Here is a 53,233-nt window from a genome sequence, read left to right as displayed (position 1 = left end):
GGGCGTCAGGAGAGGACACGGTGATCCCCGAGGCGCGCAGTGAGCGGGCCTCGGAGCGGGACCTCGCCGCGTAAGGGCCTCAGGTCCCTTACAGCGCCTGGGGATACGTGAAGAAGCGGTCGGGGTCGTACTGCTTCTTCAGCTTCGCAAGGCGCGTTGCCGCATCCCCGTAGTACGCCTTGCGCCAGTCGGTCAGGGTCGGGTCCGTGTAGTTCTGGTACGCCGCCCCCGAGGCGTACGGGCGCATCGACTTGTGGGCGGAGGCCAGCCAGTCGCGGGCCGTCGCACCGCTCGTGCCGGCCCGCCACGCGGCGATGTACTGGGCCAGCATGCGGGAGCGGCGGTGGACGAACGCCGTGGACGTGGGGGAGACGCGGTTGACCGCTCCGCCGAGGGCGGTCAGCGCGATGCTGCCCGTGCCGCCGCGCACCGACCCGATCTGCGAGAGCAGCGTGCGGATGCCGGCCGTGGACAGGGAGCGGTCGAAGAAGTCCGACGCCGCCGCGTACGTCTCGCGGCCCAGCGCGCCCTTCGGGGAACGCCCCGGGGTCGAGCCGGGCAGATGACACTGCGCGTCCGTCGGGAACGAGGAGCAGCCCGCGTACACCTCCATCGACTCCTCGTACGAGCGGCGCTTGAGGGAGACGCTGCGGGCCGGGGCGCCGACGCGGTCGGCCAGGCGGTCGACGGCGTTCTTCAGCTCGCCGTGGGTGCCGAGGGAGAACGCCGCGACCGAGACGGTCGGCGTGCCGCCCGCGGCGTTCGCCAGGTGCAGGGACGACCAGATCTCGTCGGGTTGTGAGGGGCCCCACTCCTGCCAGGCCTTCACCACCGCGGCCGCCTTGGACCAGGGCCAGGACAGATACGCCGAGACGCCCTGCGGGGCCGGGTGGGTCTTGAAGTGCAGCTCCGTGACCACGCCGAAGTTGCCGTTGCCGGCGCCGCGCAGGGCCCAGAAGAGGTCCTTGTTCTCACGGGCGTCGGCGGTGAGCTGCTTGCCGTCGGCGGTGATCAGGGTGGCCCGGGTGAGGCTGTCGCAGGTCAGGCCGTAGGCGCGGGAGACCACGCCGTGGCCGCCGCCGAGAGTGAGGCCCGAGACACCGACGGTCGGGCACGAGCCGGCGGGGATCGTGACGCCCTTGGCGGCCAGGGCCCGGTAGACGTCGATGAGTTTGGCGCCGGCGCCGACCACCGCGCTCGTGCCGGAGGCCCGGACGCGGCTGAGTTTCGAGACGTCGATGATCAGACGGCCGTCGCCGGAGGACCAGCCGGCGTAGGAGTGGCCGCCGTTACGGATCGCCACCCGCAGGGCGTGGGTGCGGGCGTAGGCCAGGGTCGTGCGGACGTCCTCCGCGTGGGACACGTACGCGACCGCGGCGGGCTTCAGGCTGTCGAAGCGGGTGTTGTAGAGCTGCCGGGCCGCGGCCCAGTCGGCGTCGCCCGCGCGGACCAGGGGGCCGTCGAGGTCGCGGGCCAGGGCGGACCAGTCGGCGGCGGTGGCTCTCGACGTGGTCGTGGTGCGCGAGGCGGGGGAGGCCGTGGCCCCGGAGCGGTCGCCCGACGGGGTGCATGCGGTGGTGAAGGGGGTCCCGGCCGCGGCGATCACCGCCGTGCCGGCTGTGAGGATCGTGCGCCGTTCCATGGGGCCTCCCGGTGGTTCCGTCCTGGGAGACGGGGTGCTGGGGGTGAGGGTTCCATGGTCCGGCCCCGGCCGGGGCATCGTCCGCCACGGGTCTCAACGCATCGCGTGCTGCTCCGCGTCCGTGCGGGCCTGGCTCCTGGCTCTTCGTGCCGGGCCGCGCCAGCCGCAGATGCAGTGGGCCATGCAGAACCGGCCCTTCTCCATGGTCGTCGTGCGGTGTTCGGGGACGTTGGGGGGAGACTCCGGCCCGTCCTGCTGCGCCACGCCGCCAACGTTACCCACCCCCGGGTGAAGAGTTCGTACGGCGGTCCGCACGGGCTCGCGTGACGGGGGAACATACCCGTCGTTAACCGGAACAACAGGGGGCCCGTGACGGACGTACCGGCTGGGGGTAGGCAGGCGATGACTGGGCGGCAGCGCGAACGGCGGCGCGGGCGGGTGGGCGCGGCGGTCGTCGCGGCCGCGGTCCTGGCCGGGGCGGGGCTCGGGACCGCGGGGTGCTCCGGGGGCGACGCGGCCGCCGGGGACTCCCGTGGCGAGGACGCGGTCGTGGTGCTGCGGCAGGCCGCCGGCCGGCTGGTGGACGCGGGGAGTTCCAAGGCCCGTACGTCGATGGAGATGGCCGCCGGCGGGACCCGGGTGACCATCCGGGGTGCCGGGGTGTACGACTACCGGAAGCGGATGGGGCAGCTGAAGGTGCTGCTGCCGCAGGATCCCGCTGGAGTCGCGAAGCGCCGGCCGATCACCGAACTGCTCGCCCCGGGTGCGCTGTTCATGAAGAACCGGGGGGCCGGTGTGCCCCCGGACAAGTGGGTGCGGGTGGACACGCGGACCCTGTCCGACGGAAACCTCGTCACCGGCGGCGCCACCGACCCGTTCACGGCGGCCGAGGTGCTGCTCGGGACGCGGACGGCGGCGTACGTGGGCAGGACGGAGGTCGCGGGCACCGGAGTGCGGCACTACCGGGGGACGGCGGATCTCGGTGACGCGGCCCGGCGCGCCTCGGACGGGAACAAGGACTCCCTGAAGGCGGCGGCCGGCGGGTTCGCCACCGCCGCGGTGCCGTTCGACGCCTACCTCGACGACGAGGGACGCATCCGCAAGATCAGGCACCGCTTCAGCTTCCTGAACGGGCAGCAGAAGAGCCCGGTGGCCGTCGCCTCGACCACGCTGCTCTACGATTTCGGGGCTCCGGCGCGCGTACGGTTGCCCGCGGCCGACGACATCTACGCGGGCAAGATCGCCGAGGAGTGACCGGCGTGAACTAGCCCGTCCGTGCCATGCGCGGTGTGTAGACCGCTCCCTACTCTAGGAAGCCGGTGACGGCAGAGACGAGGTGATGCACGTGGCTCCGGTCGGCGGTACGGCAGTTCAGGACCACGTGGCCCTCGCCGAGATCGAGCTGTGCGGAGAGCTGATCATCGCGGCCTCGGCCGCCCAGGAGCGGCTCAGCCTGGAAAGCATCGACGAGGTGCTGAAGGTCGCCGAGGAGCGGGACTCCTCCGGGCGCTGATGCACAGGCCGCCGGCCCGCTTCACGTCCGCAGCATGCGGGCGATCGCCTGGGTCGCCTCCTTCACCTTCGCGTCGATCTCGTCACCGCCCTTGAGGGCCGCGTCGGCGACGCAGTGCCGCAGGTGCTCCTCCAGGAGCTGGAGGGCGAAGGACTGCAGGGCCTTGGTGGAAGCGGAGACCTGCGTGAGTATGTCGATGCAGTAGACGTCCTCGTCGACCATGCGCTGCAGGCCGCGGATCTGGCCCTCGATGCGGCGCAGGCGCTTGAGGTGTTCGTCCTTCTGCTTGTGGTACCCGTGCACGCCGTGGTCGTGATCGGCCGCCACGCCCGCCCCGGCGGTGTCGGCGGTGCCGGGGGTGACATGTGCGACATCTGTCGTGTCGGTCACGTCCGTCATCGCTTCCTCCTGGTGGGCAGTGGGTGAACTGATACCCCTGGTGGGTATATGGTACCGAACTTTGCCGGGTATACGGCCCTGGGAACCGCCCCCGTGCTCATCACCGTGCCCGATGGGCGACACTGGTGGGCGGCCCGATAGCCGTGGCCGGATGATGCGCCTAGCATCAGCCTGACCGAAACCGAAGCACCCCGAGGACCCCACGTGCGCTTTCGTCTGACCCCCAGGGAGACGAGCTTCTACGACATGTTCGCCGCCTCCGCGGACAACATCGTCACGGGCTCGAAGCTCCTGATGGAACTGCTCGGGGCGGACGCATCCGCCCGGGCCGAGATCGCAGAGCGTATGCGGGCAGCGGAACACGCAGGTGACGACGCAACGCACGCGATCTTCCACCAGCTGAACTCCTCCTTCATCACGCCGTTCGACCGCGAGGACATCTACTCCCTCGCCTCGTCCCTCGACGACATCATGGACTTCATGGAGGAGGCCGTCGACCTGGTCGTCCTCTACAACGTCGAGGAACTGCCCAAGGGCGTCGACCAGCAGATCGAGGTGCTGGCGCGCGCGGCCGAGCTGACGGCCGAGGCGATGCCGCACCTGCGGACGATGGAGAACCTCACCGAGTACTGGATCGAGGTCAACCGGCTGGAGAACCAGGCCGACCAGATCCACCGCAAGCTGCTCGCGCACCTCTTCAACGGCAAGTACGACGCCATGGACGTCCTCAAGCTGAAGCAGATCGTGGACGTGCTGGAGGAAGCGGCGGACGCGTTCGAGCACGTGGCGAACACGGTGGAGACCATCGCCGTCAAGGAGTCCTGAGCCCTTCATGGACACCTTTGCTCTGGTCGTGACCATCGCGGTCGCGCTCTTCTTCACGTACACCAACGGTTTTCACGACTCGGCGAACGCGATCGCCACGTCCGTCTCGACGCGGGCGCTGACCCCGAAGGCCGCGCTGGCCATGGCGGCGGTGATGAACCTCGCCGGTGCCTTCATGGGCTCCGGGGTGGCCAAGACCGTCAGTGAGGGCCTGATCCAGACGCCGACCGGGTCGAAGGGGATGGGGATCCTCTTCGCCGCGCTGGTGGGCGCGATCGTCTGGAACCTCATCACCTGGTACTTCGGGCTGCCGTCCTCCTCCTCGCACGCGCTGTTCGGCGGCATGGTCGGGGCGGCGCTGGCCGGTGGGACGACGGTCTACTGGCACGGGGTGCTGGAGAAGGTCGTCATCCCGATGTTCGTGTCCCCGGTGGTCGGCATGCTGGCCGGCTATCTCGTGATGACCGCGATCCTGTGGATGTTCAGGAAGGCCAACCCGCACAAGGCCAAGAGGGGTTTCCGGATAGCGCAGACCGTCTCGGCGGCCGGCATGGCGCTGGGGCACGGTCTGCAGGACGCGCAGAAGACCATGGGCATCGTCGTGATGGCGCTCGTCATCGCCGATGTCGAGGACTACGGCGATCCGATCCCGGTGTGGGTCAAGGTCGCCTGTGCGGTGATGCTGTCGCTCGGGACGTACGCCGGTGGGTGGCGGATCATGCGGACGCTGGGGCGGAAGATCATCGAGCTGGATCCGCCGCAGGGCTTCGCGGCGGAGACGACGGGTGCGTCGATCATGTTCACCACGGCGTTCCTGTTCAAGGCGCCGATCTCCACGACCCATGTGATCACCTCGGCGATCATGGGTGTGGGTGCGACGAAGCGCGTGAACGCCGTGCGGTGGGGTGTCGCCAAGAACATCATCCTGGGGTGGTTCATCACGATGCCGGCTGCGGCGCTGGTGGCTGCGGCGTCGTTCGGGATCGTGAACCTGGCGTTTCTGTAGCTCAGCGGGGTCTGTGCTGAGGCCGGGTTGGTCCGCAGCCCGGCCGAGCGGGGCGCCGTTGCGCCCGCCCTCCCCCCCCCCAGCTCTCGGCTCCGCTCAAGCAGGGGGACCCATCGCCCCCAGCGGCACGCATGCCCGCAGCCGGGGCTGCGAAAAGGCCCGCCCCTGGGAGAGGGGCGGGCCCTTTTTCGGCCTCGCGGTGGCACCGCCATGCAGCACCGCGAGGAGTCGGCGGGGTCCGGCTCAGCCGAATCGGCCGGAGATGTAGTCCTCCGTGGCCTGGACCGACGGGTTCGAGAAGATCCGCTCCGTGTCGTCGATCTCTATGAGCTTGCCGGGCTGGCCGACCGCCGCGAGGTTGAAGAACGCCGTGCGGTCGGAGACGCGGGCCGCCTGCTGCATGTTGTGCGTCACGATGACGATCGTGAAGCGCTCCTTGAGCTCGCCGATCAGGTCCTCGATCGCGAGTGTGGAGATCGGGTCGAGCGCCGAGCAGGGCTCGTCCATGAGCAGGACGTTCGGCTCGACCGCGATCGCCCGCGCGATGCACAGACGCTGCTGCTGGCCACCGGAGAGGCCCGAGCCGGGCTTGTTCAGACGGTCCTTGACCTCGTTCCAGAGGTTCGCGCCCTTGAGGGAGCGCTCGACGACGTCCGCCAGCTCACTCTTCTTGTAGTTGCCGTTCAGCCGCAGGCCCGCCGCCACGTTGTCGAAGATCGACATGGTCGGGAACGGGTTCGGCCGCTGGAACACCATGCCGACCTCGCGGCGGACCGACACCGGATCGATGCCCGTGCCGTAGAGGTCCTCGTCGTCGAGGAGCACCTTGCCCTCGACCCGGCCGCCCGAGGTCACCTCGTGCATCCGGTTCAGCGTGCGCAGGAACGTGGACTTGCCGCAGCCGGACGGGCCGATGAACGCCGTCACCGAGCGCGGCTCGACGGTCATCGAGATGTCCTCGATCGCCTTGTGTGAGCCGTAGTAGGCGGTCAGTCCGCTTACGTCGATTCGCTTGGCCATTACTACTTCACTTCCAAAGTCTGAGGGTCGCTGTGGCCCCGCGCGGCGGTAGCCGCAGATTGTCGCTCAGCGACCGGTCTTCGGGGCCTTCCAGCGGGCGATCCCGCGGGCCACCAGGTTGAGGATCATCACGAAGGCGATGAGCGTGAGGGACGCCGCCCATGCCCGGTCGTACGCTGTGACCTCGCCCGATCCGTACTGCTGGTAGATGTACAGCGGGAGCGACGCCTGCGCACCGTCGAAGGGGTTGGCGTTGATGAACTTGCTGCCGAACACCAGCAGCAGCACGGGCGCGGTCTCACCGGCGATACGGGCGATCGACAGCATGATGCCGGTGGTGATGCCGCCCAGCGAGGTCGGCAGGACCACCTTCAGGATGGTGCGCCACTTGGGCACGCCGAGCGCCAGGGAGGCTTCGCGCAGCTCGTTCGGGACGAGCTTGAGCATCTCCTCAGTGGAGCGGACGACGACGGGCATCATCAGGATCGCGAGGGCGAGCGAGCCGGCGAAGCCGAAGGGCTCCATCTCGAGCATCAGCATGATGCTGAGGATGAACAGGCCGGCGACGATCGACGGGATGCCGGTCATGACGTCGACGAAGAAGGTGACGGCCCGGGCGAGGTTGCCGCGCCCGTACTCCACCAGGTAGATCGCGGTGAGCACGCCGACCGGCGCGGAGATCAGCGTGGCGAGGCCGACCTGCTCCAGCGTGCCGAGAATGGCGTGGTAGATGCCGCCGCCCGCCTCCGAGTCGGCGACCACGCCCATCGAGTGGGTCAGGAAGTAGACGTCGAGGACCTTCGTGCCGCGTTGGACGGTCGACCAGACCAGCGAGGCCAGCGGTACCACGGCGAGCAGGAACGCGACCCACACCAGCGAGGTGACCACGCGGTCCTTGGCCTGGCGGCGGTTCTCGACCCGGGCCGCGATCACGTACGTACCGAGGACGTACAGGATCGCGGCGATCAGGGCCCACTGGATGCTGCTGTGCAGGCCGGCGGCGGCGCTGATGCCGACTCCGAGGGCGAGGGATCCGGCGGCGATGGCCCACGGAGCCCACTTGGGCAGCCGGCCGCCGCGCAGGGTGCTGGGGCCCTTCGGGGAGATGGTTGCGGTGCTCATGCGTTGGCCCCCGAGTACTCCTTGCGGCGGGCGATGATCGCGCGGGCCGCGCCGTTGACCAGCAGGGTGATGACGAACAGGACCAGGCCGGAGGCGATCAGCGCGTCACGGCCGAACTCGGTGGCCTCGCTGAACTTGCTGGCGATGTTCTGGGCGAAGGTGCCGCCGCCCGGGTTGAGCAGGCTGGTGTGGATCAGGAAGTCGGGGGAGAGCACGGTGGCGACGGCCATCGTCTCGCCGAGGGCGCGGCCGAGGCCGAGCATCGAGGCGGAGATGACGCCGGAGCGGCCGAAGGGGATGACCGCCATGCGGATCACTTCCCAGCGGGTGGCTCCGAGCGCCAGGGCGGCCTCCTCGTGCATCTGCGGGACCTGGCGGAAGACCTCGCGGCTCACGTTGGTGATGATCGGCAGGATCATGATCGCGAGCAGGATGCCCACGGTGAGCATGGAGCGTGCGGCGCCGCCGTTCCAGGAGAAGATGCCCGTCCAGCCGAGGTAGTCGTTCAGCCAGCCGAAGAGGCCGCTCATGTGCGGTACGAGGATCAGGGCGCCCCAGAGGCCGTAGACGATGGACGGCACGGCGGCGAGCAGGTCGATCACATAGGCGATCGGGCCGCGCAGCCGGCGCGGGGCGTAGTGCGTCAGGAACAGCGCGATGGCGACCGAGACCGGGACCGCGATGACCATGGCGATGATCGAGGAGACGATCGTGCCGTAGGCCAGGACCGCGATGCCGAAGACCGGCGGGTTGACACCGGTGTTCCATTCGAAGGTGGTCAGGAAGTTGCCCTCGTTTTTGCTGATGGCGAGGACGGCGCGGTAGGTGAGGAAGCCCGCGATCGCGGCCATGATCACCAGCAGCAGAATGCCCGAGCCACGGGACAGACCGAGGAAGATCCGGTCTCCGGGTCGGGTGGCGCCACGGGTGGCGCGCTTCTGCTGGGCTGTGGGTGGCTGCGTGGGCGGAGGTGCGTCAGCTATCTGTGTGGTGTCCATCGGGTTCTCCGGTCTGCGGAACCGCACGTGCTGTGCGGCCCTTGGCGGCGGTGCACCGGACGGTGCGGTCCGGTCCCCCTGGGGGGACCGGACCGCACTCAGGTCAGCTCAGGCTCTCGACGGTCGTGCGCACCTTGGCGATGATGTCGTCGGGCATGGGCGCGTAGTCGTTCTCGGCGAGGATCTTCTGGCCGTCCTCCGAGGCCGCGTAGCGCAGGAACGCCTTGACCGCGGGCAGCGTCTCGGCCTTGTTGCCCTTGTCGCAGACGATCTCGTAGGTCACGAGGACCATCGGGTAGGCGCCGTCGGCCTTGGTCGCGTAGTTCAGCTCCAGGGCGAGGTCCTTGCCGGTGCCGACGACCTTGGCGTCCGCGATGGCCTTGGTGGCGTTCTCGACGTTCGCCTCGACCGGCTCGGCCGCGCCGGTGTCGATGGCGACGGTCTTGATCCCGTCCTTGGCGTACGACAGCTCGAAGTAGCCGATCGCGCCGGCGGTCTGCTTGACCTGCGCGGCCACGCCGGAGGACTGCGGAGCGGACTGGCCGCCCTTGGCCTGCCAGGCCTTGCCGCCCTCGTAGGGGAAGTCCTTCTTGGCGGTGGCGATCAGGTACTTGGTGAAGTTGTCCGTGGTGCCGGACTCGTCCGAGCGGTGGAACGCCTGGATCTTGAGGTTGGGCAGCTTCGCGTCGGGGTTCAGCTTCGCGATCGCCGGGTCGTTCCAGTTGGTGATCTTGCTGTCGAAGATCTTGGCGATCGTCGCGGAGTCCAGGACGAGCTTGTCGACGCCCGGGACGTTGTAGCCGACGGCGATCGGGCCGCCGACCATGGGCAGGTCGATGCCCTGGCCGCCGGAGCAGATCTTCTTGGAGGCCGCGACCTCGTCGGGCTTCAGAGCCGAGTCCGAACCGGCCCAGGGGACCTGGCCCTGCGTGAACGCGGTGACACCGGCACCGGAGCCGCCGGCCTTGTAGTTGATCTCCACCTTGCAGGCCGCGGAGAACTGCTTGACCCACGCGTCGACGGCGTTCTTCTGCGCGGAGGAGCCGTCGGCGAGAACCTGGCCCGAGGCGTCGTCACACTTGATGTTGCTCGACGCGGCGGCGTTGGAGGAGCCTCCGCCCGGGGTGCCGGTTTCGTCGGAGCCGCACGCCGTGAGGGCCAGGGCGCCGGAGACGGCGAGAGCACCGAGAGCGAGGGCCCGCCGGTTCATGCGCTGAAGCTTCACTTGAGTTCCTTCCAGGAGCCGCCGTCCTGATCGGCGGCGTGCGAAGTCTGAGCGATGCGGACGCGGTCGCACTCAGCAGGCGCGGCTCGCGTCGGTAAGGCCGAAATTAGGCAGATCAGGTGAAGCCGCCGATGGCCGCACATGAACGAGGGGTGAACCCCTGCCTAAGGCCTGGTTAGGTCACGGAATGCTCACGGGGAGAGCACGTCGGCATTCCGCTTTTTCTGACGAACGGGGATCTTCCGGTCAGCCTGCCGTCCGGGGCAGGTGCAGAACGGCGAGCAGCTCGTCCACCAGGGGCCGGTCGTGGGACTGGGTGAGGTGGTCCCGGGCGGCGGTGGGAGTCAGCCACAGGACCCGGTCCACCTCGTCCGTCGGGGAGAACGCGCAGGACACGGCCTCGGCCGCCCAGTAGCGGACCTTCTTGGGGCGGCCATTGGCCAGATAGCGCTGGGTGGACAGCTCGGGGCCGGGCACGGCCCGGCAGCCCGTCTCCTCCGCCACCTCGCGCAGCGCGCCCGCGAGTGCCTCCTCGCCGCGCTTCAGTTTCCCCTTCGGCCACGACCAGTCGTCGTATTTCGGCCGATGAACGAGGCAGAGCTCCGGCTCGTCGTCGGCGGGAGAGCGCCGCCACAGGACGCAGCCCGCCGCCTGAACCGTGGTGTCCTTGGGGGTGCTCACCGGTTTCACCGCCTCCTGGTGCCGGGCCCGGTCATGACGCGCCGACGGTCTCCTTCTGCCAGGCCTGCTGGAACGCGAAACGCGCCGCCTCCACCTCGTGCCGCTGGTCGGCGTGGAGCACGCCGAGGGCGTAGGCCGTGGCCGGGGCGATGCGCGGGGTGCGGGCCGCCTGGGCCGCCGCCGCCGAGGCCTCCGAGGCGTCGCGGTGCCGGTTCAGGGCCTGGCCGGCGGCGAGCAGCCGCAGGTCGACCACGGCGTTGCCCTTGGGGCCGCTGACGGCCTCGCGGGCGTAGCGGTGCAGGCGCAGCAGCAGGCGGACCTGGTGCCACGGGGCGTCCTGCGGGTGCGGGACGGTGTCCGGGGACAGGCCGTGGACGAGGGCCGCGGCGTTGTACGGGTGCCCCGCGACGACGAGGGGCAGCGCGGTCACGGCGTCGGCGAGACGGTCCTGGGCCGCGGTGGAGAGGGGGCGCAGGTCGGTGGTGCCGGCGGTCCTGGCGAGCGGGACCTCGCTCGCCAGTACCGCGACCTTGTCCGCGACGGCGTGGAAGCGGCTGCTGCCCAGGGCCTGCAGAGCCGTGGAGTGGGCCCGGGTGCGGGCGAGCGTCAGCTGCCGGTCGAGCAGGGCACCCGCCTTGGCCGCCCCCACCGTCAGGTTGCCGCGTTCCTGGGCGGGCGCACCGGCCTTGGGCAGTGATGCCGCCGCTGCCCGCGCACCCGTCTGGGCCGGGAAAGCCGCCGAGCCCGACAGGCGGTGCAGGGCCGCCAGCAGACGTTCCAGGCGTGCCGTGTACGCGTGCTCCATCGCCAGTGTCCCCGAGACCCACGCCAGTTCGGGGCGCATCGCCTCGCACCACTCCGAGTCGAGGAGGGACTGGAAGGTGTGCAGGCTGGCGCTGATGCGGCGGGCCGAGCGGCGCAGGGCACGGGCCGCCTCGGCGGACGCCTCCGAGCCGTTCGCCCCCGACCCCGTCTCCCGGTGCAGGCGCAGTGCCCGGAGGAACTCCGTGGCCTGGGCCCGCAGATAACCCGCGAGGGCGTCACCGGTGGGGACGGGCCCGGCGTGCCTGGACCGGGGATCCGTCGGGTCAAGGTGTTGCTGTGCCACGCCGGCGCCTCCGGGCGTCTATGAGCATCTCCTGGACGTTGCGCAGGGGCTGTCCGTCCGCGTCGGTCGCATGCCGGGTCCAGTCGCCGTCCGGGCCGAGGTGCCAGGAGGCGGTGGAGTCGGACATGCCGGTCTCCAGCAGCCGGTTCAGGGCCGCCCGGTGGGCCGGGTCGGTGACCCGGACGAGGGCCTCTATCCGGCGGTCGAGGTTGCGGTGCATCATGTCGGCGCTGCCGAACCACACCTCGGGCTCGCCGCCGTTGCCGAAGGCGAACACCCGGGAGTGCTCCAGGAAACGGCCGAGGATCGATCGGACCCGGATGTTCTCCGACAGGCCCGCGACGCCCGGGCGCACCGCGCAGATGCCGCGCACCCAGATGTCCACCGGCACGCCCGCCTGGGCCGCGCGGTAGCAGGCGTCGATGATGGCCTCGTCGACCAGCGAGTTGACCTTGATGCGGACGTACGCGGGCCGGCCCGCGCGGTGGTGCTGGACTTCCTTGGTGATCCGCGAGACCAGGCCGTCGCGCAGCGACTTGGGCGCCACGAGCAGCCGGCGGTAGGTCTCCCGGCGCGAGTAGCCGGACAGGCGGTTGAAGAGGTCCGAGAGGTCCGCGCCGACCTGCGGGTCCGCCGTGAGCAGGCCGAGGTCCTCGTAGAGGCGGGCCGTCTTCGGGTGGTAGTTGCCGGTGCCGACGTGGCTGTAGCGGCGGAGCGTCTCGCCCTCCTGGCGGACCACCAGCGACAGCTTGCAGTGGGTCTTCAGGCCGACCAGGCCGTAGACCACGTGGCAGCCGGCCTCCTCCAGCTTGCGGGCCCACTTGATGTTGGCGTGCTCGTCGAAGCGGGCCTTGATCTCGACCAGGACCAGCACCTGCTTGCCGGTCTCGGCGGCCTCGATGAGCGCGTCGACTATCGGGGAGTCGCCCGACGTCCGGTACAGGGTCTGCTTGATGGCGAGGACGTCCGGGTCGCCGGCCGCCTGTTCCAGGAAGGCCTGGACGGAGGTGGAGAACGAGTCGTACGGGTGGTGCAGCAGCACGTCCCGCTCGCGCAGGGCGGCGAAGACGTCCGGCGCGGACGCCGACTCGACCTCGGCGAGGTCGCGGTGGGTGCCGGCGACGAACTTGCGGTACTTCAGCTCCGGCCGGTCCAGGGAGGCGATCCGGAACAGGCCCGTCAGGTCCAGCGGCCCGGGCAGCGGGTAGACCTCAGCCTCGCTGATCTTCAGCTCGCGCACCAGCAGGTCCAGGACCTCGCGGTCGATGGACTCCTCGACCTCCAGGCGCACCGGCGGGCCGAAGCGGCGCCGCATGAGTTCCTTCTCCAGGGCCTGGAGGAGGTTCTCGGCGTCGTCCTCCTCGACCTCCAGGTCCTCGTTGCGGGTGAGGCGGAAGGCGTGGTGCTCCAGGACCTCCATGCCCGGGAACAGCTCCTCCAGGTGGGCGGCGATGACGTCCTCGATGGGGACGTAGCGGCCCGGGGAGCTCTCCAGGAAGCGGGACAGCAGCGGCGGCACCTTCACGCGGGCGAAGTGCTTGTGGCCCGTGACCGGGTTGCGCACGACGACGGCCAGGTTCAGCGACAGGCCGGAGATGTACGGGAAGGGGTGCGCCGGGTCGACCGCCAGCGGGGTCAGCACGGGGAAGATCTGGTGCCGGAACAGGGTGAACAGGCGGGCCTGTTCCTTCTCCTGCAGCTCGTTCCAGCGGACCAGGTGGATGCCCTCCTCCGCGAGTGCGGGGGCGACGTCCTCGTGGTAGCAGGCGGCGTGCCGGGCCATCAGCTCACGGGAGCGGGCCCAGATCATCTCCAGCACCTCGCGGGGCTGGAGGCCGGAGGCGGAGCGGGTGGCCACGCCGGTGGCGATGCGGCGCTTCAGACCGGCCACCCGGACCATGAAGAACTCGTCCAGGTTGCTGGCGAAGATCGCGAGGAAGTTGGCCCGCTCCAGCAGGGGCGTGTTCGGGTCCTCGGCGAGTTCGAGCACGCGCTCGTTGAACGCGAGCCAACTGCGCTCCCGGTCGAGGAAACGCCCCTGCGGCAGCTCGGGCCCGTCGTACGGCGATTCCTCGTAGGCGTCGAGGTCGGCGTCGATGTCCGGTTCCAGATCGGAGACGACGGCCGCCACCGTGTGCGGGCGGTGCGCCGCGATGGAGCCCACGGAGGGCTGCGCGTGCTGGACCTGTGCCTGGGTGTTCGGCTGGCTCATGGACCCATTCTTCCGCGCCGCGAGCATCACGGGCGCGTCGGACAGCGCGGGCGGGAGCGGGGGTGTCACATGAGTGCTCCCGTTTCCCTCGTGCCCCTCGCGGGGCGGGGAAGGCTCTGGCACAGCGGGATTCATTGGCCGAGCTTCGCAAGCTCGTCTGAATCAATGGTTACGGAGACATGACGTGCGGGATAGCGGGGGGCGGCCCGCGAGGGGTTCGCGAGGGCGGTCCGCGCGTCCATCCCCCCGTGGAAGGACGCGCGGACCGGGTTCAGGGGAGGCGGCGGGCCAGCAGGACGAAGGCGGCGGCCGTCGCGGTGGCCGCCACGGCCAGGAGCAGGCCGGTCTCGACGTACTGCAGGGGCCAGAAGTGGGACTCGGGGTGGAAGGTCGCGCGGGTGATCGGGACGCCGTTCACGGGGGAGTCGGCCCAGGCGACCTGGAGGGCCGAGCGGGGCAGTTCGAAGCTGCCGGCCTCGGTGCGGGTGACGGGCGGCCAGAGGTCCTCGCGGTGCCGTTCCAGGAGGTTGTGCAGGAGGAGGGAGGCCGCGAGGGCCACTCCCGCGGCGGGCAGGGCCCGGCGCCACACCAGTCCGGCCAGGGCCCCGAGGGCGAGACCGGCCAGGGCGTAGGCCACGGCCACCGGGCCGGTCGACACGAACACGTCCGGGTAGTACCAGTCGCCGGCCAGGTCGGGATCGCGGTCCCCGCGCGCCCAGATGTTCACCGGGACGAGCAGGCCCGTGCCGGCGGTGAGCAGCGCGGCGGGGACGGCGAGCTTGGCGGCGAGCCAGCGGGCCGGGGTGACCGACTGGGTCCAGGCCAGCTGCGCGGTGCCGCTCTCCAGCTCGCGCCCGGTCAGGGCGCCGCCCGCCCAGGCCGCCACCGGGAACATCACCCAGGACAGCACCGTGGCGATCATCGCGAGGCCGCTCGCGTACGTCTCGTCGACGGTGATCGCCTCGACGGCCGCGCAGGACGGCAGCCCGTCGGTCGGGGGCGTGGCGCAGGCGCTGTTGCCCGCCCGGGCCTCGTCCCCGAGGGAGTGCAGCCAGATCAGCGCGGCCGTCGCGGTGGCCAGGACCAGGAGGGCCAGGGCGAGGGCCGTGCGGTGCGTCCGGGCGACCGTACGGACCAGGCCGCCGGGACGGCCCGCGGGTGCCGGCGCCGTGCTCAGGGCGGTCATACGGCCGCTCCCGTGCGGCGGCGCAGCAGGGTGAACGAGGCGGCGGTCGCCAGGGCGGCGACGGCCAGGAGGATGCCGGTCTCCACGAGCTGGAGGGGCCAGAAGTGGGAGGCCGGGTGCTCGTGCATCAGGGCCGGTGTCCCGGGGGGCACCGGCCACAGGTGCGGGCGCACCTCGTCGAGCACGTAGATCAGCGCCATGACGGCCAGGGCCGCGGCGGCGAGGGCGGGCAGCGCCCGGCGCACCACCAGGCCGGCCAGGACGCCGAGGGCGAGGGCGGCCAGGGGGTGGGCGGTGGCGAGGGTGCCGTTCGCCTCGAAGACGCTGTCGTCGTGCCATTCGCGCCAGCCCAGGGAGCGGGTCAGGTGGCTGTCGGACGCCCACAGCGCCCGGTGCAGCAGGGTGATCGCGAGCGTGCCCGTCACGAGCAGCAGGGCGGGGACGGCGAGCTTGGCGGCGAGCCAGCGGGCCGGGGTGACCGACTGGGTCCAGGCGAAGTCGGCGGTCCCGCTCTCCAGCTCGCGGCCGATGAGGGCGCCGCCCGCCCAGGCTCCGGTGAGCACCGGCAGGACGGCGAGGAGCCCGGAGGCGCACGCCACGACCGTCTCGTAGCGGCCGTGCGCGGGCCCGGGGAGGTCACAGCCGAGGTGGGGGCTGTCCCCGCCGCAGCCCGACGCCCGGTACTCCGCCCAGGCGTTGTCCGCTCCCGGACCGAGCGCCCACAGCAGCGCCCCGGCGGCCACCACCACCAGTCCCAGCCAGAACAGCAGGGCGGAGCGGTGCACCCGCAGCAGGGCCAGGAACAGGCCGCGCGGCTCCGGGAACCGCCGGACGGCGGTGGGTGCCCCGATGGTCGCGGCGCTCATACGGCGGCCTCCCGCGCGTCGAGCAGGAGCGGCGGGGCGTCGGGGGAGCGCAGGTGGGCCAGGACGACTTCCTCCAGGGAGGGTTGGTCGCCCTGGACCCCGTCGCCGAGGGGGCCCGCGGGCCGGACCAGGGCGGTCAGCTGGCGGCCGGTGGTGCGGGACTCGACCACGGTGTGCGGGTCGAGGGAGTCGCCCGCCCGGCCGGTGACCAGGGTGTGGGCGGCGAGCACGTCCTCCAGCGGCCCGGCGAGCCGGACGCGGCCGCCGCCGAGCAGCAGCAGGTGGTCGCAGGAGCCCTCCAGCTCCGCCACCACGTGCGAGGACATGACAACCGTGGTGCCGCGGTCGGCGGCGTCGGCCATGAGCGTGGCCATCAGCTGGTGCCGCGCGAGGGGATCGAGGTCGGCCATCGGCTCGTCCAGCAGCAGCAGTTCAGGGCGCTTGCCGAGAGCCAGGGCGAGCGCCACGCGGGTGCGCTGGCCGCCGGAGAGGGAGCGGATCCTCGCACCCGGGTCGAGGTCGCCCTCCGCGACGATCCGCTCGGCGACCCCGGCGTCCCAGCGGCGCGGGTTGAGGTCGCGGCCCAGGCGCAGGGTGCCGGTGACGGTGAGCTGGGGGTGCAGGGGCTTGTTCTGCGCGACGTAGGCGAGGCGCTCGCGGGATGCCGCCGGGGCCCGGCCGAGCACGGTGACCGAGCCGTCGGTGGGCCGCAGCAGCCCGGCCGCCAGCGCGAGCAGGGTGGACTTGCCGGCGCCGTTCGGGCCGACGACGGCGCACACGCGGCCCGTCGGTATCCGGAAGGAGCAGCCGTCCAGGGCCGGCCTGCGGCGGCGCCCGAACCTCCTGCCCAGTGCCGCCGCCTCGATGGCGGTGTCGGTCATGCGTCCCCCTTGGAGTCTGCGAAGTGCGCGTCGAGTACGGAAGTGAAGAGGGCGGCCACGTCGTCGTGCTCCAGACCGGCCGCGCGGGCCCGGGCCGCCCAGGCGTCCAGCTCCGCGCGGAGGGGGGAGTCGGCGGGGGCGGCGCCCAGGGACCTGCGGACGAAGGTGCCGAGTCCGCGGCGGGCCTCGACCAGGCCCTCGCGCTCCAGCTCCCGGTAGGCCTTGAGGACCGTGTTGGGGTTGATGGCGGTGGCCTCCACGACCTCGCGGGCCGTGGGGAGCTTGTCGCCCGGCTCCAGCAGGCCCAGACGCAGGGCCTGTTTGGTCTGCTGGACGATCTGGACGTAGGTGGCCACGCCGCTGCGCCGGTCGATGCGGTACTCGACCACTGCTTGAACCACCCTTTCACTAATTGAGTAGTGAAAGGGTGGTGGAGCGGGTCGGCAAAGTCAAGCGTGCTTTCGTGAACCGTTCGGGCCGGGCCGTCCGATGAGGAGACGTGAGCGATACGAGAAGCGACGGGGAGCTGCTGCGGGCGATAGCCGCGGACGCCGACCGGCGTGCCTTCGAGGAGCTGTACCGGCGCTACGCGCCCTGGCTCCGGGCCCGGTTGCGGGGGCGGTGCGCCGACCTCGGGGTCGTCGACGACGTCGTGCAGGAGACGTTCCTCGCGGTGTGGCGGGGCAAGGCCCGCCACCGTGAGGAGGCCGGTTCCGCGGACGCGGCCGGGTGGCTGTGGCGCATCGCGTCGCGGCGGCTGGTGGACGCGCTGCGCGGCGACGGGGCGCGGGGGCGGCTGCGGCAGGCCCTGGCGCGGCTGCGGCACCGTGACGAGGTGTCGGCGGAGGAACGCGTGCTCGCGGGGGTGGAGCACGGGGACCTCGCCGGAGCGCTGGTCCGGCTGTCGCCGGAGCTGCGGGCGGTGCTGCAGGCGACCGTCATCGACGGGCTGACCACCCGTGAGGCGGCGGTACTGCTCGGGATACCGCCCGGGACGGTCAAGACACGGGCGATGCGGGCCCGGAAGCAGCTGCGGGAGGCGTTGGCATGAGCTGGCACGTGCCGGAAGAAGACCTGCGGGCCTACGTCCGAGGGGAGCTGGCGGCTCCCGCGCTCTGGTCCGCCGACGCGCATCTGACCTCCTGCGCCCGGTGCCGCGGGGCACTGGCCGAGGTCAGCGACCCGGTCGCCCTCGACGCCGGGTGGGACCGGCTCGACGCCGAGCTGGACGCGCCCCGGACGGGGCCGCTGGAGAAGCTGCTCGTGCGGATCGGCGTGGCCGGGCACACCGCGCGGATGCTGGCGGCGACCCCGGTGCTGCGGCGGTCCTGGCTCGGGGCCGTGGTCGTCGTGCTGCTCCTGAGCGTGGCCGCCGGGCACTCCGTGCACACCGGGGAGTTCCCAACGCTGTTCCTGGCCCTGGCGCCGCTGTTGCCGCTGGCGGGCGTGGCGCTGTCGTACGGGCCCGCGCTGGACCCGACGTACGAGATGGCCGTCGTCGCCCCGATGCACGGCTTCCGGCTGCTGATGATCCGGACGGTGGCCGTGCTCGCCGTCGTGCTCGCGCTGAACGGGCTGGCGACCCTGGCCCTGCCCTCTTACGGGCTGCGGGCGCTGGCCTGGCTGCTGCCCGGGCTGGCGCTGACGACGACCGGGCTCGCGCTGATGCCCCGGCTGGGGCCGGTGCTCGCGCCGTCCCTGGTGGGCGGGGCGTGGGCCGGGCTGCTGCTGACGGCGGACGTACTGCGGGCGGGGGCGGACGTGCCGCTCGCGCCGTTCACCGCGGCCGGGCAGGGCGTGGCGGCGGTGGTCACCGCGCTCGCCGCCGGGCTGCTCTTCCTGCTCCGTGACCGATTCGACCTCTTCCAGGGACGTGCCGTATGACCCCGACCGTGTCCGCCTCCGGGCTGAGCCTCCGCTACGGCGGTACCCGGGCCCTCGACGACGTGTCGCTGCGCCTGACCGCCGGCGTGACCGGGCTGCTCGGCCCCAACGGCGCCGGCAAGACCACGCTGTTGCGGGTGCTCGCCACGGCCCTGCCCGCCGACCGGGGCGCCTTCACCGTGCTCGGGCACGACCCGGCCACCGCCCGCGGCCGGCAGGAGGTGCGGCGGCGGCTGGGCTATCTGCCGCAGACCCCGGGCTTCCATCCGGACTTCACCGCCTTCGAGTTCGTCGACTACGTGGCGATCCTGAAGGAGATGACCGACCGGGGCGTCCGGCACCGGGAGGTGCGGCGGGTGCTCGACGAGGTCGGCCTGGCGGACGTGCGGGGCAAGCGCATCCGCAAGCTGTCCGGCGGGATGCGGCAGCGCGTCGCCCTCGGAGCCGCCCTGGTCGGGGACCCCGGATTCCTGGTCCTCGACGAGCCGACCGTTGGCCTGGACCCCGAACAGCGCATGCGGTTCCGGGAGTTGATCGCCGGAGCGGGGGAGGGGCGGACGGTGCTGCTGTCCACCCACCAGACGGAGGACGTGGCGATGCTCTGCCACCGCGTGATCGTCATGGCCGGTGGCGGGGTACGGTTCGAGGGCACTCCGGCCGAGCTGACCGCCCGGGCCACGGGGCGCGTGTGGAGCAGCACCGAGCGGGACCCCGGCGCGAAGGCCGGGTGGCGCACGGGCACCGGCTCCTTCCGGAACGTCGGCGATCCGCCGGCCGGGGCCGATCTCCTCGAACCCACCCTGGAGGACGGCTACCTGCTCACGCTCGACGTCGCCGGAGCGGAGGTGGCGGCGTGACCACGGTCGTGGAGAAGCCGGTCGCGTCCGGGATGCGGAACGAGCTCGGCGGGTCCTTCAAGGCCGTGCTCGCCCTGACCCTGTTCGAGTCCCGCCGGCTGCTGACCCGGATTCCGGTACTCCTCGCGTTCAGCGTGTACCTCGGCTGGACCGTGTGGCGTGCCGGCAAGGCCTGGGGTGACTACCCGGCCCTCCAGGACGCCGACCGGGCCACCCAGGGCGCGCCGATGCTCGTCGGCCTCGCGGTCCTGCTGTCCGTCAACCAGGCCGCGCTGCGCTCCCGACGGCACGGCACGGAGCGGTATTTCACGGTGCTGTTGCTCCCGCACTGGTGCCGTACGGTCGCCCACGCCCTGTCGGTCGCGGCCGCGGCCCTGGTCACCGCCCTGTGCGTGGCCGGGCAGTTCGGCCGGGAGGCGCTGCGCCCCGGGGCGATCGGGCAGGGCTCGGTGGGCGAACTGCTCGTCGGCCCGCTGACGGTCCTGCTGTTCGGACTGGCCGGGCTGCTCATGGCAGGGCTGGTGCGGTCCGTTCTCGCCGCGCCGCTGCTGGTGGTGCTGTTCCTGTTCCTGTTCCTCTTCTTCTCGGGCATGGACTACGGGGCGAGGTGGCTGCTGCCGGCAGTCGAGGAGCCGACCTCCAACACCCTGCCGTCGGACCTGATGGGCCGGCCGGCCGCCTGGCACGCCCTGTACCTCGCCGGACTGGCCCTGTTCCTGGGCCTGGCGGCGGTCCTGGCCGCCGGTGGCCGCAAACCGGCCGTGTTCGCCGGTGTCGCCGGGACGCTGGCCCTGACGCTGGTGGGCGGAGTGGCCCAGTCGGCGGGCGACTCCCCCGAGCTGGTCAAGGCGCGCGAGCGCGCCACCGTGCACCCCGAGCAGGTGCACTCCTGTGTCCGACGGGACGGATCCACCTACTGCGCGTTCCCCGAGTGGGGGCCACGGGTCGGGGACTGGGCCGCGGTGGTGGACCGGGTCCGCTCCTTGGCCGGCGGCAGCGCCCATGACCAGGACGTCGTCGTACGGCAGCGGGTCGATGCGCGCTACGGCCTCTCCGGTGACGCCGCTCTGGACTCCCTGAAGCGCCCGCACGAGGTGACGGTGGGCACCCAGTGGGGCGGCAACCGCGTCCCCGAGTTCTCGGCCGCCGTGGCCGGTGTGCTCATCGCGGGCGACGAGGAGGCCGCCACCTCGATCTGCGACGGCCGCATCGTGCCCCTCATGTGGCTGGCCGTGGGCTGGGAGTCCGACCCGCTCGACGCGCTGCGCAGGGTTCGCCTCAACGACACCGTCACCGGCTCCGACTCCGTGCTCCAGCCCACGAACGGGCTGTACATGACCGAGGCCCAGACCGAGGTGCTGCGCGCGCTGCTCGACCTGCCCCGCGCCGAGGCCGGCGCACGGGTCAAGGACCGGTGGGACGAACTCACCGCACCGAAGATCACCGCGGCCCGGGCGGCCGGGCTGCTGGGCCTGCCCGCGCCCGAGGGGGAGGACAAGTGCCTCTCATGACCCGGCAGCTGGTGCTCCCCGTCCACCGGACGGTGCCGTGGGGCACGGTCGGCGCGGCCGGGGCGGCGGGACTGCTGCTCGCCGCGCTGGCCCGGACCGGCGAGACGGCGGAACGGCTCTCCCTGTCCCTGCTGCGGGCCGCGATCCTCGCCTTCGCGGTGGGCCTGGCCTTCCTCCTGGACGACCCGGCCCGGCACAGCACGGCCGCCGTGCCGACGCCGCGCCCGGTCCGTGTCGCCCTGCGCGTCGCCCTGGCCGTCCCGGCCGCGGCGGCCTGGTGGACGGTGGCCCTGCTGCTCGTGCCGCCGGGCGTGCGGCCTCCGGTCGGCGACATCACGCTGGAGGCCGGGGCCGCCTTCGTCCTGGCGGTGACCGGCGCGGCGGCCGCGGTGCGCTTCAGCGAGGTCACCCGGCCCGGACTGCCGGCCGCGAGCGGCCTGTTGGCCACGGCCGTCCTGGCCATGCTGTTCTGGCCCGGCCGCTGGGCCCTGTTCGTGCCGGTGGAGGACGAGCGGTGGGCCGCGGCACACGACCGGTGGGGCGTGGTGCTGGCCGGGGCCGTGGTCCTCGGCGTGGTGTGCGCGGTGGAGCCGGTGCGGCGACGGGTCCGGTTCTAGGGGGTCTCCGCAACGTCCCGCCTGCCCCGCGACGCCCGCCCTCCGGGCGAAGGACGCGACGCTGCGGACACCCCCTGGTACGTCGAGTGGTTGTGCAAGGAGGGCGTACCGGCTCCAAGGTCAACGTTCGCAGGTCTCTCCGACAACCACCCGTTGTGCGGCTACGCTGCCCCTCGTGGACCTCAAAGCCGTACGGGCCTTCGTCGCGATCGCCGACTCCGGGCAGTTCCAGAAGGCCGCCGTGGACCTGGCCCTCACCCAGCAGGCCGTGTCCAAGCGGATCGCCGCGCTGGAGAAGGACCTCGGGGTACGGCTGCTGGTCCGTACGCCGCGCGGGGCGGAACTCACCATCGACGGGCAGGCCCTGCTGCCGCACGCCCGGGTCCTGCTCCGGGCCGAGGAGCGGGCGACGGCCGCCGTCCGGCCCGGGGACCGGGCGCTGCGGGTGGACGTCGTGGGACGCAGGGCCGCCCCCGGCGGACTGGTGCAGCACTTCCACCGGGCGCACCCGGAGACCGCGCTGGACGTCGTCACGCTGTTCGACGTCGAGACGGCCGTGACGGCCCTGCGGGACGGGGCCGTCGACGCCACCTTCCGGGCCGTCACCATGCCCGGGCAGCGGCTCCCCGACGGCATCGCGGCCACCCCGGTTCTCGATGAGCCGCTGCGGCTGTGCGTCGGCCCCGGCCACCCGTTCGCCCGGGCCGACCGGGTGACGACCGCGCAGCTCGCCGGACACCGGATCTGGATGCCGGGCAACGTTCCGGGGACCGAATGGCACGCCTACTACGAGGAACTGGCCGCGGCCTTCGGGCCGGCCATCGACACCATCGGGCCCAACTTCGGCCTGGAGGCGCTCCTCGACACGATCGCCGGTTCCCCGACCGTGGCGACCTTCCTCAGCGAACGCACCCCGCACGTCTGGCCGGCCGGCCACGACCTGCGGCTCGTCCCGCTCGTGGACCCGGTCCCGGTCTACCCGCACTCACTGCTGTGGCGCACGGACAACCCGCACCCCGGCCTGACGGCCCTGCGCGACTACCTGGTGGCGACCCGGCCGCGACCGCCGCAGGGCGCGACCTGGCGGCCGTCCTGGGCGGAGCCGCCGCCTGCCCGGGTGCCGCCTACCCGAGCTGTTTCTCCATCAGCGTGAAGGACTTGGGCGTCCCGCCGGGCTGCGGCTTGCCCGCCTTGTGTCCCACGACGCGGTAACCGGCGTCGAGGTAGTAGGCGTTGAGCTGCGCGTTGCCCGCGAGACAGTCCAGGCGCACCCGGGTGCGTCCCGCCCCGGCCACCTGGCGCTCGGCGGCGTCCAGCAGCAGCCGGCCCGTCCCGGGCGCGGTGGCGGTCCGGTCCACCATCAGCCGGTGCACGTACCCGGCCACGGGCGGCTGCGGGCCCCAGGCGTCCTCGTCCTCCCACCACAGCTCCCAGGCACCGGCGAGACGCCCGCCGGCCTCGGCGAGCCAGACCTCGCCGTGCGTCATGGCCCGGCGGAAGTGGTCCTCGTCCAGCTCACCCGGCCGCCACTGCCCGGTGACACCACGGGCCAGCATCCAGCGGGCGGCGTCGTCGCGCAGGCGCACGAGGGCGGCCAGGTCGGCCTCGGCGGCGGGGCGGACGCGCAGATCACGCACCGGGACCATGACTCAGGTCTCGGTCCGGTACATGAGGTCCACCTCGTGCGTGGTGAACCCCAGCCGCTCGTACACGGACACCGCCGCCTTGTTGTCGGCGTCGACGTACAGCATCGCCGTCGGCAGCCCCTGCCCCGCCAGATGCCGCAGCCCGATCGTGGTCAGGGACTTGCCGAGGCCGCCGCCCTGCGCGCCCGGCCCCACACCGAGGACGTACACCTCGCCCAGGCCCTCCTCGGCGTGCACCTTGGTCCAGTGGAAGCCCACGAGTTCGTCGCCGCGGAAGGCGAGGAAGAACCCCGCGGGGTCGAACCACGGCTCGGCCTTGCGGTCGTCGAGGTCGCGCTGGGTGAGGGAGCCCTGCTCGGGGTGGTGGGCGAAGGCGGCGGCGTTCACCGCGAGCCAGGCCGCGTCGTCCCGGCCGGGCTCGAAGGTCCGCACGGTGACACCGTCGGGAAGCACCGGCTCGGGCGCGTCGAAGTCGGCCAACGGCCGTCGCATCTGGCGCAGTTCACGGAACAGGGTGAGCCCGAGGACCTGCGCGAGGTGCCGGGCGGCGGAGTGCCCGCCGTGCGCCCACACCCGCAGTCGCTTGCCGGACGCGGCCAGCAGCGCGGACCCGAGCGCCCGTCCGTGCCCGTGCCCGCGATGCCCGGGATGCACCACCAGCTCGGCGGCCGGCGGCTCCACCGGGTCCGTGTCCTCCAGCTGGGCATAGCCGACAAGTTCCCCGCCGGCGGTGAGCAGGAGATGGGCCACGCCCGCCCGCTCCCCGCCACGCAGCTGCAACCGGCCCTGTTCGGACACCGCCTGCTGCCCGTCGGTCCGGGCCGCCTCGTCGAGCAGCCCGAGCACGGCCTCGGTCTGCTCCGCGGAGAGCGCGGCAAGGGTCTCGATCGAGCGGGGGTGGCCTGGCCGTACGGTGTCGTCGCTGGTCATGCGTACGAGGGTACGGGGCACCACCGGCAAAACGGCGGCAAAGAAGCAACCAGGTCGTAACCCGGAAAGGCCTGTCGCGCTACGCGCGTTGACTCTAGGCTGCGCCGGACGACATCACTGTCCCAGCAGACCCACAGGGGGGCGTATGCCAGCCACTTCACCGGCGCATCCGGAGCGCCGGAGACGTCGTACGAACCGTTTCGTCGCTCTCGCCGCCGGTGTCGTCACCGTCGGCGCGCTGGCCGCAGCGGCGTTGCCGGGTCCGGCGACCGCCGGGGAGAACCACCGCAAGGGCGGGCACGGGCACTGGCCCGGCCGCTACCAGGACGTGCAGCTGCTGTCCTTCAACGACCTGCACGGCAACCTGGAGCCGCCGGCGGGCTCGTCCGGCCGGGTCACCGAGCACCAGCACGACGGCACGACGAAGACCATCGACGCCGGTGGTGTCGAGTACCTCGCCACGCACCTGCGCCAGGCCCGCAAGGGTGAGAAGTACTCCATCACGGCCGCCGGCGGCGACATGGTCGGCGCCTCCCCGCTGATCTCCGGCCTGTTCCACGACGAGCCGACCATCGAGGCGCTGAACAAGCTCGACCTCGACGTCACCTCGGTCGGCAACCACGAGTTCGACGAGGGCGCGAAGGAACTGGCCCGCCTGCAGAACGGCGGCTGCCACCCGAAGGACGGCTGCTACACGGACAAGAGGTTCAAGGGCGCCGACTTCCCCTACCTGGCCGCCAACGTCCTCGACGAGAAGACGAAGAAGCCGATTCTCAAGCCCTACTGGGTGTGGAAGAAGAACGGCGTCAAGGTCGGTTTCATCGGAGTGACCCTGGAGGGCACCCCGGACATCGTCTCCGCCGAGGGCGTCAAGGGCCTGTCCTTCAAGGACGAGACCGAGACGATCAACAAGTACGCCAAGGTGCTCCAGAAGCAGGGCGTGAAGTCGATCGTCGCGCTCATCCACGAGGGCGGCTTCCCGGCGTCGACGTCGTACAACTACGACTGTGACTCCCCGGGTGCGGGCGACGGCATCTCCGGCCCGATCGTCGACATCGCCAAGAACGTCACGCCGCAGGTGGACGCGCTGGTCACCGGCCACACCCACAACGCGTATGTGTGCAGCATCGCCGACCCGGCGGGCAAGCCCCGCATGGTCACCTCGGCCGCGTCCTTCGGCCGCCTCTACACCGACACCACGCTGACCTACGACCGCAAGACCGGCGACATCGCCCGTACGGCGGTGAAGTCCGCGAACCGCGTGGTCACCCGGGACGTCCCCAAGGCGCCCGACATGACCGAGCTGATCAGCAAGTGGAACACGCTGGCCGCGCCCATCGGCAACAAGCCGATCGGCTACATCTCCGGCGACATCGGCAACACCGGCACCGAGTCCCCGCTCGGGGACCTCATCGCCGACGCCCAGCTCGCCCACGGCAAGCAGCTCGACCCGGAGACGGACCTGGCGCTGATGAACCCGGGCGGTATCCGGGCGCCGCTGACCTACGCGGCCAAGGCCGGTGAGGGCGACGGTGTCGTCACCTACGCCGAGGGCTTCACCGTCCAGCCGTTCGCCAACACCGTGAACCTCCAGGACTTCACGGGCGCGCAGCTGATCCAGGTGCTCAAGGAGCAGGTGTCCGGCCCGAACGCGGCGGCCCCCAAGGTCCTCCAGGTCTCGTCCGGCCTGACCTACACGCTGGACCTCACCCAGTCCGGTACCGACCGGGTGGTCACGGACAGCATCAGGCTGAACGGCTCGGCCATCGACCCGGCGGCCACCTACCGTGTCGCGACGAACAGCTTCCTCGCGGGCGGCGGCGACGGCTTCCCGACCCTCGGCCAGGGCACGAACGACGTCGTCGGCTCCGACGACCTGGCCGCGCTGGAGCAGTACCTGACGGCCAACTCCTCGGCCGCGAACCCGATCGCGCCGCCGAAGGCGGACCGCATCACGATCGTGAAGTAAGTCGCATACCGGGGGTTCGAGTTGCGGGGCGGGGCGGTGCGCATGGTCGGATGAGACGATGCGCACCCCCCACCGCATGGACACGCACCATCCCGACGACCGCTCCGAGCAGCCCCGCAACCCCTACGAGGAACTCGGCGCACTCGACGACGGGCCTCTGGAGGCGACCCCTCTGGAGGACTTCCTCGGCGAGGACGCCGAGCAACGGCACGTGCCGGAGCCTCAGTGGTCGCCGCCCGACCACCGCCGCGGCGGCCGACGTCGAAAGAATCGTTTCGCCGGACTGCCGCTCGCCGTGAAGGCGGTCGTCGGCCTGGCCGTCCTCGCCTCGTTCGCCGCCCTCGGCGACCGCTGGGCCGTGCTGTATGCCGAGCACCGGGCCGCGGACACCCTCAAGGACCGCCTGGACCTGGCCGCCGCGCCCGAGGTGGAGATCGGCGGCTTCCCCTTCCTCACCCAGCTCGCCGACAAGCGGCTGGAGTCGGTGAAGGTGACCGTCCCGGACGTCGCGGCGGACCGGATCTCGCTCGCGAAGGTGTCGGCCACGGCCCACGACGTGCGGCTCAACGCCGACGGCCTGACGTCCGTGCGCGGCGCCGACGTCCCCCGCTTCGACGGGGACGTCATGCTGTCCTTCGAGGACCTCAACCGCGAACTCGGCGCATCTCAGGTGACGTTCACCGGCGTGGGCCGGGACCGGGTGCGGGCGCGCGGCACCCTGCCGGTCGCCGGGCACAACCTGAAGCTGCGGGCCGAGGCCCGGATCCAGCGGCAGGGGGAGCGGGGCATCGCCACGGAGATCGGCGGCATGCGCCTGGACATCGGGAACCTGGCCACCTACCGCCCCGGCAAGCGCGCCTCGGAAGGCCTGCACCTGACGCCCCAGGCCTCCGCCGACCTGGCCCGGGAGACCCAGAAGGCCAAGGCGCTGCTGTCGGTCCCGGCCATCGTGCAGCGCATGGGCGTGCCCGAGGCGACCGTGAACCAGGCCCTGGCCGACGACGGCAGGCTCGCCGAGCTGACGGGATCCCCGCGCTTCGCCCGCCAGGCCGAACGCCTGAACCTCATCGACCTCGCCCTGAACAACCCCGAGGTGCTCAAGCGCCTGGGCCTCGACCCCGACCTCCTCGGCGAGTTGTCGGGCCTGACCCGCCCGGTCCTGGCCGACCGGCTGGCCCTGGCGTTCGAACTGCCGAAGCCGGAGCAGGGGGACGTGAAGCTGGAGGACGTACGGGTGGAGGAGGACGGCATCCGGGTGCGGCTGTCGGGCTCGGGGCTCACGGTGGGGTCGTAGCTGCGTTCTTGATGAAATTTGGTGTGCTGGTGTGTTGACCTCTGTTCGATCTCTCTTCTAGTTTGCGGGAGCCAACGAGCCGCCGATCTGTGCGCGGGTTCTCGCGAAACGCAACTGCTCAGAAGGGGACGTCGTGTCACGAAAGACTCACCGGGGGACAGCCGGCCTGGGGGCCCTGCTCGCCTGCGTCACGGCATTCGGTGGAGCGCTCGCCTCCCCCGCCGCCGCCTCTCCCGCCCACCGTCCCGCCACTCCGCCGCCCGTCAGCGACTTCAAGGGCGTCAACTGGGCCGACCCGCGCGACAACTTCGCCGACGACGCGGTCGTGCCCTCGGGCCTGTCCACCTCCGACGGCTACGCCACCACCTACGCCAAGTCCAAGGCGATCATCGGCGGGTTCTCCAAGCTCGGCGCCAACACCGTCCGCCTCCCGGTCAACCCGACCTCGGTGAACGGCCCGTTCTGGAAGTCGTACCGGGGCGCGATCGACGCCGCCACCGCCAAGGGCTTCAAGGTCATCCTGGGCTACTGGGAGGCCGACAACGCCAAGGACGGCAAGATCGACGACCAGGCCTCCTGGGGCCGGATGTGGGCGCGCATCACCTCCGCCTACGCCGGCAACTCCAAGGTGTACTTCGAGCCGATGAACGAGCCGTTCGGCTACACCGCACAGGAGTGGACGGACATCGCGGCGAAGTGGGTGAGCACCCATCGCTTCATACCCCGCGACCGGATCCTGATCGGCGGGTACAAGTACAGCGAGGACGTCAAGCCGGTCTGCGCCGACCCGCGTCTGAAGGGCACGCGCCTGGCCCTGCACAACTACGGCTTCTGGCACACCGACTGGACCAGCGTCGACCAGTGGAAGGCCGACTTCAAGAGCCGCATCGGCGACTGCGCCTCCCGCACGATCCTCGACGAGTTCGGTGCCTCGATGACCACCGGCCTGGACTACAACGGCCCGGTGGGCACCTCCAACGAGATCGCCTACATCCAGGCCGCGACCGACACCATCCGGGAGCTGGGCCTCGGCTCGGTCTACTGGCCCGGCCTGCGCAACGGTGACACCTACTCCCTCACCACGCTCCAGGGCACGGGCACGAACCTCAGCCTGACGGTGAACAACCAGAGCGGCCTGGACCGGCTGCACTACGCCTGGAGGCAGTAAGCACCCGGAAGGTGGTGGCCCTTCCGGGTCCGGCGCCGCTCGTCAGCCGGACCCGGAAGGGAGCCGTTCAGGACGCCGAAGGCGTCCAGCCCGCGAGCCAGTCCCCGACCTCCTGGTTCGCGGCCTGCGCGTCGCTCAGGTGAGGGCGATTGGTGCTCGCCGGGCCCGCACCGGCGCCGTAGTTGCCGTACTCGGCGAACCGGTCGTCCTTCCACGAGAAGCCGCTCATGTCGGTCCACGGCGTGGACTTGATCGCGGCGCTGAGGTTGGTGTTGCGGACGGTCGTCTGCGGATCGAGGGACGCGTCCCCGCCCGCGTGCCAGGGCCGTCCGAGGTAGAAGGTGCCGGCCGACACATCGCCGTTCACCGTGGAGTTGGCGATCAGGATGCCCTTGCGGTTCGCCGCGGTGCTCGGTGCGGTGATGTACCCGGCCGAGGTGCCGTTCCAGCGCTTCTTCAGCGTGATGACGGACTTGTCGACGACGGCCGTGGCCCGGCCGAAGATGAAGTCGACGTTGCCGATCACGTAGGAGTTGCTGACGTAGACCCGGCCGAGGCGGTCCTTCGACGCGGTGTCGAGCAGCAGCGTGTCCTGGTCCCCGCTGACGATGATCCCGTCCAGGAACACCTTGTCGGCGGCGGTCCGCAGCGCGACGGCCTGATGCCCGTTCAGGGACTGGTTGGCCTTCTCGTCGAAGTCGTTGGAGATGGTCAGGTTGCGTGCCTGGAAGTCGTCGGCCTCGACGGCGACGGTCGCGCTGCCGCCGGTGCCGTAGGTACCACCGCCCGGCTTGGGAGTTCCCGAGGCGTTGTTGTAGACGATCGTCGTGTCCTTGCGGCTGCTGCCGGTGCCCCGGATGGTGACGTGCGGCTTGTTGGAGGGCACCTTCACCAGTTCCCGGTACGTCCCCGGCTTCACGGCGATCACGACACGCGAGGGGTTGTTCGCCGGTACGGCGTTCACGGCGGCCTGCACGGTGCGGTACTGGCCGCTGCCGTCCTGGGCGACGGTGAGGGTGGTGGCGGCCGCGGCCTTGGCGGTGGCGGCGGTCGTACCGATGGAGGCGCGGGGGCCGGCACCGGCCTTGAGGACCGCCGGGAGGTCGGTCGCCTTGTCGAGGGTGTAGGGGTAGTACGTCTTCGGGTCGAAGGCGCTCCCGCCGCTCTCGTTGCGCCCGCTGGTGCCGGAGAAGGAGTTGCCGCGCTGGACCACGGCGGCGCCGCTGTCCTTGATGACGGGGTTGTTGACGCCCTTGAAGAGGGAGTTCTCCAGGACCATCTTCGTGCCGCCGCGCGAGTAGTTCCCGTACGACGACTTGATGGCGGTGCCCGGGGCGTCCTCCAGGAAGTTGTTGTAGAGGTGCGCGTGGGCGGCGTTGTCGGTGGACGGGTTGCGCTGCTCGGTCTCGCGGATCCAGTTGTGGTGGATCGTGATGTCGGTCTTGACGTTCTCGGTCCAGCCGATGCCGAAGGTCTTGTTGTTGTCGCTCAGCCTGTTCCAGGAGACGGTGACGTTCGTCGAGTCCTTGCGGACGTCGATGAGCCCGTCGGCCATGTGCCGCAGATCGTTGTGGTCGATCCACACGTGATGGGCGCCGTCCATCTGGATCGCGTCGAAGTCGTGATCCTTGTCGTTCCAGATCCCCTGGTACGCGTCCCGGATGGTCAGGTTCCGGATGATCACGTTGTGCACGCCCTGGCCGAGGAAGAACCCGCCGCCGACGATGTGCCCGGTGGTCCCCTGCCCCACGATGGTCTTGTCGGACTTGACCTTGATCTCTTTGCCGACCGGATTCATCGTGATGGTTCCGGCGACGACGATGACGTAGGGCTCGGCAGCGGTCGCGTACTTCTCCAGATCGGCGAGCGTCTTCACCGTGACGGTCTTTCCGCCCCGGCCGCCGTACGTCCCGTTCTGGCCCATGGAGTTGACGGAGGCGAACCCGTCGGCGGTGTCGGCGGCCCAGGCGGGGGCGGCGGCGGAGGCCTGCCGGACACTGCTGCCCAGGATGCCGAGGTCGGTGCCGTAGGCGAAGGTACCGGCGGCGGTCAGGGCCAGAGGGACCCCGACCGCCAGGGCGGTGCGGCTTCTGCGACGACGGTGCTGGGCCTTGCTGCGCGGCTCACTCATACGGCGATCCGTTCCGTGTGGGGGAATGACCGCTGATCAGTCGCCGCCCCACACGGAAAGGTTGCCGGGCCGGCCGGCTTACTCGGTACAGGAGTTGGGGTCGAGCTTCTCCTCGACCTTGTCCTCACGGCCGTCGGGCTGACCGTTGGGCAGGATCTTGTCGGAGATGCCGTCGATGTAGTACCCGTGCGAGTAGATGGTCTGGTACCCGCGGTCACGCCAGCTGTGCACGGTCCGGTCCCCGTCGCCCTTGTTCCACTGGTAGTCCTCCACGTGGAAGACGGGGTTCACGCGCACCACGCGCTGGTACGGCGTCCAGGTCACGGCGACCTGACGGCACGGCGGAATGGTCTTCTCGCTCCGGGTCTCGAACCTGGACTCCTTCTCCCAGCCCCACTCGTACCCGGCGCTGCCGCCCACGGTGCCGGAGAAGATGCTCTTGGCGAGGGAGAGGCTGATGGAGCCGCCGACGCTCTTCTTCGCGAACGTCTTGGTGCTGTAGCTGCTGACGAAGGTCTCCTTGTCGTCGGCGGAGCCCTTGTTCCCGATCCACCGGGACGTGCGGACGGTGTCGCCCTTGATCGACCAGGTCGAGGCCTCGGCGTACCCGCACCAGCCGCGGAACAGCTCCCACGGCCCGGCGGGCTTCCACAGCCCGAAGACGTCCCGCAGGTATTCGTCCTGGGTCTTGAACTCACCGGTGTCGACGTTCAGGGCGCCGTACACGCCCGTCAGGCTCGTCTCCTGGCTGCAGAGCCGCTCGATCATCCGGTCGGTGTCCCCGGGGTCGACACCCCGGATGTTGGTCGCCCCGGCGGGCCCGGCCGAGGCGGTCCCCGCGCCGGCCAGCAGACCGGTCACGGCGAGGGCGGTGGCTGCGGCAACTGCGCCGCATTTCCTGAGAGTTGAGACGCGAATGAGACGCATGTGGGGGCTCACTCCTGCTTGCGGATGTGTGACGGCGACGAAGATGTCAGAACAGGAGCAGGAGTTCGCGCTACTGACGGGTATGACAGGACATCGACAGCTGGACGGGTGGCATGTCCCTCTTTATCGGGTGTCGCCCCTGCGGCTGACGGCGATCCGCAACACGTCGCCCAGGGACTCCACGGCCCGCGTCAACGCGAAACGCACCGCCCGTTCACCGGCCTTGGGGTCGTGCAGTACGGCTCTGGCGCCGGCGAGCACGGCCTCGGCGGACGCGAGCTGAGCGGCCTCGACTGCTGCTGAGCAAGATGCCGGTACCCAGTGTTCGTTTCATCATCGACGAGCTGGCGTTACGCCGCCCTGCGGCCGACGGGGCGACCTGGGCCGGTCAGTTGCAGCACATCGGGTCCGTCGCACAGTGGCCCAACGTCGTCGTGCAAGTGCTGCCGTTTTCCGTGGGTGTCCACGAACTGATGGGCAAGGGGTCGTTGACCCTGCTCTGGCAGGAGGACGGAAGCGCCGTGGCCTACACGGAGGGGGACAGCGGCGGTCTGCTGATGGACAGTCCGGACGACGTCATGCGTCACCGCTTGTCCTACGATCGGCTTCGGGACCGGGCGCTGTCACCGTCGGACTCCCTGACGTTCATCAAGGACGTACTGGAGGAGCTCAGATCATGAAGCGGACCCCTGACCTCAGCACCGTCGTCTGGCGCAAGTCCAGCTACAGCGACGGCGGAGACAACAACTGCCTCGAGATTGCCGCCGACTGCCCCGGCACAGCTCCGGTCCGCGACAGCAAGCACCTCGACGGCCCCACACTCGTGTTCGGCGCCAGCCCCTGGGCATCGTTCCTCACCTACGTCACGAAGTAGGAGGATCCTCCGGCGGTGGAACAGCCGCCCCCGGCAGTCGTACCGTCGCCACCGTGCCGCCGCCCTCCGCCCGGGAGAGGGACACCTCGCCCCCCGCCTGCTGAACCGTCCGCGCCACGATCGACAGGCCCAGGCCCGAGCCAGGCAGGGCCCGTGCCCCCGGGGAGCGCCAGAAGCGGTCGAAGACGTAGGGGAGTTCGTCGGCGTCGATGCCCGGGCCGTGGTCGCGGACCGTGAGGACGCCCTCGGACAGGCGGACCTCGATCAGGCCGCCCTCCGGGCTGAACTTCACCGCGTTGTCCAGGATGTTGACCACCGCCCGTTCCAGGGCGGAGGGTTCCGCGCGGACGAACCAGGGCTCCACGTCCGCCGTGATCGTCAGTTCCGGTCCACGCAGCCGCGCTCGCCGCAGCGCCGACTCGACCGTGTCCTGCCAGGCGACGATTTGCGTCCGGCCCGAGTGCTGGCCCGTGTCCGGGCGGGACAGCTCCTGGAGGTCGCCGATGAGTGCGGCCAGCTCCGTCATCTGCGCCTTCACCGACGCGAGCAGTGCCTTGCGGTCGGCCTCGGGGATGGGGCGGCCGGTTTCCTCGCTGCGGGTGAGGAGTTCGATGTTGGTACGGAGGGACGTGAGCGGCGTACGGAGTTCATGGCCGGCGTCCGCGATCAGTTGCTGCTGGAGGTCGCGGGAGCTGGCCAGGGCCGAGGTCATGGCGTTGAAGGAACGGGACAGCCGGGCGATCTCGTCCTCGCTGTCGTCCTCCACGGGGATGCGGATGTTCAGGTCCTCCGTGCGAGCCACGTGCTCGACGGCGTCCGTCAGCTTGTCCACGGGGCGCAGCCCGGCTCGGGCGACGGCCAGGCCGGCGGCTCCGGCGCCGAGCACTCCCACGCCGGAGACCAGCAGGAGGATCAGCGCCAGTTCGTTGAGCGTGGACTGCGTCCCCTTCAGCGGCAGGGCGATGACGAGGGAGTAGTCGGCTGCGACGCCCGGGGGCAGGTCATCGTCGTACTTGATGGGGACCGCCGTCGTCAGGACGCGCAGCTTGTTGCCGTGGTCGTCCGTGCCGTCGCGGATGCGGCCCTGGTTCGGGTCGGGGTCCCTGGCCACGGCCTTGTCGTCGTCGGTGACGCGCACCCGGGTCGTGGAGGTAGGGAAGAGACACAGCTTGCCGTCGACGTGGACCAGCTGCCCGTAGGTCTTGGGCCGTGACCCCATGCCCAGCGAGTCGGAAGGCGTCTGACGGCATTCGCCGGTGAGCGCCTGGAACTCGCCCGGGCGCAAGGGGCCGACCGATGACTTCAGGTCGTTGTCGATCTCGTCGTACAACTTCCCCTGCACGATGAACCAGCACGTCACCGACACCGCCGCCACCGCGAACGCCACCGCCGCGGCCACCAGCAGGGCCAGTCGGGAGCGGATCGGCAGGGAGCGGAAACGCCGTACGACGTGCGTCCGGGAACTCACTCCGCGCCGCCCTGCCGCAGCACGTAACCGACCCCCCGGACCGTGTGCACGAGGCGCGGCTCCCCGCCCGCCTCGGTCTTGCGCCGCAGGTACATCACGTACACGTCGAGGGAGTTCGACGACGGCTCGAAGTCGAAGCCCCAGACGGCCTTGAGGATCTGCTCCCGGGTGAGGACCTGGCGCGGGTGCGCCATGAACATCTCCAGGAGGGTGAACTCCGTACGGGTCAGCTCCACCTGGCGCCCGCCCCGGGTGACCTCCCGCGTCGAGAGGTCCATGCGCAGGTCGGCGAAGGTGAGCGCGTCCTCGTCGGCCGGGCCGGCCGCGCCCACGGCCGCCGCGTAGGTGCTGCGGCGCAGCAGCGCGCGGATGCGGGCGAAGAGTTCGTCGAGTTCGAACGGCTTGACCAGGTAGTCGTCGGCACCCGCGTCGAGACCGGTGACCCGGTCGCCGACCGTGTCGCGGGCCGTGAGCATCAAAATCGGCGTGGTGTCGCCGGTGGCGCGGATACGGCGCGCCGCCGTCAGACCGTCCATGCGCGGCATCTGGATGTCGAGGACGACCAGGTCGGGCCGGTAGGCCGCCGCCTTGTCCAGCGCGTCCGCGCCGTCGACGGCGACCTCGGTCCCGTACCCCTCGAAGGCGAGGCTGCGCTGGAGCGCTTCGCGTACGGCCGGCTCGTCGTCGACGATCAGGATGCGCTGCGGGTCACGGTCGCCGTCTGCGGGGCTCATGGGTCGGGGGTCCTCGGGTGTGAAGGGGGACGGGGGTGCTCTGACGGTCTCAGCGTCGCACGTCGGCGGGCGGTGCCGTCAGGAGCGTCGGCTCCCTACCGCGCGGCGTCGGGCCGGCGCGGCCCGGCCGCCGCGCCGGCGGGCCTTGGGCGGCACCTCCGGTGCCCGGCCGGCGGGCGCGTGCAGGGCGTACGCCACCGCCAGGGCCGGCCCCACCGCCGCCGGGTCCCCGCCCGGCTCCGTGCGCACCGTCTGCTGGATCATCGCCGTACTCCTCACTGTCAGGTGCTCGGACTCAGTCGGTCGAACCCGCCCGCAGCTTCGCCAGGTCGGCCTTGACGGTGTCGATCGGGATGGCGAAGCCCAGGCCGACGCTGCCCGCGTCGGAGGACGAGGAGGCCTGGCTCGTCGGCGAGTACATCGCGGAGTTGATCCCGATGATGTTGCCGTTCATGTCGATCAGCGCGCCGCCGGAGTTGCCCGGGTTGAGGGACGCGTCGGTCTGGAGCGCCTTGTACGTGGTCGTGTCGGACCCGGTGTCGCCGTTGAACTGGCGCCCGCCGAACTCGAACGGCCACTGGTCGCCCTGCCCCTGGCCCTGCCCCCACTGCTGCTGGCCCTGGCCCTGGCCCTGGCCCTGCTCGGTCGGGACGGTGACGTCACGGTCGAGGGCCGAGATGATGCCGCTGGTGACGGTGCCGGACAGCCCTTCGGGGGAGCCGATCGCCACGACCTGGTCGCCGACCTGGATCCCGGCCGAGTCGCCGAGCGTGGCCGCCTTCAGGCCGGAGGCGTTCTCCAGCTTGATCAGCGCCAGGTCCTTCTTGCTGTCGGTGCCGACGACCTTGGCGGTGTACGACTTGCCGTCGCTGGTGGTCGCCTTGATCTGCGAGGCGCCGGAGACGACGTGGTTGTTGGTGACGATCTCGCCGTTGCTCGTGATGATGACGCCGGAGCCGGTGGAGGACCCGGCGTTGGAGTCGGCGCTGATCTCGACGATGCTCGGGCTGACCGCCTTCGCGACCCCGGCGACCGTGCCCTTCTGGCTGGAGGGGACCACGTTGGTGCTGGTGGAGCTGGAGGCGACGGTGTCGTTGCCGGTCAGTTCCTGGATGCCGTAGGCGGTGCCGCCGCCTATCGCCGCCGCGACGATCGCCACGGCGGCGATCAGGGCGAACGGGCCACGGGCGCGCTTCTTCTGATGCGGAGCATGTGCCGGGGCGTACGCCGGCGGGGGCGGCCACTCGGGGTTCACCGGGGCCTGCTGCTGACCCTCGTAAGGGTTCTCGTACTCGCCACTGCGGTGGAAGCTCTCGGTCATGGCACCGAGCCTGTCGCCCGACCATGAGAGCTTCCTGAGTGCTTGCTGAGAAGCCCGACAGAACCTCGTATGCCCGATATAAAGAGGCTCCCCGCCCAGCCGCCAGGCTCCCCGCCCAGCCGCCAGGCTCCCCGCCCAGCCGCCGGAGGCTACTCCCAACCGCCGGAGGCTACTCCCAGCCGCCGGAGGCTACGCGCAGCCGCAGGAGTGCCGGGTCACCAGTCGCGACGGGAACACCTTCAGCCGCTCCCGCCGGGCCCCCGCGACCCGCAGCCCGTCGTCGAGGACGAGGTCGACGGCCGCCCGGGCCATCGCCGGACGGTCGGAGGCGACCGTCGTCAGGGGCGGGTCGGTGAGCGCCGCCTCTTTGATGTCGTCGAAGCCGGCCACCGCCAGCTCTCCGGGGACGTCGATCCGCAGCTCGCGCGCCGCGCGCAGCAGGCCGATCGCCTGGTCGTCGGTGGAGCAGAAGATCGCCGGCGGGCGCTCGGGGCCGGAGAGGATCTTCAGGGCGGCCTGGTAGGCGTCGTAGCGGTTGTAGAGGGCCTCGAAGAGGCGGCCCTCGGTGGAGATCCCGGCGTCGTCCATCGCGCGGCGCCAGCCCTCGACGTGGTCGGAGACCGGGTCGCCGACCGCGGGCGTCTCGGCTATGCCGCCCATACAGGCGACGTACGGGTAGCCGTGCTCCAGCAGGTGCCGGACGGCGAGCTCGGCGCCGCCCAGGTCGTCCGTGGTGACGGCGACGTCGTCGATGGCCTCGGGGCGTTCGTGCAGCAGCACCACCCGGGCGTCCCAGGCCTCGATCTCGGCGGCGGCCAGGTCGTTGAGCGCGTGGCTGACGAGGATCAGGCCGGAGACCCGCATGCCGAGGAAGGCCCGCAGGTAGTGGACCTCGCGCTCGCCCACGTAGTCCGTGTTGCCGACGAGCACCATCTTTCCGCGCTCGGAGGCAGCCTGCTCGACCGCGTGCGCCATCTCCCCGAAGAAGGGCTGGCGGGCGTCCGGGATGATCAGGCCTATGAGGTCCGTGCGCCGGGACGCCATCGCCTGGGCGACCCGGTCGGGCCGGTACCCCAGTTCCTTGATCGCGGCGAGGACACGCTCGCGCGTGGCCGGGGCGACCGGCCGGGGTCCGTTGTTGATGACATAGCTGACCACGGCAGTGGAAGTCCCTGCCAGCCGCGCCACATCATCCCGAGTCACCTTGGCCACGCGCGGAGTCTACGCGGATATACCGGCTGTGGGCAGGGCGTAAAGGAGGTTCTGTACGATATCCCGACCGCCGTCCGGGGCACCCTGCGCGGGAAGCAATGCCCAGGTCGGCGCCGGAGTACGCCTCTCACGCCTTGGCGCGGGCCTCAGCGGCGTCCAGGGCGGGCGACTCGTCCATCTTGTCCGCCTTTGTCTGGGTCGCCTTTGCCTTCGCCTCCTCGGCAGCCCGCTCCATCTTCTCCGGCTTCTCCGGCGTAACGAATCGATAACCGACGTTCCGGACGGTGCCGATCAGCGACTCGTGCTCGGGGCCCAGCTTGGCGCGCAGCCGCCGTACGTGCACGTCGACCGTGCGCGTACCGCCGAAGTAGTCGTAGCCCCAGACCTCCTGGAGCAGCTGGGCGCGCGTGAAGACCCGGCCGGGGTGCTGCGCGAGGTACTTCAGGAGTTCGAACTCCTTGAAGGTGAGGTCGAGGACGCGGCCCTTGAGCTTGGCCGAGTACGTCGCCTCGTCGACCGACAGGTCGCCGTTGCGGATCTCCATGGGGGAGTCGTCGCTGACGATCTGCTGGCGGCCCATGGCCAGACGCAGGCGCGCCTCGACCTCCGCGGGTCCGGCGGTGTCGAGCAGGACGTCGTCGATGCCCCAGTCGGCGGTGACGGCGGCGAGACCGCCCTCGGTGACGACGAGGACGAGCGGGCAGCCCGGCCCGGTCGAGCGCAGCAGCTGACAGAGGCTGCGGACCTGCGGCAGATCACGCCGGCCGTCGACGAGGATGACGTCGGCGCCGGGGGTGTCGACGAGGGCGGGGCCCTCCGCCGGGGCCACACGCACGTTGTGCAGGAGCAGGCCGAGGGCGGGGAGCACCTCCGTCGACGGCTGGAGGGCGTTGGTCAGGAGCAGCAGAGAACTCATACGTCTGGTTCCTCCTCGGTCCCTGCGAGGACGTTTGTTGGCACAGCACCGCTCTGCGATCCCGAAGGCCCCGTACACCTGCGGTTTCCCGCGTCGTATACAACGCTTCCGAAAGCACAAAAGGACCCGGGGGCTACGCTGCCCGAGTCCTCTGCCCAGCAGAATAGCCCACATGAGCTCTGGTCCGGCAGGTCATGTGGCACGTTCCACCGATCGTCCGCATTCCGAGACGGGAGGTGGAAAGCCCGTGCGGATGTCCACGCGGGCGTTTCTGCGCACGTCCGACGGGGTTGCGATCGACGCCGTGTACGAGCCGGGAGCGGCTGTGTACGACACATCCGGGACCCTTTCCGCTCACCCCGTGTTCGTCGTCGCCCACGGGTTCACCGGGGCGGTGGACCGCCCGCACGTGCGTCGGATCGCCGCGGCGTTCACCCGGTACGGGGGCGTGGTCACCTTCTCCTTCCGCGGGCACGGGAGGTCCGGCGGGCACTCCACGGTCGGCGACCGGGAGGTGCTCGACCTGACGGAGGCGGTGGCCTGGGCGCGGAGCCACGGGCACGCGCGGGTGGTGACCGTGGGCTTCTCCATGGGCGGCTCGGTGGTGCTCCGGCACGCGGCGCTGCACCCGCGGCAGACCGACGCGGTGGTGTCGGTCAGCTCACCGGCCCGCTGGTACTACCGGGGCACCGCGCCCATGCGGCGGCTGCACTGGCTGGTGACCCGGCCCGAGGGGCGGGTCGTGGGCCGGTACGGATTCCGTACCCGCATCCATCACCGGGACTGGAACCCGGTGCCCCTCTCCCCGGTGGAGGCGGTGCGGAGGATGGCCCCGACCCCCCTCCTGATCGTGCACGGCGACGCCGACGGCTACTTCCCCGTCGATCACCCCCGGATGCTGGCCGCGGCCGCCGGTGACCAGGGCGAACTGTGGCTGGAGCCGGGCATGGGGCATGCCGAGCACGCGGCGGGCGACGGACTGCTGGCCCGGATCGGGGAGTGGGGCGTCGGCCGGGCGGGCTAGCCTGACGGGGTCGACCGCCGAATTCATTGAGGAAGCAGATGCCAAAGGTCACGGTGCGCTACTGGGCCGCCGCCAAGGCCGCGGCCGGGGTGGCCGAGGAGCCGTACGAGGCGGCCACGCTCGCCGAGGCGCTCGCCGGGGTGCGCGAGCGGCACCCCGGCGAACTGGAGCGCGTCCTGCGCCGGTGCTCGTTCCTCGTGGACGGCGACCCCGTGGGCACCCGCGGACATGAGACGGTACGGCTGGCCGACGGCGGCACGGTCGAGGTGCTCCCGCCGTTCGCAGGAGGATGACGATGAACGACCAGCCGAACCGGCCCCACCAGCCGTACGACCCCTACGGACAGCAGCCGCAGGCGCCGCAGGCGTGGCCCGGGCAGGGGTACCAGGGGTATGACGAGAACCCGCAGGCCGCGCAGCAGTATACGCAGCAGTGGCAGGGGCAGACCTGGGAGACGCAGAACCACCAGCCGGTGCCGTCCGCGCAGGCGCAGGCGCCGGATCCGGAGACGGCGATCCTGACCCCCCAGTCGCCGCCGCAGCGACCTGCGGCCCCGGCCGGAGCCGACGCCTCCGCTCCCGGCTACGGCCCCGCCACCGTCGGCGGGAACGCCCGCCTCACCGACGCCCAGCGGGCCCGGGCGGAGGGGCGGTCCCCGGTCATCGAGCCCGGCATGCAGCCGGCCGCGCTGACGGCGCTGCTCGGGCTGCTGCTGGCCGGTGCGGCGGCGGTCGGGACGTACGCGCTGCTCGTGCCGCTGGTGGTCCTCCAAGCCGTCACCGCGGCGGGCTGGTTCCGGCTGAACGGCATGTGGCCGGCCCGGCAGGGCATCGCGCTGGGCTTCGCGGGCGCGCTGGCCGCGGACGCGGCGCTGCTGGCATCGGGCCGCTCCCCGTCGGCGATCCTCGGCACGCTCGGCGTGTGGGTGCTGCTCGCGCTGGTCCTGCAACTGCGGTCGCACGCCGATCCCGACGAGCGGATGTACGGCCTGATGGCGACGGTCGCCGCCTCGGCGCTGGCGATCGTGGCCGGCGGGTACCTCGCGGCCGCCGCGGACGCGGTGACGGTGGGCGCGGTGGCCGTGGCGGTGGCCGCCCTGGCCCGCGCGCTGCCGCTGCCGACCCCGGCATCGGTGGTGGTGTCCCTCCTCGCCGCGGCGGGCGCGGGCATCGCGGCCGGGAAGGTCACGGACCTCGGCACCTCCGGTGCCCTCCTCGGTGCGGGCGTCGCCGCCTGCGCCCTGATCGGCCACCGGGTCGCGAGCTACGACTACCCGTCCCGCTTCGTCCACTTCACGGCGGGCGTGGCCCTGCCGCTGGCCGCCGCGGCCCCGGCGGTGTACGTCCTGGGCAGGGCGCTGGCGTAGCGCCCGCACGGAGCCCCCGTCCTGTCACAGATGATCAACAATCCTCCGGTTCCCCTTCCCCGGAGGGTTACTCTCGCGCCAGGGACGGCCACCCGGTCGTCAGGGACCGCCGTCTAACCGACTGGGTGGGGGACACACCGCATGCGCGCACTGCGAATACTGCTGATCTTCGTCGTGATCCTGGGCGGGCTCTTCGTGATCGCCGACCGCGTCGCGGTCAACTTCGCCGAGGGCGAGGCCGCCGACCGGCTGAGGACGACCGAGAACCTGGCCGCGACGCCCGACGTGTCGATCAAGGGCTTCCCGTTCCTCACCCAGGTCGCCGGCGGCTCCCTGGACGACATCGAGGTCGGCATCAAGGACTACGAGGCCACCGCGGGCAACGGCGGCCAGAAGATCCGCATCGACGACCTCCAGGCCGATATGAAGGGCGTCGAGTTCTCCGGCGACTACAGCTCCGCCACCGCCACCAGCGCCACCGGCACCGCGACCATCACCTACGACGAGCTGCTGAAGACGGCGAAGTCCGAGCCCACCCAGGTCGCCCCGGGCGTCACCGCCAACGTCGTCGGCCTCTCCGACGGCGGCAACGGCAAGATCAAGGTCACCGTCGAGGCCACGGTCCTCGGCACCAAGCTCCCCGAGCCGGTCTCCGTGCTCAGCTCGGTGAAGGTGGACGACGGCACCGTCCGCGTGCACGCCGACGGCCTGCCCAAGTTCGGCGGTGTCGACATCGCCGAGGACCGCGTCCGGGCGATCACCGACTTCCAGCAGAAGATCGACGGCCTGCCCGGCGGCATCAAGCTGGACACCGTCCAGGCCGCCCCGAACGGCGTCGAGATCACGGTGAAGGGTTCCGACGTCCGCCTGGCCGGGTAGGGAGGGCGCGAGGTGGCGGACCAGGGGTGTCCGGTGGGCGAGACGGTGACGTCCGCAGCTCAGATGTGACAGCCGATACATCGGGTCACGGCCCGTGCCCCGAGGCCACGCACACCCCTCCGGTCCCACATCGCGGATCATCGCGTCTCAGTATGCGACACACCGGTGACATGCCCGCCTGACCGTCCCTACGATCGACGCTATGAAGCGACAGGCGGACCTCACGAAGCGGCGGGCAGTAGACCTGTGCCGCGTCGCCGCCATGCTCTGTCGCACCTTCTGAGCGATCGCGTCGGCAGTCGCGCCGGCGCGCGCATCCCCGCAGCCCCGCATCACGGGCACTCGTGCGCCGCCCTGCCTCAAGGGCGCGCTCTGCAGACCTCGCACGCCCCGCCGTAACTGCCCCGGAGGAGAAGAAGCATGAGCCGCAACGACGTCCTGGTCGACGCCGACTGGCTCCAGGAGCACCTGGACGACCCGACCATCGCCATCGTCGAGGTGGACGAGGACACGTCCGCCTACGAGAAGAACCACATCAAGAACGCCATCCGGATCGACTGGACCCAGGACCTCCAGGACCCGGTCCGCCGTGACTTCGTCGACCAGGCCGGCTTCGAGAAGCTCCTGTCCGACAAGGGCATCGGCAACGACCACACCGTGGTCCTCTACGGCGGCAACAACAACTGGTTCGCCTCGTACGCCTACTGGTACTTCAAGCTGTACGGCCACGAGAGCGTCAAGCTCCTCGACGGCGGCCGCAAGAAGTGGGAGCTCGACGCCCGCGAGCTGGTCGCCGGCGACGAGGTGCCCGAGCGTCCGAAGACGGACTACAAGGCCAAGGCCCAGGACACCTCCATCCGCGCCTTCCGCGACGACGTCGTGGCCGCCATCGGTTCGCAGAACCTCGTCGACGTGCGCTCGCCCGACGAGTTCTCCGGCAAGCTGCTCGCCCCGGCCCACCTGCCGCAGGAGCAGTCCCAGCGCCCCGGTCACGTCCCGTCCGCCCGCAACATCCCGTGGTCCAAGAACGCCAACGACGACGGCACCTTCAAGTCGGACGACGAGCTCAAGGAGCTCTACGCCGAGGAGAGCGTCGACCTGGCCAAGGACACCATCGCCTACTGCCGCATCGGTGAGCGCTCCGCGCTGACCTGGTTCGTGCTGCACGAGCTCCTCGGCGTGGAGAACGTCAAGAACTACGACGGCTCCTGGACCGAGTACGGCTCCCTCGTGGGCGTGCCGATCGAGCTCGGCGCCAACAAGTAACCCTCCCCGACCGACCTTTCCAGACTTCAGGAGTACGACATGTGCGGTGCGAAGGCCGGCGGCCCCGACGCCTCGACGATCAAGCCCGGTGAGACCACCATCCAGGGTCAGGTGACCAAGGACGGCGAGCCCGTGGTGGGCTACGTCCGTCTGCTGGACTCGACCGGCGAGTTCACGGCCGAGGTGCCGACCTCGGCGACCGGACAGTTCCGCTTCTACGCGGCCGAGGGCACCTGGACCGTCCGTGCCCTCGTGCCCGGCGCCACCGCCGACCGCACGGTCGTCGCCCAGCAGGGCGGCCTGGCGGAGGTCGCGATCGCCGTCTGACGACGACGGATCCTCGAAGGGCCGCACCCCCCGGGTTGGACGCCTGGGGTGCGGCCCTTCGGCCTGCCCGGGCCTACGCTGGACGTATGTACGCACGGCGGCGTCACACGTACTTCGCGATGATGGGCCTCTGCATCGGCCTCTTCGTGCTGGCCTGGGGTGTCGTGCGGCTGTGGTCGATCCCCGTGGCCGTGGGTATGTGTGTGGTGGCCATGGTCATCCCGCCCGTCGCGGCCATGGTCGCCAACCGGCGGGGGCCGGAGGACCGGTGGTGGGACGACCCCTCCGGCGATCCTCAGTCCGACGAGTGGTGGGACGAGCTGGACGGCAAGAAGCGCCGGTAGTGAACCGGCCGGGGGGAGGGCCATGCGCTTGGCGGCGGCGACTCTGGACGCGCCGGACGCCCGTGAGCTGGCGGACTTCTACCTGAGGCTGCTGCCCGGCTGGCGGGTGTGGCGGGGGGAGGAATGGCAGGACTGGGTGCACATCAGGCCGCCCGACGGCGGCACGGGACTGTCCTTCCAGACCGAGCCCGCGTACGTGCCGCCCGTCTGGCCGAGCGGTCCGGACCGGCAGCAGATGATGATCCACCTCGACATCGAGGTCGACGACCTGGAGCGGGAGACCGCGCGGGCCGTCGCCGAGGGCGCGCGGCTCGCCGGGTTCCAGCCGCAGGACGACGTCCGGGTGCTCCTGGACCCGGCGGGCCATCCGTTCTGCCTCTACACGGAAACGCCTCAGTAACGGAAACGCCTCAGTAACGGAAACGCCTCAGTAGACGAGTGCCTGCGTCCCGTCCGCCAGCGCCTCCTGCACGAAGACCTGCGCGCCCGCGATCCGGACACCCTTGATGACGTCCTGCTCCGTGATCTCGCGGCGGGCGGCGCACTGCGTGCACAGGGTGACGCGGCCGCCCGCGAGGAGGGAGTCCAGCAGGTCGGGCAGGGGAGCCGCGTGCGGCAGCTCGAACTCGGCGGCCCGGCCGGGCAGCGCGAACCAGGCGGACTCGCCGGTCAGCCACAGGGAGACGTCGACGCCGCTGGCCACGGCCACCGCCGCAACCGTGAACGCCTGAGAGCACCGCTCGGGGGCGTCGGCCCCCGCCGTCACCTTGATCACCAGCTTCTTCGCCATAGCCGGAATCGTAGTGCCGAAAGGGCCCGCGTAAGCTGGGCTCGGCCCTGTGCACCCATTCGCACCCCCGCTCAAGGAGCACCCCGTGGAGATCTTCTTCGAAATCCTGTTGGTCCTGGTCGCCGTCGGCGTCCTCGCCTTCGCCGGACTGACCGTGAAGAAGCTGTACCAGGGCCAGCGCTGACCCACGTCTAGGAAGTTCCCATGATCGAGATCCCGTCCGACCTCCACAAGGACCTCGTCCCGCTCGCCTTCCTGCTCGGCGACTGGGCGGGCGCCGGCGTGCACGACTTCCCCGGCTCCGAGAAGTGCAACTTCGGGCAGGAGGTCTCCTTCACCCACGACGGCCGGGACTTCCTGGAGTACCGGTCCCACAGCTGGGTGCTGGACAAGGACGGCAGCAAGGTCCGTCCCCTGGAGTCCGAGCACGGCTTCTGGCGGATCGACGCCGGCCGCAAGGTCGAGGTGACGATGACCCGCGACGACGGCGTCATCGAGATCTGGTACGGCGAGCTGGCCGACAAGAAGCCGCAGATCGACCTCGTGACGGACGCGGTGGCCCGCACGGCCGCCTCCCAGCCCTACACCGGCGGCAAGCGCCTGTACGGCTACGTCAAGAGCGACCTGATGTGGGTCGGCGAGAAGCAGACCCCCGAGGTCGAGCTGCGCCCCTACATGTCCGCCCACCTCAAGAAGGTCGTCACCCCGGAGGAGGTCGAGCGCTGGGCCAAGGCCCTGCCCGACGACATGCCGGACGACGGCATCGCTTTCTTCAAGTAGTTCTAGACTCAGGGGTGTGGTGAGCACCGACTGGAAGAGCGATCTGCGGCAGCGCGGCTACCGGCTGACCCCGCAGCGGCAACTCGTGCTCGAAGCCGTGGACACCCTGGAGCACGCGACCCCCGACGACATCCTCGTGGAAGTGAGGAAGACGGCGTCGGGGGTCAACATTTCCACCGTGTACCGGACGCTGGAGCTCCTGGAGGAGCTCGGCCTGGTCAGTCACGCGCATCTGGGGCACGGGGCGCCGACGTACCACCTCGCGGACCGGCACCACCACATCCACCTGGTCTGCCGTGACTGCCAGAACGTGATCGAGGCGGACGTCTCCGTGGCCGCCGAGTTCACGGCCAAGCTGCGGGAGACCTTCGGCTTCGACACCGACCTCAAGCACTTCGCGATCTTCGGCCGGTGCGAGGACTGCACGCTCAAGGCTTCAACTACCGAGTCGTAGGCTTACGCATATGAAGAGCCCCCTGCTGACCCTGCCCGGTGCCGTCCCCGCCGAGGGCGTGGACGAAGGCGTCGCCGCCCACTACGGCGATCTGTTCCGTGAGCAGCGTGCCCTCGCCGACGGCACCGGATTCGTGGACCTCTCGCACCGGGGGGTCGTCGCCGTCACCGGCGAGGACCGGCTGGCCTGGCTGCACCTGCTGCTCACCCAGCACGTCAGCGACCTCCCGGCGGGCCGGGCCACCGAGGCCCTGATCCTCTCCGCGAACGGCCACATCGAGCACGCGCTGTACCTCGTCGACGACGGCGGGACGGTCTGGGCCCATGTGGAGCCGGGCACCCAGGAGGCGCTGATCGCCTATCTGGAGTCGATGAAGTTCTTCTACAAGGTCGAGGTCGCCGACCGTACGGCGGACACCGCGCTCGTGCACCTCCCGGCCGGCTCCATCGCCGAGGTCCCCGAGGGCGTCGTCGTCCGGGAGACGCCGCACGGACGGGACCTGTTCCTGCCGCGCGCCGACCTGGAGGCCTACGCCGCGCAGGCCGGGCCGCCCGCCGGGATCCTCGCCTACGAGGCGCTGCGCGTGGAGCAGCACCGGCCCCGGCTCGGCTTCGAGACCGACCACCGCACCATCCCGCACGAGCTGGGCTGGATCGGCTCTGCGGTGCACCTGCAGAAGGGCTGCTACCGGGGGCAGGAGACGGTCGCCCGGGTGCAGAACCTGGGCAAGCCGCCGCGCCGGCTGGTCTTCCTCCACCTCGACGGCAGCGAGGTCCATCTCCCCGTGGCCGGGACGGAGCTCCGGCTCGCGGACGACGGCCCCGACGGCCGGAAGGTCGGCTTCATCACGACCTCCGCGCGCCACCACGAGCTCGGGCCGGTCGCCCTCGCCCTGGTGAAGCGGAACGTGGCCGTGGACGCGCGGCTGGTGGCCGGGGACACGGCCGCGGCCCAGGAAGTCGTCGTCGAGCCGTAGGACTTGTAGATCTTTCGGGTCAGATTTCGATCTGCACGGTGAAGGGGCCGTCGTTCGTCAGCGATACCCTCATCGCCGCTCCGAAACGGCCCGTGGCCACCGTCGCGCCCAGCGAGCGCAGTTGGGCGACCACCTCGTCGACCAGCGGCTCGGCCACGTCCCCGGGGGCGGCGGCGTTCCAGGTGGGGCGGCGGCCCTTGCGGGCGTCGCCGTAGAGGGTGAACTGGCTGATCACCAGGAGCGGGGCGTCGACGTCGCTGCACGACTTCTCGTCGTGCAGCATGCGGATCGACCAGAGCTTGCGGGCCAGCTGGGCCGCCTTCTCCTCGGTGTCCTCGTGGGTGACGCCGACGAGGACGCACAGCCCCTCGCCCTCGATCGCCCCCACGGTCTCGCCGTCCACGACGACGCTCGCGCCGTCCACCCTCTGCACCACAGCTCGCATACGTCCATCATGCAGGGCGGTGACATCGGCGCCGCGTGCGGTCGGCGCATGGCCCGAAAGGGTGGTTTGCGCGGGAGCCAACAGCCCCTGCACGGACGTATTTTGCTGCTATACCGCCCATCTGGGGTCTATCGGGGGCACTCGTTCCCATAGCGGCCACTTGGGGTGGCACGATGCATGCACACACCGGTCGAGGGGACGGTTGAGGCACATGAGCACATCAAGCACCGGACAGCAGCAGGCGGCTTTCCGGTCGACGTACACGGGGATCGGCGCGTCGGAGTACCACCGGCCGCCCACACAGCGCACGGACAGCCCGCGGCTGCCCTCGGACGCCTCCGAGCCAGAGCTGCCCGCGCTGAGCCTGCCCGACCTGCGCACGCTGCGCCGCGAGGCCCAGCGCGACGAGGCCGACCTCAGCTATCTGCGGCGGCTGCTCCAGGGGCGGATCGACATCCTGCGCGCCGAGGTCGCCCGGCGTACGCCGGCGGGCGTGGCCTCCCTGGCCGTGTCGGACGAGGGCTCGGTGGTGGAGCGGCTGGCGGAGATCCTGCGGGACGGCCCGGCCCGGCACCGCTCCTCGGCCCGCCACGTGACCCTGGGCACCCCGCAGGGCGAGGAGTACCGGCGGCTGGCCGCGGAGATGCTCGCCGAGGTGGAGCTGTCCGACCTGGACGCGCGCACGGACCAGGAGCTGGACATGGCGATGGGACGGCTCGAACGCCACGAGCAGCAGGTCTCCCGCCGCCGCCGGCGGCTCCAGCGCACGGCCGACGAGTGCAGCGCGGAGATCGCGCGCCGGTACCGCGAGGGGGAGGCTCAGGTCGAGGATCTGCTGGTGTGAGCCGTCCTGGAGGGCCGGGGGAGGGCCGGTGGTCGGTTATTCACGCGACACCGGCCGGCCCTCCGCCTAGCGTGAGTTCATGACCTCCATGTCCCGTTCCGACGACATCGACGTCCGTCCCATCACCGCGCCCGAGTTCACCGACTGGCTGCGTGCCGTGAACACCGGCTTCCTGCGGGTGCCCGCGCTCACCGAGGAGGAGATCGGGGCCAGGCGCGGGAAGTTCGTCGAGGGCCGCTACCTCGGAGCCTTCGACCACGGCAGGTGTGTGGCGACCTTCCGGTCCTTCGACCAGGAGCTCACGGCCGTGGGCGGGGCGAGTGTCCCGGCGGACGCGATCTCGGGCGTCACCGTCACCGCCACCCACCGCCGCCGCGGGCTGCTCAGCCGGATGATGGCGCGGGACTTGGCGGCCGCGAAGGAGCGCGGGGACGTCGTCGCGACGCTGATCGCCGCCGAGTACCCGATCTACGGCCGCTACGGCTTCGGGCCGGCGACCTGGATGGCGGAGTGGACGGTCGACGTGCCGCGCGCCGGCCTCGACGCCCGCCGGGCGGGCCCGGCGGACGGCGGGCGGATCGACCTGGTGGAGGGCGAGGACGTCCGCAAGCTCGGCCCCGAGCTGCACGAGCGGATGCGCCGTGGCCGGCCCGGCGCCATCGACCGCGACGAGACCTGGTGGAAGGTGAACACCGGCGCCCTGCTGTTCGACCCGTCGTGGAAGACGCCCTTCTTCGCCGTGTACCGCTCGGCGTCCGGCGAGGTCGAGGGCATGGCCGCGTACGACGTGGACGACAACTGGGGTGACGCCAAGCAGCCGTTGAACACGGCGACCGTGCGGTGGCTGCTCGGCGTGACACCGGCCGCGGATCGCGCGCTGTGGGAGTACCTGTGCTCCATCGACTGGATCGTGAAGGTCAAGAGCGGCTGGCGGGCGCCCGACGACCTGCTCCCGCACTTCCTGCCCGACCCGCGGGCGGCCCGGATCACCACGCTGGCGGACTGGCTGTGGGTCCGGATCCTGGACGTCGTACGGGCGCTGGAGGCGCGGACGTACGAGGGGCAGGGGACGCTGGTGCTGGAGATCGCCGGGGTGGACGGGCTGACCGGCGGGCGCTACCGGCTGGAGGCCTCACCCGAGGGAGCGTCCTGCACGCCGACCACCGAGAGCGCGGAACTCGCACTGGGACTGGGCGAGTTGGGGGCGCTGTGGCTCGGGGACGAGTCGGCGGTCCGGCTGGCGGCGCTGGGGCGGGTGAGCGAAGAACGAGCGGGCGCCGCCCGGAAGGCCGACGCCCTGCTGCGTACGTCCGGGCGGCCTTGGTGCCCGGACATGTTCTGAGCCGCTCCCTCCTGCCGGTGTGCTGGGACCCGCATCCGTAGCGAGCTGTTCAGTTGTGGTTGTCGTGCGGCCGAGCCGGCCGGGCGGGACTCCCGGCTCCCCTCCGGAAGGGAGTCCCTGGGCGGGTGGCCAACCCCTTGAAGGTCTGACCATGTTCCCCAAGTTGGTTACCAACTTCACTGTTCTTATCTCCGCCTGGAAGCGGCTCATAACCACCTTTCCTCGAACTGCCTGAAGATGGCGGGAAGTTGTACTGTTCAGACGTGGACCCGGAACACGACTCCGTCCATGGACGGAAGAGGTCGCAGCGGCCACAGAGAACACATCACGAGGTGGCCGACGCGCTGCGCGCCCGGATCAGGTCAGGGGCGCTGCGCCCGGGTGAGCGCATGCCCACCCAGGCCCAGCTGGCCCACGAGTTCGGCGTCGAGCGCGGGGCGGTGCGGCAGGCGCTGCGCGTCCTGCAGTCCGAGCGATTGCTCACCAACGTGTCCAAGGGCAGCCCGGCGACCGTCGCCGCCGACCCCGCCGGTGCGCTGACCGGCCCGCAGGCCCCGCCGCTGCCGACCACGGTGGCTCTCGCGCCCCGGATAGCGACGGCGTTCGCGGCGGAGCACGTCGAGATCGACGCCGTGTGCCTGACGTCCATCTCCCTCACGCTCGCCATCGGGGAGCCGCTGCGGCAGATCCACGCCGGACGGCTGAAACCGGCCAAGGTCGACGTGCGGGTGCTGCTGCCGAGCCGGGACATCGACCTGGCCTTCCCGGTGCCGGTCGAGGGGGGCGGAGACGACTGGGTGCACGAGCGGTGGCTGGCGATGCGCAACGCCCAGGGGCAGGTCCTCCAGCACAACCTGCTGGCCCTGCGCGCCACGCACGGCATCGACGTGCGGGTCACGTTCCGGGCGCTGCCCTTCACGCCGCCGGTGAAGCTGTACCTGCTCAACGGCACGGAGGCGCTGTTCGCGTACTACACGCTGACACGCCGGGAGGCCGAGGCCGATCACGAGCAGCCGGCACTGTACGACGCGCAGGGCACCCGGTCCATGCTGTTCGCCTTCCGGCAGGGCGCCGGGCTGCGCGACACGACGTTCGTGGAGCAGTCGCACCTGTGGTTCAACGCACTGTGGGGGACGATCAGTTCGGAGCTGGTGCTCACGAGCTGACGTCTCCCACGGGCCGTTCCGGGATGGCGCGGTGACTCATCGGGCGGGCCCCGTCATCAGCAGCGCGAGCACGACCGCTCCCGCGGAGCTGACGGCCGGGCTCTTGGCCTTGACGCCCACGGTGAGAAGGATCAGACCGACGATGCCGGCCGGACCGTACTTCCACTGGACGAGCTGCTCGAAGGCGACGACGAAGGCGGCGGAGAGGAGAGCGAGGGCGGGCATCGGTGTTCCCCCTTCGGAAGTCCGGAAGCAAAACTTCCGCCAACTTCGAGAAGTTGGCAACCAACTCTGATTAAGTTGTCCCCACTTGGCCCCTAGTCATAAACAACTTTCAAACAACTCCCGCCAGATGGATCAGAGTTGTAGCGTTTGGTCGTGACCCAGGAGAGCGTGGCGGAGAACGTGGCAGTGAACGGCAGCAGAAGGTCATCGCCCCAGGAGATCGCCGACAGCCTGCGGAAACGCATCCGTGCCGGTGAACTCAGGCCCGGGGACCGCCTGCCCACCCAGGCGGAACTCGCGGAGGAGTTCGGTGTCGAGCGCGGCGCGGTCCGCCAGGCCCTGCGGGTTCTCCAGGAGGAGGGCCTCCTCACCAACGTCAGCAAGGGCAGCCCGCCACGGATCGCCGACCCCGCCCCGGCCCGAGGCGAGCCCCAGCCGACGATGGTGGGCCTGGCGCCGCGCCTGGTGGAGGCGTTCTCGGCGCGACAGGTGCGCGCCGATGTCGTCTGCCACACCGCGGAGACACTGATGGTCGCCCTCGGCGAGCCGCTCCGTCTGATCCACGAGGGGCGCATCCGCCCCGAGTCGATCGACGTCCGCATCCTGGTCCCGTCCCGGGACATCGAACTGGCCTTCCCGGTTGCTGTCGAGGCCCACGGCGAGGACGACTCCGTCCACCAGCGCTGGCTGGCCATGCGCAACGCCCAGGGCCAGGTCCTGCAGCACAATCTGCTCGCCCTGCGCTCCACCCACGGCATGGACGTCCGGGTCCGCTTCCGGGCACTGCCGTTCACCCCGCCGGTGAAGCTCTACCTCCTCAACGAGGAGGAGGCCCTGATGGGCTACTACATGCTGACCAGGCGAGAGGAGGAGTGGGGGAGCCGGACGCTGGACATGTACGACGTCCTGGGCTCGAAGTCTCTGCTGTTCTCCTTCGCCCGGGGGGCCGGCCGGCGGGACGCGGCGTTCGTGGAGGAATCCCAGAAGTGGTTCAACGCCCTCTGGGAAACCATCACGACCGACCTGACACTCTCCTCGTGACTCCTGATACGGCGCAGACTGGTGCGGTGACAATCGAGACCGAGAACGATCCGAATCGACTCCCTCATCTGATCAGACGTGCCCGTGTCGTGCTGTGGGACTTCGACGGCCCCATCTGCCGCCTGTTCGCCGGACACTCCGCTGAGCGGGTGGCGGGCGACCTGGCGTCCTGGCTGGCGGGCCGTGGCCTGCACGGGCTGCTCACCGACACCGAGCGCGAGTCCCTCGACCCGCAGGTGGTGCTGCGCGCCGTGGACCGCCGGCACCCCGGCAGCGACCTCGTCGCCGAGCTGGAGGAACGTCTCACCCAGGAGGAGCTGCGGGCGGCGTCCTCGGCTTGGCCGACCGCTTACGCCGACCCGCTGATCCGCACCTGGACCGCCGTGGGCTCGCGCCTGGCCATCACCACGAACAACTCGCCACGGGTGGTCCGCAAGTACCTTGCGGGGCGCGGCCTCGCTGACTGCTTCGCCCCGCACATATACGGCCGGACGCAGGAACTGCGCCACCTGAAGCCGGATCCGCACTGCCTGAACCGGGCGCTGAGCGCGATGGGGGTGGCGCCGGGCGATGCTCTGATGATCGGCGACGCGCCCTCCGACCACGAGGCGGCCGGGCGGGCCGGCGTGCCCTTCCTCGGCTACGCGCGCAACGGAAGGAAGGCCAAACTCCTGAGAGTGGCCGGGGCCGACGTGGTCCTGGAGTCCCTGGAGCCGTTGCTGAGGCTGCTGCGCGCGTAGGCCTCAGTACTCGGCGAGTAACAGGCCTGTGAGGACGGCCGCGATGGTCAGGCAGGTCGGGTTCCGGGTGCGAAGGCCGACTCCGAAGAGGAACAGGCAGAGCATCCCGGACGTGCCGTAGCGGGTCTCGATCACACGCTCGAAGGTCAAGCCGATGAGTGCGGACAGCAGTTGTGCGAGTTTCATGGCGCCCCCAGCTACCACTTCCCGTGAAGCGATCAACTTGCAGTCCAATTGGACTGGTTGTCGCAGTATGGTTCTGCCCTGGGCTGCTGATCCCTTAACCGGCCGCTGAGTTGACTGCCCGAGTTGACTGAAGGCGGTTTGGACGTCTGGGTGAAGAGGTACGGTCGCGGTGTGAGTGAGGGGCACCCCGGCGAGGCCGGCGGCAGATCGTTCGAGCGCGTGGCGGGCGAGTTGCGGGAGCGTATGGCCAGCGGCCGCTACCCGCTGAACTCCCTCCTGCCGCCGCAGTGCGAGGACCTGGAGGCGGCGAAGCTGGTTCCCTCCGTGGAGGTCCGGATCCGGCACACGCCCCTGACGCCGACCTTCAAGCTGTACGTGATCAACGGGGTCGAGGTGCTGCACGGCCCGTACCAGGTCGTCGAGCGGGAGCTGGCCCTGGACAGCGGGGAACAGGTGCGGGCACTCGACGTCCTGGGCCTCGGTGCCACCCTGACCCACCATGTGCAGGACGGTGATCCGGACTCGGCCGGCAGCGTCTTCGTGAGCACCATGCGCAACTGGTACGACTCGGTGTGGAACATGTTGTCCGAAGCTCGCTGATGCCGGACCACACTCCCATCAAGTCGTTGACCATCTGGACTGGTTGACGCAAGGTGGTTCTTCCTTGCGCTCTTCCTCCTCTGGCCGACGGCGAAGTTGGCTGCTGAGTTGACTGAAACTGGTTTGACCGCTCGTGTGACGAGGTACGGTCGCGGTGTGAGTGAGGGGTACACCGGCGATGGCGGCGGCAGGTCATTCCAACGCGTCGCAAGTGAGTTGAGGGCGCGTCTCGCCGACGGACGTTACCCTCTGCACACGTTGCTGCCGCCGCAGCGTGAACTGGCAGAGGAGTTCG

At 71.0% G+C, this 53,233-nt stretch carries 63 protein-coding genes (2 of these 63 running past the window's edge); 35 read left to right on the top strand and 28 right to left on the bottom strand.

Translation table 11 applies throughout. The features are described from left to right. Positions 1–74: the final stretch of a phosphatase PAP2 family protein gene (locus tag A4E84_RS18800; RefSeq protein ID WP_062927705.1), read on the top strand. It extends 625 nt beyond the left edge of the window; the window shows 74 of its 699 coding nt (coding positions 626–699); the start codon falls outside the window, past its left edge; it ends in the stop codon at positions 72–74. A 14-nt stretch (positions 75–88) separates the two neighbouring features. Here A4E84_RS18800 and A4E84_RS18795 read toward each other — a convergent pair whose 3' ends face one another. Both A4E84_RS18795 and A4E84_RS42940 read right to left on the bottom strand, forming a co-directional pair. After that, positions 89–1,642 (bottom strand): FAD-binding oxidoreductase, encoded by a 1,554-nt coding sequence (locus A4E84_RS18795; RefSeq protein WP_062927704.1) that lies wholly within the window; start codon positions 1,640–1,642, stop codon positions 89–91. A gap of 93 nt (positions 1,643–1,735) precedes the next feature. Continuing rightward, positions 1,736–1,906, bottom strand: coding sequence for a hypothetical protein (locus A4E84_RS42940; protein ID WP_159029593.1), 171 nt, complete (start codon positions 1,904–1,906; stop codon positions 1,736–1,738). A 138-nt stretch (positions 1,907–2,044) separates the two neighbouring features. Between A4E84_RS42940 and A4E84_RS18790 the strand changes: the two genes are divergently transcribed. Continuing rightward, positions 2,045–2,896 (top strand): SCO4651 family lipoprotein, encoded by an 852-nt coding sequence (locus A4E84_RS18790; protein ID WP_062927703.1) that lies wholly within the window; start codon positions 2,045–2,047, stop codon positions 2,894–2,896. Positions 2,897–2,987: 91 nt separating this feature from the next. Further along, entirely contained in the window at positions 2,988–3,155 is a 168-nt protein-coding gene (locus A4E84_RS43230) for a hypothetical protein (protein WP_162494362.1), read from the top strand. 21 nt (positions 3,156–3,176) lie between these two features. Here A4E84_RS43230 and A4E84_RS18785 read toward each other — a convergent pair whose 3' ends face one another. Continuing rightward, on the bottom strand, positions 3,177–3,554 hold the full coding sequence (locus tag A4E84_RS18785) for a metal-sensitive transcriptional regulator (RefSeq protein ID WP_062927702.1): 378 nt from the start codon (positions 3,552–3,554) through the stop codon (positions 3,177–3,179). A gap of 204 nt (positions 3,555–3,758) precedes the next feature. On the opposite strand from A4E84_RS18785, the gene A4E84_RS18780 reads away from it, so the two are divergent. Together A4E84_RS18780 and A4E84_RS18775 are read left to right on the top strand one after the other, a co-directional pair. Then, positions 3,759–4,379 (top strand): DUF47 domain-containing protein, encoded by a 621-nt coding sequence (locus A4E84_RS18780; RefSeq protein WP_062927701.1) that lies wholly within the window; start codon positions 3,759–3,761, stop codon positions 4,377–4,379. A 7-nt stretch (positions 4,380–4,386) separates the two neighbouring features. Then, entirely contained in the window at positions 4,387–5,385 is a 999-nt protein-coding gene (locus A4E84_RS18775) for an inorganic phosphate transporter (RefSeq protein ID WP_062927700.1), read from the top strand. Positions 5,386–5,628: 243 nt separating this feature from the next. Here A4E84_RS18775 and pstB read toward each other — a convergent pair whose 3' ends face one another. The 11 genes from pstB to A4E84_RS18720 form a co-directional block, all read right to left on the bottom strand. Beyond that, a complete protein-coding gene (gene pstB, locus A4E84_RS18770) occupies positions 5,629–6,405 on the bottom strand; it encodes a phosphate ABC transporter ATP-binding protein PstB (RefSeq protein WP_062927699.1) in 777 nt (258 codons plus the stop codon). Between the two features lie 66 nt (positions 6,406–6,471). Then, positions 6,472–7,527: a phosphate ABC transporter permease PstA gene (pstA, locus tag A4E84_RS18765; RefSeq protein WP_062927698.1), complete on the bottom strand. Its 1,056-nt coding sequence runs from the start codon at positions 7,525–7,527 to the stop codon at positions 6,472–6,474. Beyond that, complete coding sequence (gene pstC, locus A4E84_RS18760) at positions 7,524–8,525, bottom strand: phosphate ABC transporter permease subunit PstC (RefSeq protein ID WP_062927697.1); 1,002 nt, start codon at positions 8,523–8,525, stop codon at positions 7,524–7,526. The genes pstA and pstC overlap by 4 nt, the downstream gene beginning before the upstream one ends. Positions 8,526–8,628: 103 nt before the next feature. Beyond that, positions 8,629–9,750 (bottom strand): phosphate ABC transporter substrate-binding protein PstS, encoded by a 1,122-nt coding sequence (gene pstS / locus A4E84_RS18755; protein WP_062927696.1) that lies wholly within the window; start codon positions 9,748–9,750, stop codon positions 8,629–8,631. Positions 9,751–9,996: 246 nt separating this feature from the next. Next, positions 9,997–10,431: an NUDIX hydrolase gene (locus A4E84_RS18750; RefSeq protein WP_062931512.1), complete on the bottom strand. Its 435-nt coding sequence runs from the start codon at positions 10,429–10,431 to the stop codon at positions 9,997–9,999. A 31-nt stretch (positions 10,432–10,462) separates the two neighbouring features. Next, a complete protein-coding gene (locus A4E84_RS18745) occupies positions 10,463–11,539 on the bottom strand; it encodes a CHAD domain-containing protein (RefSeq protein WP_062927695.1) in 1,077 nt (358 codons plus the stop codon). Further along, a complete protein-coding gene (locus A4E84_RS18740) occupies positions 11,520–13,751 on the bottom strand; it encodes an RNA degradosome polyphosphate kinase (RefSeq protein WP_062931511.1) in 2,232 nt (743 codons plus the stop codon). The genes A4E84_RS18745 and A4E84_RS18740 overlap by 20 nt, the downstream gene beginning before the upstream one ends. Positions 13,752–14,022: 271 nt before the next feature. Next, positions 14,023–14,937 (bottom strand): hypothetical protein, encoded by a 915-nt coding sequence (locus A4E84_RS18735; protein ID WP_062927694.1) that lies wholly within the window; start codon positions 14,935–14,937, stop codon positions 14,023–14,025. Further along, positions 14,934–15,803, bottom strand: coding sequence for a hypothetical protein (locus tag A4E84_RS18730; RefSeq protein WP_062927693.1), 870 nt, complete (start codon positions 15,801–15,803; stop codon positions 14,934–14,936). Before A4E84_RS18730 ends, A4E84_RS18735 begins: the two co-directional genes overlap by 4 nt. Then, positions 15,800–16,684, bottom strand: coding sequence for an ABC transporter ATP-binding protein (locus tag A4E84_RS18725; RefSeq protein WP_062927692.1), 885 nt, complete (start codon positions 16,682–16,684; stop codon positions 15,800–15,802). Before A4E84_RS18725 ends, A4E84_RS18730 begins: the two co-directional genes overlap by 4 nt. Next, complete coding sequence (locus tag A4E84_RS18720) at positions 16,681–17,073, bottom strand: GntR family transcriptional regulator (protein WP_062927691.1); 393 nt, start codon at positions 17,071–17,073, stop codon at positions 16,681–16,683. The genes A4E84_RS18725 and A4E84_RS18720 overlap by 4 nt, the downstream gene beginning before the upstream one ends. A 110-nt stretch (positions 17,074–17,183) precedes the next feature. Between A4E84_RS18720 and A4E84_RS18715 the strand changes: the two genes are divergently transcribed. From A4E84_RS18715 to A4E84_RS18690, 6 genes are all read left to right on the top strand, one after another. Beyond that, positions 17,184–17,735, top strand: coding sequence for an RNA polymerase sigma factor (locus tag A4E84_RS18715; RefSeq protein WP_062927690.1), 552 nt, complete (start codon positions 17,184–17,186; stop codon positions 17,733–17,735). Then, a complete protein-coding gene (locus A4E84_RS18710; RefSeq protein WP_062927689.1) occupies positions 17,732–18,568 on the top strand; it encodes a cupin domain-containing protein in 837 nt (278 codons plus the stop codon). Before A4E84_RS18715 ends, A4E84_RS18710 begins: the two co-directional genes overlap by 4 nt. Beyond that, complete coding sequence (locus A4E84_RS18705; protein ID WP_062927688.1) at positions 18,565–19,425, top strand: ABC transporter ATP-binding protein; 861 nt, start codon at positions 18,565–18,567, stop codon at positions 19,423–19,425. The genes A4E84_RS18710 and A4E84_RS18705 overlap by 4 nt, the downstream gene beginning before the upstream one ends. After that, entirely contained in the window at positions 19,422–20,936 is a 1,515-nt protein-coding gene (locus tag A4E84_RS18700) for a hypothetical protein (protein ID WP_062927687.1), read from the top strand. Before A4E84_RS18705 ends, A4E84_RS18700 begins: the two co-directional genes overlap by 4 nt. Further along, a complete protein-coding gene (locus A4E84_RS18695) occupies positions 20,933–21,553 on the top strand; it encodes a hypothetical protein (protein WP_062927686.1) in 621 nt (206 codons plus the stop codon). The genes A4E84_RS18700 and A4E84_RS18695 overlap by 4 nt, the downstream gene beginning before the upstream one ends. 175 nt (positions 21,554–21,728) lie before the next feature. Then, the gene (locus A4E84_RS18690; RefSeq protein ID WP_062927685.1) at positions 21,729–22,706 is read left to right on the top strand and encodes a LysR family transcriptional regulator; all 978 of its coding nucleotides are present in this window, start codon (positions 21,729–21,731) and stop codon (positions 22,704–22,706) included. On the opposite strand, the gene A4E84_RS18685 is transcribed toward A4E84_RS18690, so the two are convergent. Together A4E84_RS18685 and mshD are read right to left on the bottom strand one after the other, a co-directional pair. Next, on the bottom strand, positions 22,678–23,199 hold the full coding sequence (locus tag A4E84_RS18685) for a GNAT family N-acetyltransferase (protein ID WP_062927684.1): 522 nt from the start codon (positions 23,197–23,199) through the stop codon (positions 22,678–22,680). The two genes, A4E84_RS18690 and A4E84_RS18685, sit on opposite strands and share 29 nt — an antisense overlap. Before the next feature lie 3 nt (positions 23,200–23,202). Then, complete coding sequence (gene mshD / locus A4E84_RS18680) at positions 23,203–24,129, bottom strand: mycothiol synthase (RefSeq protein ID WP_062927683.1); 927 nt, start codon at positions 24,127–24,129, stop codon at positions 23,203–23,205. Positions 24,130–24,274: 145 nt separating this feature from the next. On the opposite strand from mshD, the gene A4E84_RS18675 reads away from it, so the two are divergent. The 3 genes from A4E84_RS18675 to A4E84_RS18665 all read left to right on the top strand — a co-directional run bounded on the left by A4E84_RS18675 (position 24,275) and on the right by A4E84_RS18665 (position 28,560). After that, positions 24,275–26,098, top strand: a complete 1,824-nt coding sequence (locus A4E84_RS18675; protein ID WP_062927682.1) for a bifunctional metallophosphatase/5'-nucleotidase — start codon at positions 24,275–24,277, stop codon at positions 26,096–26,098. Positions 26,099–26,156: 58 nt separating this feature from the next. Then, positions 26,157–27,392, top strand: coding sequence for an LmeA family phospholipid-binding protein (locus tag A4E84_RS18670; RefSeq protein WP_062927681.1), 1,236 nt, complete (start codon positions 26,157–26,159; stop codon positions 27,390–27,392). 133 nt (positions 27,393–27,525) lie between these two features. Next, positions 27,526–28,560 carry a glycoside hydrolase family 5 protein gene (locus A4E84_RS18665; protein WP_062927680.1) on the top strand — a complete coding sequence of 345 codons (1,035 nt, stop codon included), beginning with the start codon at positions 27,526–27,528 and terminating at the stop codon, positions 28,558–28,560. A 67-nt stretch (positions 28,561–28,627) separates the two neighbouring features. On the opposite strand, the gene A4E84_RS18660 is transcribed toward A4E84_RS18665, so the two are convergent. Next, on the bottom strand, positions 28,628–30,691 hold the full coding sequence (locus tag A4E84_RS18660; RefSeq protein WP_062927679.1) for a pectinesterase family protein: 2,064 nt from the start codon (positions 30,689–30,691) through the stop codon (positions 28,628–28,630). Positions 30,692–30,769: 78 nt separating this feature from the next. Continuing rightward, complete coding sequence (locus A4E84_RS18655; protein WP_237304952.1) at positions 30,770–31,552, bottom strand: hypothetical protein; 783 nt, start codon at positions 31,550–31,552, stop codon at positions 30,770–30,772. A 374-nt stretch (positions 31,553–31,926) separates the two neighbouring features. Between A4E84_RS18655 and A4E84_RS18650 the strand changes: the two genes are divergently transcribed. Further along, entirely contained in the window at positions 31,927–32,298 is a 372-nt protein-coding gene (locus A4E84_RS18650; protein WP_220451707.1) for a DUF5753 domain-containing protein, read from the top strand. Further along, positions 32,295–32,492, top strand: coding sequence for a DUF397 domain-containing protein (locus A4E84_RS18645; protein ID WP_062927677.1), 198 nt, complete (start codon positions 32,295–32,297; stop codon positions 32,490–32,492). The genes A4E84_RS18650 and A4E84_RS18645 overlap by 4 nt, the downstream gene beginning before the upstream one ends. Here A4E84_RS18645 and A4E84_RS18640 read toward each other — a convergent pair. The 6 genes from A4E84_RS18640 to A4E84_RS18615 form a co-directional block, all read right to left on the bottom strand. Next, on the bottom strand, positions 32,482–33,960 hold the full coding sequence (locus A4E84_RS18640) for a sensor histidine kinase (protein ID WP_062927676.1): 1,479 nt from the start codon (positions 33,958–33,960) through the stop codon (positions 32,482–32,484). The two genes, A4E84_RS18645 and A4E84_RS18640, sit on opposite strands and share 11 nt — an antisense overlap. Next, positions 33,957–34,694: a response regulator transcription factor gene (locus A4E84_RS18635; RefSeq protein WP_062927675.1), complete on the bottom strand. Its 738-nt coding sequence runs from the start codon at positions 34,692–34,694 to the stop codon at positions 33,957–33,959. Before A4E84_RS18635 ends, A4E84_RS18640 begins: the two co-directional genes overlap by 4 nt. A 78-nt stretch (positions 34,695–34,772) precedes the next feature. After that, positions 34,773–34,958: a hypothetical protein gene (locus tag A4E84_RS18630; RefSeq protein ID WP_062927674.1), complete on the bottom strand. Its 186-nt coding sequence runs from the start codon at positions 34,956–34,958 to the stop codon at positions 34,773–34,775. A 31-nt stretch (positions 34,959–34,989) separates the two neighbouring features. Then, positions 34,990–36,015 (bottom strand): S1C family serine protease, encoded by a 1,026-nt coding sequence (locus tag A4E84_RS18625; RefSeq protein WP_062927673.1) that lies wholly within the window; start codon positions 36,013–36,015, stop codon positions 34,990–34,992. A gap of 189 nt (positions 36,016–36,204) precedes the next feature. Beyond that, positions 36,205–37,227 carry a LacI family DNA-binding transcriptional regulator gene (locus A4E84_RS18620; RefSeq protein WP_062927672.1) on the bottom strand — a complete coding sequence of 341 codons (1,023 nt, stop codon included), beginning with the start codon at positions 37,225–37,227 and terminating at the stop codon, positions 36,205–36,207. A gap of 127 nt (positions 37,228–37,354) precedes the next feature. Further along, complete coding sequence (locus A4E84_RS18615) at positions 37,355–38,143, bottom strand: winged helix-turn-helix transcriptional regulator (RefSeq protein ID WP_062927671.1); 789 nt, start codon at positions 38,141–38,143, stop codon at positions 37,355–37,357. Between the two features lie 172 nt (positions 38,144–38,315). On the opposite strand from A4E84_RS18615, the gene A4E84_RS18610 reads away from it, so the two are divergent. From A4E84_RS18610 to A4E84_RS18575, 9 genes are all read left to right on the top strand, one after another. Continuing rightward, the gene (locus A4E84_RS18610) at positions 38,316–39,167 is read left to right on the top strand and encodes an alpha/beta hydrolase family protein (protein WP_174569437.1); all 852 of its coding nucleotides are present in this window, start codon (positions 38,316–38,318) and stop codon (positions 39,165–39,167) included. 38 nt (positions 39,168–39,205) lie between these two features. Continuing rightward, on the top strand, positions 39,206–39,460 hold the full coding sequence (locus tag A4E84_RS18605) for a MoaD/ThiS family protein (protein WP_059418772.1): 255 nt from the start codon (positions 39,206–39,208) through the stop codon (positions 39,458–39,460). Positions 39,461–39,462: 2 nt separating this feature from the next. Further along, positions 39,463–40,533, top strand: a complete 1,071-nt coding sequence (locus tag A4E84_RS18600; RefSeq protein ID WP_062927669.1) for a hypothetical protein — start codon at positions 39,463–39,465, stop codon at positions 40,531–40,533. Positions 40,534–40,674: 141 nt separating this feature from the next. Continuing rightward, positions 40,675–41,412, top strand: a complete 738-nt coding sequence (locus A4E84_RS18595) for an LmeA family phospholipid-binding protein (protein ID WP_062927668.1) — start codon at positions 40,675–40,677, stop codon at positions 41,410–41,412. A gap of 202 nt (positions 41,413–41,614) precedes the next feature. Then, entirely contained in the window at positions 41,615–41,695 is an 81-nt protein-coding gene (locus A4E84_RS45775) for a putative leader peptide (protein WP_350310325.1), read from the top strand. Positions 41,696–41,832: 137 nt separating this feature from the next. Continuing rightward, positions 41,833–42,678, top strand: a complete 846-nt coding sequence (locus A4E84_RS18590) for a sulfurtransferase (RefSeq protein ID WP_062927667.1) — start codon at positions 41,833–41,835, stop codon at positions 42,676–42,678. Positions 42,679–42,717: 39 nt separating this feature from the next. Continuing rightward, positions 42,718–43,005, top strand: coding sequence for a DUF1416 domain-containing protein (locus A4E84_RS18585; RefSeq protein ID WP_003991226.1), 288 nt, complete (start codon positions 42,718–42,720; stop codon positions 43,003–43,005). Between the two features lie 86 nt (positions 43,006–43,091). Further along, positions 43,092–43,349 (top strand): DUF3099 domain-containing protein, encoded by a 258-nt coding sequence (locus A4E84_RS18580; protein WP_062927666.1) that lies wholly within the window; start codon positions 43,092–43,094, stop codon positions 43,347–43,349. A 22-nt stretch (positions 43,350–43,371) separates the two neighbouring features. Then, entirely contained in the window at positions 43,372–43,749 is a 378-nt protein-coding gene (locus A4E84_RS18575) for a VOC family protein (protein ID WP_062927665.1), read from the top strand. Between the two features lie 27 nt (positions 43,750–43,776). Here the strand turns inward: A4E84_RS18575 and A4E84_RS18570 are convergent, their stop codons facing one another. Beyond that, entirely contained in the window at positions 43,777–44,139 is a 363-nt protein-coding gene (locus A4E84_RS18570) for a DsrE family protein (protein WP_062927664.1), read from the bottom strand. Positions 44,140–44,343: 204 nt separating this feature from the next. Between A4E84_RS18570 and A4E84_RS18565 the strand changes: the two genes are divergently transcribed. From A4E84_RS18565 to ygfZ, 3 genes are read left to right on the top strand one after another with little or no spacing between them, the layout of a single operon-like run. Continuing rightward, positions 44,344–44,919 carry a heme-binding beta-barrel domain-containing protein gene (locus tag A4E84_RS18565; protein WP_062927663.1) on the top strand — a complete coding sequence of 192 codons (576 nt, stop codon included), beginning with the start codon at positions 44,344–44,346 and terminating at the stop codon, positions 44,917–44,919. Positions 44,920–44,935: 16 nt separating this feature from the next. Beyond that, a complete protein-coding gene (locus A4E84_RS18560) occupies positions 44,936–45,373 on the top strand; it encodes a Fur family transcriptional regulator (protein ID WP_030849015.1) in 438 nt (145 codons plus the stop codon). A 10-nt stretch (positions 45,374–45,383) separates the two neighbouring features. Continuing rightward, entirely contained in the window at positions 45,384–46,349 is a 966-nt protein-coding gene (gene ygfZ, locus A4E84_RS18555; RefSeq protein WP_062927662.1) for a CAF17-like 4Fe-4S cluster assembly/insertion protein YgfZ, read from the top strand. 19 nt (positions 46,350–46,368) lie between these two features. Here the strand turns inward: ygfZ and dtd are convergent, their stop codons facing one another. Next, positions 46,369–46,794, bottom strand: coding sequence for a D-aminoacyl-tRNA deacylase (gene dtd, locus A4E84_RS18550; protein WP_062927661.1), 426 nt, complete (start codon positions 46,792–46,794; stop codon positions 46,369–46,371). 211 nt (positions 46,795–47,005) lie between these two features. On the opposite strand from dtd, the gene A4E84_RS18545 reads away from it, so the two are divergent. The 3 genes from A4E84_RS18545 to A4E84_RS18535 all read left to right on the top strand — a co-directional run bounded on the left by A4E84_RS18545 (position 47,006) and on the right by A4E84_RS18535 (position 50,146). After that, positions 47,006–47,638: an RsiG family protein gene (locus A4E84_RS18545; RefSeq protein WP_062927660.1), complete on the top strand. Its 633-nt coding sequence runs from the start codon at positions 47,006–47,008 to the stop codon at positions 47,636–47,638. 88 nt (positions 47,639–47,726) lie between these two features. Next, positions 47,727–48,980: a GNAT family N-acetyltransferase gene (locus tag A4E84_RS18540; RefSeq protein ID WP_062931510.1), complete on the top strand. Its 1,254-nt coding sequence runs from the start codon at positions 47,727–47,729 to the stop codon at positions 48,978–48,980. A gap of 248 nt (positions 48,981–49,228) precedes the next feature. Beyond that, positions 49,229–50,146, top strand: a complete 918-nt coding sequence (locus tag A4E84_RS18535; protein WP_079129017.1) for a FadR/GntR family transcriptional regulator — start codon at positions 49,229–49,231, stop codon at positions 50,144–50,146. A gap of 36 nt (positions 50,147–50,182) precedes the next feature. Here A4E84_RS18535 and A4E84_RS18530 read toward each other — a convergent pair whose 3' ends face one another. After that, positions 50,183–50,371, bottom strand: a complete 189-nt coding sequence (locus A4E84_RS18530) for a hypothetical protein (RefSeq protein WP_031143363.1) — start codon at positions 50,369–50,371, stop codon at positions 50,183–50,185. 147 nt (positions 50,372–50,518) lie between these two features. Between A4E84_RS18530 and A4E84_RS18525 the strand changes: the two genes are divergently transcribed. After that, the gene (locus A4E84_RS18525; protein ID WP_062927658.1) at positions 50,519–51,412 is read left to right on the top strand and encodes a GntR family transcriptional regulator; all 894 of its coding nucleotides are present in this window, start codon (positions 50,519–50,521) and stop codon (positions 51,410–51,412) included. 26 nt (positions 51,413–51,438) lie between these two features. After that, entirely contained in the window at positions 51,439–52,152 is a 714-nt protein-coding gene (locus A4E84_RS18520; protein ID WP_237304951.1) for an HAD family hydrolase, read from the top strand. Between the two features lie 3 nt (positions 52,153–52,155). Here A4E84_RS18520 and A4E84_RS18515 read toward each other — a convergent pair whose 3' ends face one another. Further along, positions 52,156–52,338 (bottom strand): hypothetical protein, encoded by a 183-nt coding sequence (locus A4E84_RS18515; RefSeq protein WP_062927657.1) that lies wholly within the window; start codon positions 52,336–52,338, stop codon positions 52,156–52,158. Between the two features lie 171 nt (positions 52,339–52,509). Between A4E84_RS18515 and A4E84_RS18510 the strand changes: the two genes are divergently transcribed. Next, the gene (locus A4E84_RS18510) at positions 52,510–52,938 is read left to right on the top strand and encodes a hypothetical protein (RefSeq protein WP_159029592.1); all 429 of its coding nucleotides are present in this window, start codon (positions 52,510–52,512) and stop codon (positions 52,936–52,938) included. 156 nt (positions 52,939–53,094) lie between these two features. Then, positions 53,095–53,233, top strand: the start of a protein-coding gene (locus A4E84_RS18505; RefSeq protein WP_062927655.1) for a GntR family transcriptional regulator. Its footprint extends 716 nt past the window's final position; only the first 139 of its 855 coding nucleotides appear in the window; its start codon is at positions 53,095–53,097; the stop codon falls past the right edge of the window.

It is taken from the genome of Streptomyces qaidamensis, from assembly GCF_001611795.1.
Lineage (GTDB): Bacteria > Actinomycetota > Actinomycetes > Streptomycetales > Streptomycetaceae > Streptomyces > Streptomyces qaidamensis.
Note: the sequence above shows the minus strand (reverse complement) of the source record. Positions and strands in the feature narration are given on the sequence as shown.

What these genes read in the sequence shown, in the direction of transcription:
- A4E84_RS18630 (WP_062927674.1), bottom strand. Translation starts at nt 34,958, where the DNA reads ATGATCCAGCAGACGGTGCGCACGGAGCCGGGCGGGGACCCGGCGGCG.
- A4E84_RS18605 (WP_059418772.1), top strand. Translation starts at nt 39,206, where the DNA reads ATGCCAAAGGTCACGGTGCGCTACTGGGCCGCCGCCAAGGCCGCGGCC.
- A4E84_RS18515 (WP_062927657.1), bottom strand. Translation starts at nt 52,338, where the DNA reads ATGAAACTCGCACAACTGCTGTCCGCACTCATCGGCTTGACCTTCGAG.
- A4E84_RS18685 (WP_062927684.1), bottom strand. Translation starts at nt 23,199, where the DNA reads ATGGTCCCGGTGCGTGATCTGCGCGTCCGCCCCGCCGCCGAGGCCGAC.
- A4E84_RS18775 (WP_062927700.1), top strand. Translation starts at nt 4,387, where the DNA reads ATGGACACCTTTGCTCTGGTCGTGACCATCGCGGTCGCGCTCTTCTTC.
- A4E84_RS18565 (WP_062927663.1), top strand. Translation starts at nt 44,344, where the DNA reads ATGATCGAGATCCCGTCCGACCTCCACAAGGACCTCGTCCCGCTCGCC.
- pstB (WP_062927699.1), bottom strand. Translation starts at nt 6,405, where the DNA reads ATGGCCAAGCGAATCGACGTAAGCGGACTGACCGCCTACTACGGCTCA.
- A4E84_RS18650 (WP_220451707.1), top strand. Translation starts at nt 31,927, where the DNA reads ATGCCGGTACCCAGTGTTCGTTTCATCATCGACGAGCTGGCGTTACGC.
- A4E84_RS18710 (WP_062927689.1), top strand. Translation starts at nt 17,732, where the DNA reads ATGAGCTGGCACGTGCCGGAAGAAGACCTGCGGGCCTACGTCCGAGGG.
- mshD (WP_062927683.1), bottom strand. Translation starts at nt 24,129, where the DNA reads ATGACCAGCGACGACACCGTACGGCCAGGCCACCCCCGCTCGATCGAG.
- A4E84_RS18705 (WP_062927688.1), top strand. Translation starts at nt 18,565, where the DNA reads ATGACCCCGACCGTGTCCGCCTCCGGGCTGAGCCTCCGCTACGGCGGT.
- A4E84_RS18740 (WP_062931511.1), bottom strand. Translation starts at nt 13,751, where the DNA reads ATGAGCCAGCCGAACACCCAGGCACAGGTCCAGCACGCGCAGCCCTCC.
- A4E84_RS18670 (WP_062927681.1), top strand. Translation starts at nt 26,157, where the DNA reads ATGCGCACCCCCCACCGCATGGACACGCACCATCCCGACGACCGCTCC.
- A4E84_RS45775 (WP_350310325.1), top strand. Translation starts at nt 41,615, where the DNA reads ATGAAGCGACAGGCGGACCTCACGAAGCGGCGGGCAGTAGACCTGTGC.
- A4E84_RS18540 (WP_062931510.1), top strand. Translation starts at nt 47,727, where the DNA reads ATGTCCCGTTCCGACGACATCGACGTCCGTCCCATCACCGCGCCCGAG.
- A4E84_RS18530 (WP_031143363.1), bottom strand. Translation starts at nt 50,371, where the DNA reads ATGCCCGCCCTCGCTCTCCTCTCCGCCGCCTTCGTCGTCGCCTTCGAG.
- A4E84_RS18735 (WP_062927694.1), bottom strand. Translation starts at nt 14,937, where the DNA reads ATGACCGCCCTGAGCACGGCGCCGGCACCCGCGGGCCGTCCCGGCGGC.
- A4E84_RS18595 (WP_062927668.1), top strand. Translation starts at nt 40,675, where the DNA reads ATGCGCGCACTGCGAATACTGCTGATCTTCGTCGTGATCCTGGGCGGG.
- A4E84_RS18600 (WP_062927669.1), top strand. Translation starts at nt 39,463, where the DNA reads ATGAACGACCAGCCGAACCGGCCCCACCAGCCGTACGACCCCTACGGA.
- A4E84_RS18695 (WP_062927686.1), top strand. Translation starts at nt 20,933, where the DNA reads ATGACCCGGCAGCTGGTGCTCCCCGTCCACCGGACGGTGCCGTGGGGC.
- A4E84_RS18645 (WP_062927677.1), top strand. Translation starts at nt 32,295, where the DNA reads ATGAAGCGGACCCCTGACCTCAGCACCGTCGTCTGGCGCAAGTCCAGC.
- dtd (WP_062927661.1), bottom strand. Translation starts at nt 46,794, where the DNA reads ATGCGAGCTGTGGTGCAGAGGGTGGACGGCGCGAGCGTCGTCGTGGAC.
- ygfZ (WP_062927662.1), top strand. Translation starts at nt 45,384, where the DNA reads ATGAAGAGCCCCCTGCTGACCCTGCCCGGTGCCGTCCCCGCCGAGGGC.
- A4E84_RS18575 (WP_062927665.1), top strand. Translation starts at nt 43,372, where the DNA reads ATGCGCTTGGCGGCGGCGACTCTGGACGCGCCGGACGCCCGTGAGCTG.
- A4E84_RS18615 (WP_062927671.1), bottom strand. Translation starts at nt 38,143, where the DNA reads ATGAGTTCTCTGCTGCTCCTGACCAACGCCCTCCAGCCGTCGACGGAG.
- A4E84_RS18545 (WP_062927660.1), top strand. Translation starts at nt 47,006, where the DNA reads ATGAGCACATCAAGCACCGGACAGCAGCAGGCGGCTTTCCGGTCGACG.
- A4E84_RS18585 (WP_003991226.1), top strand. Translation starts at nt 42,718, where the DNA reads ATGTGCGGTGCGAAGGCCGGCGGCCCCGACGCCTCGACGATCAAGCCC.
- A4E84_RS18610 (WP_174569437.1), top strand. Translation starts at nt 38,316, where the DNA reads ATGAGCTCTGGTCCGGCAGGTCATGTGGCACGTTCCACCGATCGTCCG.
- A4E84_RS18660 (WP_062927679.1), bottom strand. Translation starts at nt 30,691, where the DNA reads ATGAGTGAGCCGCGCAGCAAGGCCCAGCACCGTCGTCGCAGAAGCCGC.
- A4E84_RS18570 (WP_062927664.1), bottom strand. Translation starts at nt 44,139, where the DNA reads ATGGCGAAGAAGCTGGTGATCAAGGTGACGGCGGGGGCCGACGCCCCC.
- A4E84_RS18730 (WP_062927693.1), bottom strand. Translation starts at nt 15,803, where the DNA reads ATGAGCGCCGCGACCATCGGGGCACCCACCGCCGTCCGGCGGTTCCCG.
- A4E84_RS18590 (WP_062927667.1), top strand. Translation starts at nt 41,833, where the DNA reads ATGAGCCGCAACGACGTCCTGGTCGACGCCGACTGGCTCCAGGAGCAC.
- pstC (WP_062927697.1), bottom strand. Translation starts at nt 8,525, where the DNA reads ATGGACACCACACAGATAGCTGACGCACCTCCGCCCACGCAGCCACCC.
- A4E84_RS18785 (WP_062927702.1), bottom strand. Translation starts at nt 3,554, where the DNA reads ATGACGGACGTGACCGACACGACAGATGTCGCACATGTCACCCCCGGC.
- A4E84_RS18675 (WP_062927682.1), top strand. Translation starts at nt 24,275, where the DNA reads ATGCCAGCCACTTCACCGGCGCATCCGGAGCGCCGGAGACGTCGTACG.
- A4E84_RS18790 (WP_062927703.1), top strand. Translation starts at nt 2,045, where the DNA reads ATGACTGGGCGGCAGCGCGAACGGCGGCGCGGGCGGGTGGGCGCGGCG.
- A4E84_RS18625 (WP_062927673.1), bottom strand. Translation starts at nt 36,015, where the DNA reads ATGACCGAGAGCTTCCACCGCAGTGGCGAGTACGAGAACCCTTACGAG.
- A4E84_RS18725 (WP_062927692.1), bottom strand. Translation starts at nt 16,684, where the DNA reads ATGACCGACACCGCCATCGAGGCGGCGGCACTGGGCAGGAGGTTCGGG.
- A4E84_RS18580 (WP_062927666.1), top strand. Translation starts at nt 43,092, where the DNA reads ATGTACGCACGGCGGCGTCACACGTACTTCGCGATGATGGGCCTCTGC.
- A4E84_RS18635 (WP_062927675.1), bottom strand. Translation starts at nt 34,694, where the DNA reads ATGAGCCCCGCAGACGGCGACCGTGACCCGCAGCGCATCCTGATCGTC.
- A4E84_RS18795 (WP_062927704.1), bottom strand. Translation starts at nt 1,642, where the DNA reads ATGGAACGGCGCACGATCCTCACAGCCGGCACGGCGGTGATCGCCGCG.
- pstA (WP_062927698.1), bottom strand. Translation starts at nt 7,527, where the DNA reads ATGAGCACCGCAACCATCTCCCCGAAGGGCCCCAGCACCCTGCGCGGC.